The organism is Streptomyces sp. TG1A-60 (assembly GCF_037201975.1).
GTDB lineage: Bacteria > Actinomycetota > Actinomycetes > Streptomycetales > Streptomycetaceae > Streptomyces.
On record NZ_CP147520.1, the window covers coordinates 6151290 to 6208960 of the forward strand.

At 71.2% G+C, this 57671-nt stretch carries 50 protein-coding genes, 2 pseudogenes and 1 riboswitch (2 of these 53 cut by a window edge); of the genes and pseudogenes, 33 read left to right on the forward strand and 19 right to left on the reverse strand.

Annotation, left to right across the window (positions count from 1 at the left end):
• A pseudogene (locus tag WBG99_RS26755) lies at nt 1–50 on the forward strand (transposase) (its annotated part extends 414 nt beyond the left edge of the window); the annotation flags it as partial.
• Between the two features lie 12 nt (nt 51–62).
• Here the strand turns inward: WBG99_RS26755 and WBG99_RS26760 are convergent.
• The 3 genes from WBG99_RS26760 to WBG99_RS26770 form a co-directional block, all read right to left on the reverse strand.
• Complete coding sequence (locus WBG99_RS26760) at nt 63–254, reverse strand: hypothetical protein (RefSeq protein WP_338898741.1); 192 nt, start codon at nt 252–254, stop codon at nt 63–65.
• A 127-nt stretch (nt 255–381) separates the two neighbouring features.
• Complete coding sequence (locus WBG99_RS26765) at nt 382–930, reverse strand: hypothetical protein (RefSeq protein WP_338900501.1); 549 nt, start codon at nt 928–930, stop codon at nt 382–384.
• Between the two features lie 154 nt (nt 931–1084).
• Nucleotides 1085–1954 carry an alpha/beta fold hydrolase gene (locus WBG99_RS26770; protein WP_338898742.1) on the reverse strand — a complete coding sequence of 290 codons (870 nt, stop codon included), beginning with the start codon at nt 1952–1954 and terminating at the stop codon, nt 1085–1087.
• Between the two features lie 266 nt (nt 1955–2220).
• Here WBG99_RS26770 and WBG99_RS26775 point away from each other — a divergent pair, with 266 nt between their 5' ends.
• The 4 genes from WBG99_RS26775 (at nt 2221) to WBG99_RS26790 (ending at nt 6276) form a co-directional block, all read left to right on the forward strand.
• The gene (locus tag WBG99_RS26775; protein WP_338898743.1) at nt 2221–3000 is read left to right on the forward strand and encodes a lysophospholipid acyltransferase family protein; all 780 of its coding nucleotides are present in this window, start codon (nt 2221–2223) and stop codon (nt 2998–3000) included.
• 110 nt (nt 3001–3110) lie between these two features.
• Entirely contained in the window at nt 3111–4373 is a 1263-nt protein-coding gene (locus WBG99_RS26780) for a DUF5931 domain-containing protein (RefSeq protein WP_338898744.1), read from the forward strand.
• 71 nt (nt 4374–4444) lie between these two features.
• Nucleotides 4445–5092: a response regulator transcription factor gene (locus tag WBG99_RS26785; protein ID WP_338900502.1), complete on the forward strand. Its 648-nt coding sequence runs from the start codon at nt 4445–4447 to the stop codon at nt 5090–5092.
• A gap of 155 nt (nt 5093–5247) precedes the next feature.
• The gene (locus WBG99_RS26790) at nt 5248–6276 is read left to right on the forward strand and encodes a 6-phosphofructokinase (RefSeq protein WP_338898745.1); all 1029 of its coding nucleotides are present in this window, start codon (nt 5248–5250) and stop codon (nt 6274–6276) included.
• 239 nt (nt 6277–6515) lie between these two features.
• On the opposite strand, the gene WBG99_RS26795 is transcribed toward WBG99_RS26790, so the two are convergent.
• Complete coding sequence (locus WBG99_RS26795) at nt 6516–8432, reverse strand: anthranilate synthase family protein (protein ID WP_338898746.1); 1917 nt, start codon at nt 8430–8432, stop codon at nt 6516–6518.
• Nucleotides 8433–8947: 515 nt separating this feature from the next.
• Between WBG99_RS26795 and WBG99_RS26800 the strand changes: the two genes are divergently transcribed.
• Both WBG99_RS26800 and WBG99_RS26805 read left to right on the forward strand, forming a co-directional pair.
• Nucleotides 8948–10297, forward strand: coding sequence for a 3-deoxy-7-phosphoheptulonate synthase class II (locus WBG99_RS26800; protein ID WP_338898747.1), 1350 nt, complete (start codon nt 8948–8950; stop codon nt 10295–10297).
• A 154-nt stretch (nt 10298–10451) separates the two neighbouring features.
• Complete coding sequence (locus WBG99_RS26805) at nt 10452–10676, forward strand: (2Fe-2S)-binding protein (protein WP_338898748.1); 225 nt, start codon at nt 10452–10454, stop codon at nt 10674–10676.
• Between the two features lies 1 nt (nt 10677).
• Here the strand turns inward: WBG99_RS26805 and bfr are convergent, their stop codons facing one another.
• Nucleotides 10678–11157 (reverse strand): bacterioferritin, encoded by a 480-nt coding sequence (gene bfr, locus WBG99_RS26810; RefSeq protein ID WP_184895151.1) that lies wholly within the window; start codon nt 11155–11157, stop codon nt 10678–10680.
• Between the two features lie 175 nt (nt 11158–11332).
• On the opposite strand from bfr, the gene WBG99_RS26815 reads away from it, so the two are divergent.
• The gene (locus WBG99_RS26815) at nt 11333–11980 is read left to right on the forward strand and encodes a sulfite oxidase-like oxidoreductase (protein ID WP_338898749.1); all 648 of its coding nucleotides are present in this window, start codon (nt 11333–11335) and stop codon (nt 11978–11980) included.
• Between the two features lie 16 nt (nt 11981–11996).
• Here WBG99_RS26815 and WBG99_RS26820 read toward each other — a convergent pair whose 3' ends face one another.
• From WBG99_RS26820 to thiO, 5 genes are all read right to left on the reverse strand, one after another.
• Nucleotides 11997–12896, reverse strand: a complete 900-nt coding sequence (locus WBG99_RS26820; protein WP_338900503.1) for a deoxyribonuclease IV — start codon at nt 12894–12896, stop codon at nt 11997–11999.
• 584 nt (nt 12897–13480) lie between these two features.
• Nucleotides 13481–15400 (reverse strand): Stk1 family PASTA domain-containing Ser/Thr kinase, encoded by a 1920-nt coding sequence (gene pknB / locus WBG99_RS26825; RefSeq protein ID WP_338898750.1) that lies wholly within the window; start codon nt 15398–15400, stop codon nt 13481–13483.
• Between the two features lie 165 nt (nt 15401–15565).
• Nucleotides 15566–16360: a thiazole synthase gene (locus WBG99_RS26830; RefSeq protein ID WP_338898751.1), complete on the reverse strand. Its 795-nt coding sequence runs from the start codon at nt 16358–16360 to the stop codon at nt 15566–15568.
• A gap of 4 nt (nt 16361–16364) precedes the next feature.
• Entirely contained in the window at nt 16365–16565 is a 201-nt protein-coding gene (thiS, locus tag WBG99_RS26835; RefSeq protein WP_338900504.1) for a sulfur carrier protein ThiS, read from the reverse strand.
• Between the two features lie 14 nt (nt 16566–16579).
• The gene (thiO, locus tag WBG99_RS26840; RefSeq protein WP_338898752.1) at nt 16580–17755 is read right to left on the reverse strand and encodes a glycine oxidase ThiO; all 1176 of its coding nucleotides are present in this window, start codon (nt 17753–17755) and stop codon (nt 16580–16582) included.
• Nucleotides 17753–17864: riboswitch (TPP riboswitch) on the reverse strand. It overlaps the preceding gene by 3 nt.
• Before the next feature lie 51 nt (nt 17865–17915).
• Here thiO and WBG99_RS26845 point away from each other — a divergent pair.
• From WBG99_RS26845 to WBG99_RS26870, 6 genes are all read left to right on the forward strand, one after another.
• Nucleotides 17916–18317, forward strand: coding sequence for a hypothetical protein (locus WBG99_RS26845; RefSeq protein WP_338898753.1), 402 nt, complete (start codon nt 17916–17918; stop codon nt 18315–18317).
• 32 nt (nt 18318–18349) lie between these two features.
• Complete coding sequence (locus tag WBG99_RS26850) at nt 18350–19579, forward strand: FAD-dependent oxidoreductase (protein WP_338898754.1); 1230 nt, start codon at nt 18350–18352, stop codon at nt 19577–19579.
• Between the two features lie 137 nt (nt 19580–19716).
• Entirely contained in the window at nt 19717–20082 is a 366-nt protein-coding gene (locus WBG99_RS26855) for an Rv2175c family DNA-binding protein (protein WP_338898755.1), read from the forward strand.
• Between the two features lie 141 nt (nt 20083–20223).
• Nucleotides 20224–20868, forward strand: coding sequence for a thiamine phosphate synthase (gene thiE, locus WBG99_RS26860; protein ID WP_338898756.1), 645 nt, complete (start codon nt 20224–20226; stop codon nt 20866–20868).
• A gap of 127 nt (nt 20869–20995) precedes the next feature.
• Nucleotides 20996–21919, forward strand: coding sequence for a methylenetetrahydrofolate reductase [NAD(P)H] (gene metF, locus WBG99_RS26865; protein ID WP_338898757.1), 924 nt, complete (start codon nt 20996–20998; stop codon nt 21917–21919).
• 56 nt (nt 21920–21975) lie between these two features.
• Nucleotides 21976–22923 (forward strand): hypothetical protein, encoded by a 948-nt coding sequence (locus tag WBG99_RS26870; protein ID WP_338898758.1) that lies wholly within the window; start codon nt 21976–21978, stop codon nt 22921–22923.
• A gap of 34 nt (nt 22924–22957) precedes the next feature.
• Here the strand turns inward: WBG99_RS26870 and WBG99_RS26875 are convergent, their stop codons facing one another.
• The 4 genes and pseudogenes from WBG99_RS26875 to WBG99_RS26890 form a co-directional block, all read right to left on the reverse strand.
• Entirely contained in the window at nt 22958–24490 is a 1533-nt protein-coding gene (locus WBG99_RS26875; protein ID WP_338898759.1) for an NAD(P)/FAD-dependent oxidoreductase, read from the reverse strand.
• A gap of 544 nt (nt 24491–25034) precedes the next feature.
• Nucleotides 25035–25667 (reverse strand): TetR/AcrR family transcriptional regulator, encoded by a 633-nt coding sequence (locus WBG99_RS26880; protein ID WP_338898760.1) that lies wholly within the window; start codon nt 25665–25667, stop codon nt 25035–25037.
• Nucleotides 25668–25702: 35 nt separating this feature from the next.
• Nucleotides 25703–26863, reverse strand: a pseudogene (locus WBG99_RS26885) (YhgE/Pip family protein); the annotation flags it as partial.
• A gap of 24 nt (nt 26864–26887) precedes the next feature.
• Nucleotides 26888–27823 (reverse strand): ATP-binding cassette domain-containing protein, encoded by a 936-nt coding sequence (locus WBG99_RS26890; protein WP_338898761.1) that lies wholly within the window; start codon nt 27821–27823, stop codon nt 26888–26890.
• A 177-nt stretch (nt 27824–28000) separates the two neighbouring features.
• Here WBG99_RS26890 and WBG99_RS26895 point away from each other — a divergent pair, with 177 nt between their 5' ends.
• The 3 genes from WBG99_RS26895 (at nt 28001) to WBG99_RS26905 (ending at nt 30191) form a co-directional block, all read left to right on the forward strand.
• A complete protein-coding gene (locus WBG99_RS26895) occupies nt 28001–28543 on the forward strand; it encodes an SAV_6107 family HEPN domain-containing protein (protein ID WP_338898762.1) in 543 nt (180 codons plus the stop codon).
• A 229-nt stretch (nt 28544–28772) separates the two neighbouring features.
• Nucleotides 28773–29501, forward strand: a complete 729-nt coding sequence (locus tag WBG99_RS26900; RefSeq protein ID WP_338898763.1) for a methyltransferase — start codon at nt 28773–28775, stop codon at nt 29499–29501.
• Nucleotides 29502–29789: 288 nt separating this feature from the next.
• Nucleotides 29790–30191, forward strand: coding sequence for a DUF3040 domain-containing protein (locus tag WBG99_RS26905; protein WP_338898764.1), 402 nt, complete (start codon nt 29790–29792; stop codon nt 30189–30191).
• Between the two features lie 296 nt (nt 30192–30487).
• Here the strand turns inward: WBG99_RS26905 and WBG99_RS26910 are convergent, their stop codons facing one another.
• The 4 genes from WBG99_RS26910 to WBG99_RS26925 all read right to left on the reverse strand — a co-directional run bounded on the left by WBG99_RS26910 (nt 30488) and on the right by WBG99_RS26925 (nt 36247).
• A complete protein-coding gene (locus tag WBG99_RS26910) occupies nt 30488–33025 on the reverse strand; it encodes a DUF3488 and transglutaminase-like domain-containing protein (RefSeq protein ID WP_338898765.1) in 2538 nt (845 codons plus the stop codon).
• A complete protein-coding gene (locus WBG99_RS26915; RefSeq protein WP_338898766.1) occupies nt 33022–34380 on the reverse strand; it encodes a DUF58 domain-containing protein in 1359 nt (452 codons plus the stop codon). The genes WBG99_RS26910 and WBG99_RS26915 overlap by 4 nt, the downstream gene beginning before the upstream one ends.
• Nucleotides 34377–35417, reverse strand: coding sequence for a MoxR family ATPase (locus WBG99_RS26920; protein WP_338898767.1), 1041 nt, complete (start codon nt 35415–35417; stop codon nt 34377–34379). Before WBG99_RS26920 ends, WBG99_RS26915 begins: the two co-directional genes overlap by 4 nt.
• Nucleotides 35418–35701: 284 nt before the next feature.
• Nucleotides 35702–36247, reverse strand: coding sequence for a carbonic anhydrase (locus WBG99_RS26925; protein WP_338898768.1), 546 nt, complete (start codon nt 36245–36247; stop codon nt 35702–35704).
• Nucleotides 36248–36574: 327 nt separating this feature from the next.
• Between WBG99_RS26925 and rsmH the strand changes: the two genes are divergently transcribed.
• The 16 genes from rsmH to WBG99_RS27005 all read left to right on the forward strand — a co-directional run bounded on the left by rsmH (nt 36575) and on the right by WBG99_RS27005 (nt 54570).
• Nucleotides 36575–37531 (forward strand): 16S rRNA (cytosine(1402)-N(4))-methyltransferase RsmH, encoded by a 957-nt coding sequence (gene rsmH / locus WBG99_RS26930; RefSeq protein WP_338898769.1) that lies wholly within the window; start codon nt 36575–36577, stop codon nt 37529–37531.
• A 111-nt stretch (nt 37532–37642) separates the two neighbouring features.
• On the forward strand, nt 37643–38200 hold the full coding sequence (locus WBG99_RS26935; RefSeq protein ID WP_338898770.1) for a hypothetical protein: 558 nt from the start codon (nt 37643–37645) through the stop codon (nt 38198–38200).
• Nucleotides 38201–38391: 191 nt separating this feature from the next.
• Nucleotides 38392–40173: a penicillin-binding protein 2 gene (locus WBG99_RS26940; RefSeq protein ID WP_338900505.1), complete on the forward strand. Its 1782-nt coding sequence runs from the start codon at nt 38392–38394 to the stop codon at nt 40171–40173.
• 263 nt (nt 40174–40436) lie between these two features.
• On the forward strand, nt 40437–41963 hold the full coding sequence (locus WBG99_RS26945; RefSeq protein WP_338898771.1) for a UDP-N-acetylmuramoyl-L-alanyl-D-glutamate--2,6-diaminopimelate ligase: 1527 nt from the start codon (nt 40437–40439) through the stop codon (nt 41961–41963).
• 4 nt (nt 41964–41967) lie between these two features.
• Nucleotides 41968–43389 (forward strand): UDP-N-acetylmuramoyl-tripeptide--D-alanyl-D-alanine ligase, encoded by a 1422-nt coding sequence (gene murF, locus WBG99_RS26950; protein WP_338898772.1) that lies wholly within the window; start codon nt 41968–41970, stop codon nt 43387–43389.
• On the forward strand, nt 43386–44459 hold the full coding sequence (gene mraY / locus WBG99_RS26955) for a phospho-N-acetylmuramoyl-pentapeptide-transferase (RefSeq protein WP_338898773.1): 1074 nt from the start codon (nt 43386–43388) through the stop codon (nt 44457–44459). The genes murF and mraY overlap by 4 nt, the downstream gene beginning before the upstream one ends.
• Nucleotides 44441–45868, forward strand: coding sequence for a UDP-N-acetylmuramoyl-L-alanine--D-glutamate ligase (gene murD / locus WBG99_RS26960; RefSeq protein ID WP_338898774.1), 1428 nt, complete (start codon nt 44441–44443; stop codon nt 45866–45868). The genes mraY and murD overlap by 19 nt, the downstream gene beginning before the upstream one ends.
• Before the next feature lie 100 nt (nt 45869–45968).
• On the forward strand, nt 45969–47318 hold the full coding sequence (gene ftsW / locus WBG99_RS26965; protein ID WP_338898775.1) for a putative lipid II flippase FtsW: 1350 nt from the start codon (nt 45969–45971) through the stop codon (nt 47316–47318).
• A 6-nt stretch (nt 47319–47324) separates the two neighbouring features.
• Nucleotides 47325–48413 (forward strand): undecaprenyldiphospho-muramoylpentapeptide beta-N-acetylglucosaminyltransferase, encoded by a 1089-nt coding sequence (murG, locus tag WBG99_RS26970; protein WP_338898776.1) that lies wholly within the window; start codon nt 47325–47327, stop codon nt 48411–48413.
• A gap of 24 nt (nt 48414–48437) precedes the next feature.
• A complete protein-coding gene (locus WBG99_RS26975) occupies nt 48438–49235 on the forward strand; it encodes an FtsQ-type POTRA domain-containing protein (protein WP_338898777.1) in 798 nt (265 codons plus the stop codon).
• Between the two features lie 279 nt (nt 49236–49514).
• Nucleotides 49515–50705 carry a cell division protein FtsZ gene (gene ftsZ, locus WBG99_RS26980; protein ID WP_338898778.1) on the forward strand — a complete coding sequence of 397 codons (1191 nt, stop codon included), beginning with the start codon at nt 49515–49517 and terminating at the stop codon, nt 50703–50705.
• Entirely contained in the window at nt 50702–51430 is a 729-nt protein-coding gene (gene pgeF, locus WBG99_RS26985; protein ID WP_338898779.1) for a peptidoglycan editing factor PgeF, read from the forward strand. Before ftsZ ends, pgeF begins: the two co-directional genes overlap by 4 nt.
• Nucleotides 51431–51435: 5 nt before the next feature.
• Entirely contained in the window at nt 51436–52155 is a 720-nt protein-coding gene (locus WBG99_RS26990; RefSeq protein WP_338900506.1) for a YggS family pyridoxal phosphate-dependent enzyme, read from the forward strand.
• A 129-nt stretch (nt 52156–52284) separates the two neighbouring features.
• The gene (sepF, locus tag WBG99_RS26995; RefSeq protein WP_338898780.1) at nt 52285–52926 is read left to right on the forward strand and encodes a cell division protein SepF; all 642 of its coding nucleotides are present in this window, start codon (nt 52285–52287) and stop codon (nt 52924–52926) included.
• 50 nt (nt 52927–52976) lie between these two features.
• On the forward strand, nt 52977–53267 hold the full coding sequence (locus WBG99_RS27000; protein ID WP_338898781.1) for a YggT family protein: 291 nt from the start codon (nt 52977–52979) through the stop codon (nt 53265–53267).
• A 52-nt stretch (nt 53268–53319) separates the two neighbouring features.
• On the forward strand, nt 53320–54570 hold the full coding sequence (locus WBG99_RS27005; protein WP_338898782.1) for a DivIVA domain-containing protein: 1251 nt from the start codon (nt 53320–53322) through the stop codon (nt 54568–54570).
• A gap of 293 nt (nt 54571–54863) precedes the next feature.
• Here the strand turns inward: WBG99_RS27005 and ileS are convergent, their stop codons facing one another.
• Nucleotides 54864–57671: the 3' portion of an isoleucine--tRNA ligase gene (gene ileS, locus WBG99_RS27010; protein ID WP_338898783.1), read on the reverse strand. 336 nt of this gene lie beyond the right edge of the window; only the last 2808 of its 3144 coding nucleotides appear in the window; its start codon lies beyond the right edge, outside the window; the stop codon is at nt 54864–54866.

Here is a 57671-nt window from a genome sequence, read left to right on the forward strand (position 1 = left end):
CCACCGACGAGTGCCTGCGGAGGGTTGTGCGCAGGGCGAATGTCGCCTGACGTGCAAGAACATCACGTGGTTGCAACTCCTGGCTCGTCGTTGACGAAGCCGAGCCGTCGGTTCATGCCGATGGCCGCTGCGTTGTCAGGGTGGTGGAAGGTCCGCAGCCAGTGCATGCCGTGAGAACGCGCGAAGCCGATGGCCAGGAGCTTCATGGCCAGCGAGATTCCCCTTCCCCGGTGGCTGGCCAGCAGCCCGGTCATCTCGCTGAGGGCGTGCCCTTCGGGTTGGATCGACGTGGTTGGGAGCCGTTCGGCCTGGTCAAGACCGAGTTCCCTTCGGCCGTACGGCGACGGTGCGAGGCTGCGCAGCCGCCGTACGGCGGTGGGCTCAGACGACCGCGCCGCGGCCCGGGTCGTCGTCCTCCTCGCCGTCGTCGTTCATACGCATCACCAGCGTGGCGAAACCGCCGAGGAAGCCGCCGATGCCGAGAGTGGCGAGCCACCAGGTCATCTCCCAGCCGAGCAGCACGGCGAGCAGCAGCAGGATCGGGCCGCCGACCACGCCCAGCCAGGCGAACTTGGCGGTCGTGTCGGCCTCCGGCAGCGGGGGCGGCTCCGGCGGGACGAAGTGGCCCTCGTCGTCTTCGTCGTCCGCGTCCTTGTCACCCCTGTCCGGGTCCTCGCCGACCGGGTCGGGCACGCTGTAGTCGCGCGGACCCGAGCCGACGCCGGGTGCGAACGCGACCGAGCTGCCCAGAGGCTTCGGGGCGGCGGGACCGCCGGCGTCGGGAGACTTGTCCGGGGAGTCCTCCGGCTCGGCCTCCAGCAGGGCCAGGTCCTCCACCGACTTGAAGGGTTTGGCACCCGGCGGGTCCGGCGGCTCCTCGCCGAACCCGGCGATGATCGCCCGCCACGCGGCGTCCTCGTCGAACGGCACGTGCTGCCCCTCGTCCGGCGACTCGCCGGAGGAGGCGCCCGCGGAGCCGCCCGAGGGGCTGCCCGCAGCGCCGGCCGAGGAGCCGCCCGCGGATTCGCCCCGCGCGTCGCCGGGGGCCGCTCCCGTCTCCTCCGGCTCACGCTCGGAGTCGTGCTCAGCCACCAGTGGCCGTCCCTTCCCTCTGCTCGAAGGAGCCCGGACCCAACCGCTCCGCGGACCCCGAACCAGACTGCTGTACGGATTCCGCCCCGGAATCCGTCACGGGCTCCGCTCCGGACTCCGTCAGGAGCCGTGTGACGAACGCGTGGCTCTCCTCGAAAATCCGGTCCGCGTCGTGGTCCAACGTCGCGACGTGGTGGCTCTGTTCCAGCAGGATCTCCGTGACGTCCGTCGACGACACCCGGCCGAGGACGCGTTCGGAGTCGACGGGCGGCACCACATGGTCCCGTGGGCTGTGCAGCAGCAGCAACGGCTGGGTGACCTGGGGCAGTTCACCGTCGACGAGGCGGAGGAAGGTGCGCAGCGAGTGCGCCGCGTGCAGCGGCACCCGGCTGTAGCCCACCTCCTCGACGCCCTCCTTGGCGATGTCGCTGGTGATCCCCTTCGTGGTGGGGACGAGGTGCCGGAGCACGGGGAGGGCGTACGCGGCCGGGCCGTGGACCTTGTTGGCGGGGTTGACGACCATCACGCCGTCGATCGCGTCCCCGTGCTTGGCCGCCAGCCGCAGCGCCAGCGCGCCGCCCATGGACAGCCCCGCCACGAAGACACGGGCACAGCGCTCGCGCAGGGCGCGCAGCTCGCGGTCCACCTCCGCGTACCAGTCCTGCCAGCCGGTGAGCCGGAGGTCCTCCCAGCGTGTGCCGTGCCCCGGCAGCAGGGGCAGCGCGACGGTCAGACCGCGCGCGGCGAGATATTCCGCCCAGGGGCGCAGCGACTGCGGTGACCCGGTGAAACCGTGGCAGAGGAGGACTCCCACCTCCCGGCCCTCGTGGTGGTACGGCTCGGCTCCAGGGAGGACCGGCACGGTTCGGTCTCCTGTTCATGAGAAGGGTGTGAATGAGTCCGGATGGGGTTCACCGTACGCGACCGCACTGACACCGACCAGGGGCTTCACGCGGTGGACGGCGGGTGAAGGAGCCGGTCGGGAGCGGGTGGGCGGCCCAGGAGGACCACGTGCGGGCCCTGGGGGGCGGCCGACACCGGCCGAGCCTGTCGGAATCTTCCTCACGCGTCCGGGTTAAGGTCTGGTCCACGGAAACACAGAGAGGCAGTCGGTTGTTGTACGGCGCGATGAAGGTCGCTATCGGGGGACCGCTCAAGGTCACCTTCAGGCCCTGGGTGGAGGGCCTGGAGAACGTTCCGGCCGAGGGCGCCGCGATCCTCGCGAGCAACCACCTCTCCTTCTCGGACTCGTTCTTCCTGCCCGCGGTCCTCGACCGCAAGGTCACGTTCATCGCGAAGGCCGAGTACTTCACCACCCCCGGCGTCAAGGGCAAGCTGACGGCCGCGTTCTTCAAGGGCGTCGGCCAGCTCCCCGTGGACCGCTCCGGGGCACGGGGAGCTGGCGAGGCCGCCGTCAGGAGCGGCATACAGGTCATCGAGAGCGGTGAGCTGTTCGGTATCTACCCCGAGGGCACCCGCTCGCCCGACGGCCGCCTCTACCGGGGCAAGCCCGGCGGCCTCGCCCGCGTGGCTCTCGCCACCGGCGCGCCCGTCATCCCGGTCGCCATGATCGACACGGAGAAGATCCAGCCCCCGGGCAAGGTCCTGCCGAAGGTGATGCGCCCCGGAATCCGGATCGGCAAGCCCCTGGACTTCAGCCGTTACCAGGGCATGGAGCACGACCGCTTCGTCCTGCGGGCGCTGACCGACGAGGTCATGTACGAGGTCATGAAGCTCTCCGGCCAGGAGTATGTCGACGTGTACGCGACCGCCGCCAAGCGGCAGCTCGCGGACGCGGCCAAGGCCGAGAAGGCCGCCAGGGCCGCCCTCGTCAAGGCCGAGAAGGAGCAGGCGGCCAAGGAGCAGGCGGAGAAGGCCCGGACCGACAGGGACGGGCCGGCTTCGTAGCGACCGCGTTCCCGGGTACGGTCGCGTCCTCGGGCGCGATGGCAGGGGGTGCCTCCCCGGCACCGGCTTCGGGGCCCGGAGGCGAACCGAGCCACAGAGAATGGGGGGCCATGGCTCAGCGTGAGCATGTGATGCGGATGTCGGTCGAGCAGCCGTTGTGGCGTGCGCTCACCGGCTACCGGGTGCTGACGGTGATCTACGCGGTCGGCCTCTTCGCGAGCGCGTACGACGAGTTCGTGCGCCCCTGGCCGGCGATCGCCTACTTCGCGGTGCTGGCCGGCTGGACCCTGGTGACCCTGCCCAAGGTCGCGAACGCGGCCAGCTGCACCAAACGCTTCCTCGCTGCGGACCTCACCGTGGCGCTCGTCGGCATCCTGCTCACCCGGTTCGCCGACTCGACCGCGCGGGTGGAGGCCGGTGGCCCGACGCTGCCGTCGATATGGACCGCCGGCGCCGTGCTGGCGTTCGCCGTCAAGGGCGGCTGGCGCTGGGCCGCCTTCGCCTCCACGCTGGTCGCCGTCGCCAATCTCGTCCACCGCGGCGCCCCCACCCGCGACACCGTCCACAATGTGCTGCTGGTCTGGGTCGCCGCCATCGCCATCGGCTACGTCGTCGAGGTCGCCCGCGCCTCCGAGCGCACCCTCGCCCGCGCCCTGGAGATCGAGGCCGCCACCCGCGAACGGGAGCGCCTCGCCCGCGACATCCACGACAGCGTCCTCCAGGTCCTCGCCATGGTCCAGCGGCGCGGCACCGCCCTGGGCGGTGAGGCAGCGGAGCTGGGCCGGATGGCGGGCGAGCAGGAGGTCGCCCTGCGCACCCTGGTCTCCGGCGGCCTGGTCCCCGTGTCCCGCGTCTCGGAGGACGCGGCCCAAAGAGCCCTCGTACGGGTGGTGGACGAACCGGGCGGGCCGGACGGGCCGGAGTCCGGCGATGACCCGGCGGGCCCGGTGGACCTGCGCGCCCTCCTCACCCCGTACGCCGGCGCGAGGATCACCCTCTCCGAGCCCGGAGCCCCGGTGCCGCTCGCCCCGCACGCCGCCCGCGAGCTGGCCGCGGCGGTCGGCGCGGCCCTGGACAATGTGCGTGAGCACGCGGGAGACGCGGCCCGCGCCTGGATCCTGGTCGAGGACTGGCCGGACCAGATCATCGTGACCGTACGGGACGACGGCCCCGGCATCCTCGAGGGCCGGCTGGACCAGGCCGAGGGCGAGGGGCGGCTCGGGGTGGCCCTCTCCATCCGGGGGCGGCTGCGCGACATCGGCGGCACGGCAGAACTGGTCTCCGTGCCCGGACAGGGCACGGAAGTCGAACTGAAGGTACCCAAGGCCTGCGAAGGGCCGAAGGACGTACGGGGGAAGGCGGAGAAGCGGTGACGGAGAGCGTGCGCAACGGCAGGCCGGTGGACGGACGGGAACAGCCCGGCGGGAGCGGCCCGATCAAGGTCATGGTGGTCGACGACCATCCCATGTGGCGCGACGCCGTCGCCCGCGACCTGGCCGAGTCCGGCTTCGACGTGGTGGCCACGGCGGGTGACGGCGAGCAGGCGGTGCGCCGCGCCCGGGCCGCCGCGCCGGACGTCCTCGTCCTGGACCTGAACCTGCCCGCGAAGCCGGGGGTGCAGGTCTGCAAGGAACTGGTCGGCGCGAACCCGGCGTTGCGGGTGCTGGCCCTGTCGGCGAGCGGGGAGCACGCGGACGTCCTGGAGGCGGTGAAGTCCGGCGCGACCGGCTATCTGGTGAAGTCCGCCTCGACCGAGGAACTGATCGACGCCGTACGCCGCACGGCCGTCGGCGACCCCGTCTTCACCCCCGGTCTCGCGGGCCTGGTCCTCGGGGAGTACCGCCGCCTCGCCTCCGAGCCCGCCCCCGCGCCGGGTGCCGACGAGCCCAAGGTCCCGCAGCTCACCGACCGCGAGACCGAGGTGCTCCGCCTCGTCGCCAAAGGGCTGAGCTACAAGCAGATCGCCGAGCGCCTCGTCATCTCGCACCGCACGGTCCAGAACCACGTCCAGAACACCCTCGGCAAGCTTCAGCTTCACAACCGGGTGGAGCTGGTCCGCTATGCCATAGAACGCGGTCTCGACGACGAGTAAACGCCTGTAATCACTCCATAGAGTGAAGGTGGTTTGATCAACTCGCCTGCAATCAAACGCAATTCACCGGAATTGACCTCCCGTACATGCCGAAGTGACCTGGATCACTATTAGCGTGACCCTCACCAGGCAACCGCGGCGAAGGGAACATTTCCATGCGCGTCGGAGTACTGACCGGAGGCGGCGACTGTCCCGGGCTCAACGCTGTCATCCGGGGCGTCGTCCGTAAGGGCGTCCAGGAGTACGGCCACGACTTCGTCGGCTTCAGGGACGGCTGGCGGGGTCCGCTGGAGAACGACACCGTCCGTCTCGACATCCCCGCCGTGCGCGGCATCCTGCCTCGCGGCGGCACCATCCTCGGCTCCTCGCGCACCAACCCGCTCAAGCAGGAGAACGGCATCCGCCGCATCAAGGACAACCTCGCCAAGCAGGAGGTCGAGGCGCTCATCGCCATCGGTGGCGAGGACACGCTGGGGGTGGCCGCGCGCCTGTCGGACGAGTACGGCGTGCCGTGCGTCGGTGTGCCGAAGACGATCGACAACGACCTCTCCGCCACGGACTACACCTTCGGCTTCGACACGGCGGTAGGCATCGCGACGGAAGCCATTGACCGCCTGCACACCACAGCCGAGTCCCACATGCGGGTCCTCGTCGTCGAGGTGATGGGCCGTCACGCCGGCTGGATCGCCCTCCACTCCGGCCTCGCCGGCGGCGCGAACGTCATCCTCGTCCCCGAGCAGCGCTTCGACGTCGACCAGGTGTGCGCCTGGGTGACGTCCCGCTTCAAGGCGTCGTACGCGCCGATCGTGGTCGTCGCGGAGGGGGCCATGCCGAAGGACGGTGAGATGGTCCTGAAGGACGGCTCCCTCGACTCCTTCGGCCACGTCCGCCTCTCCGGTGTCGGCGAGTGGCTGGCCAAGGAGATCGAGAAACGCACGGGCAAGGAGGCCCGCACGACCGTCCTCGGACACGTCCAGCGCGGCGGCACCCCCTCCGCCTTCGACCGCTGGCTCGCCACCCGTTTCGGCCTCCACGCGATCGACGCCGTCCACGACCGCGACTTCGGCAAAATGGTCGCCCTCCGGGGCACGGACATCATCCGTGTCCCCCTCGCCGACGCGACGACCAAGCTGAAGACGGTCGACCCCAAGCTGTACGAGGAGGTGGGCGTCTTCTTCGGCTGAGACGTTCGGGAGAGTCCGGGAGCGGGGGGTTCGTGGGCGGGTGCGGGTTGTGTGTGGTCGCTCGTCGCGGTTCCCCGCGCCCCTTTCAGGGGTGCGGGGAACCGCGACGAGCCCCCACTCACCCGCAGCCGAACAACCCACCCCTCGGGGTCGAAGGGGCAGAGCCGTGGGGAGGGGGCGGGCAGGGGCGGCGGGCGCGAGGAAACCAGCTTCACGGGCAGACGTCGCCTGCCGCGGCCCTAGGGCGTCCGCAGCGCCTGAACCCCCTCCACCAGCTCACGCACCACAGCCACCCCACCCAGCGTCAGCACCGATTCCGGATGGAACTGCACCCCCGCGAACCCGGGCCCCCGCAGCGCGTGAACCTCCCCACCGTCGCTGCGACTGACCTCCACCCCATGTGCGGCCAGCTCCGCCGCCGCCCCGTCGTCACAGTGCGCCACGAAGCTGTTGTAGAAGCCGACGGTCCGGGACCGCCCGAACAGATCGATCCCGGTCTGCGCTCCCTGGTAGGGCACCTCTTTCCGGACGATCTCCAGGCCCAGCTCGGCCGCGATCAGCTCATGCCCGAGACAGACCCCGAGCACCCCGTGCCGGTGTTCGCTGATCGCCGACGCGGTCAGCTCCCGCAGGAACCGCATCTTGGGGTCGTCCACATCCCCCGGGTCCCCGGGGCCGGGCCCCAGCACCACCATTCCCTCGTGTGCGAGCACGACCTCCCGCAGCCCCGGCTCGTCGTACCGCCGTACGTTCACCTCCAGCCCGGAAGACCGCAGCAGATGCGCGAGCATCGCGGTGAACGTGTCCTCGGCATCCACGACGAGCGCATGCCCCGTCAGCTCGGCCGTCCGCTCCCGCATCCGCAGCCAGAACGGCGCCAGCGAGGCCCGCCGCCCGTCCAGCGCCGCCCGCACCCGTGGGTCCTCGGCCAGCCGGAACCGCGCCTCCTCCCGGACCGGCCGCCCGGGGCGTACGCCCAGCGCCGCCAGTACCCCCGCCGCCTTCGCGTGCGTCTCGGCGACCTCGCCCGCCGGATCCGACCCCCGGACGAGCGTGGCCCCCACCGGCACCTTCAGCCGCCCGTCCGCCGCGATGTCGGCGGTCCGGATCAGAATCGGCGAGTCCAGGGTCTGCGCCCCACCGGAGTCCCGCCCCACGAGGGCCAACGCCCCCGCGTAGTAACCCCGTCCGCCCACCTCGTGCCGCTCGATCACCCGGCACGCGTTCTGCACCGGCGACCCGGTGACCGTCGCGGCGAACATCGTCTCCTTGAGCACCTCCCGCACATCCAGCGAGGACCGCCCGCGCAGTTCGTACTCGGTGTGAGCGAGGTGGGCCATCTCCTTCAGCCGGGGCCCGACCACGACCCCGCCCATGTCGCCGACCGTGCACATCATCTTGAGCTCCTCGTCGACGACCATCGACAGCTCCTCGATCTCCTTGCCGTCGGCGAGGAAGGCCAACAGGTCCTCCGGTGTCGGCCCGTCGGCCGGGTAGCGGTACGTCCCGCTGATCGGGTTCATCACGACCGTCCCGCCGGACATCCGGACATGCGCCTCCGGGCTGGCGCCGACCAGCGTGCGCCCGCCCGTCTCCGGCCCCCGCCCTTCCAAGGAACGCCCTTCGGACCCTTTCCCATCTCCGGTGTGCACCACGAACGTCCAGTACGCGCCCCGCTCGCCCTCCAGCAGCCGCCGGAACAGCGCGAGCGCGTCCGCGCGGCCGAAGCCGGGGATCGAGCCCTCGTACGTCCGCCGGATCACGAAGTTCGCGCCCTCGCCCCGGCCGATCTCCTCGCGCAGCACCCGGCCGACGATCTCCGCGTACTCCTCGTCGTCCACGTCGAAGCCGCCGCCCTCGACCCGGACGTCGTGCGTCGGGAGCTCCGCGAGGGCCCGCGACAGGGGGATCTCGTACGACTCCTCCGGCGTGAGCACCGACAGCGGCGTCCCGTCGTCACGGACCTCGAAGCCGCGTTCGCGGATCTGCCGGAACGGGACGAGCGCCAGCCCCTCGTCGGGGATGTCGGCCAGTCGCTCGCACGTCGTCACCGGGCCGATCAGCAGTTCCACCGTGTCGTGGTCGTCGAGGCCGGGCGCGCGGCGGCGCAACAGGGCGAACGGGCGGTCGTCGGACAGGAGCCGGGTCAGGTCCATGGGTTCCTCTTCCCTCGCAGATCACGGTGATCGCGGTGATCGGTGAGGAACGGCCGGGCCCTGGAAACACCGAAGGCCGCCCCTCGGGCGGCCTTCGCGAAGTCTTGCGTACGCGCAGTCAGTGGGCCGCCGGATGAGCGGTCCACCACCAGTTCCGGGTCGAGTGCGCGAACATGCGCCGCACCCTACCGGACAACCTCCGGGAACTCACGTGATCGACACCCCGCGGTCGGCCCGTGATCACATCTGCCTCGACGGAAGGTGGGTGCCACCCGCGCCCCGACGGCATGCGGCGTCACGTCTGACGGAACACATCCGCGCCCGGCACGGCCCTGCGGGCGGGTTTCCCGCACGAGTTCCAGGCCGTCGGCTCACCGACCCGGCGGTCATGGATCCGCACTGACGCCGCCCGACCCCCACCACTCGCCCCCGGACCCCGCTCCGGTCGAGCGGGGTTCGTCTCACTTGATGAGCAGGGGGATGGGCGCCCGACATGACCCCGTAATGTGGACGTCGTGACCGTGAACGCTAAGTCCAGCGCGAGCGCTGGCAACACCTGGCGAGACCTGCCCGCGGCGCAGCAGCCCGAGTACCCCGACACCGAGGCTCTGCGCGCAGTTGTTGCGGAGCTGGAGACGTATCCGCCGCTCGTCTTCGCGGGCGAGTGCGACCAGCTGCGAGCCCGGATGGCGTCCGTCGCCAAGGGAGAGGCGTTCCTCCTCCAGGGCGGCGACTGCGCCGAGGCCTTCGACGCCGTCTCGGCCGACCACATCCGCAACAAGCTGAAGACGCTGCTCCAGATGGGCGCGGTCCTCACCTACGCGGCCTCCGTGCCGGTCGTGAAGGTCGGCCGCATCGCCGGGCAGTACTCCAAGCCCCGCTCCAAGGGCACCGAGACCCGCGACGGCGTGACCCTGCCCACATACCGCGGCGACTCGGTCAACGGCTTCGACTTCAACGAGGCCGCCCGCGTCCCGGACCCCGAGCGCCTGAAGCGGATGTACCACGCCTCCGCCTCCACGCTCAACCTGGTCCGTGCCTTCACCACCGGCGGGTACGCCGACCTGCGCCAGGTGCACGCCTGGAACCAGGACTTCGTGAAGTCGTCCCCGTCCGGTCAGCGCTACGAGCAGCTCGCCCGCGAGATCGACAACGCGCTGAACTTCATGCACGCCTGCGGGACCGACCCGGAGGAGTTCCGCACCGTCGAGTTCTTCTCCTCGCACGAGGCGCTGCTGCTCGACTACGAGTCGGCGCTGACCCGCGTGGACTCGCGCACGGGGCAGCTGTACGACGTGTCGGCACACATGGTGTGGATCGGTGAGCGCACCCGTCAGCTGGACCACGCGCACATCGAGTTCGCCTCGCAGATCCGCAACCCGATCGGCATCAAGCTCGGCCCGACGACCACGGCCGAGGACGCGCTGCAGTACATCGAGCGCCTCGACCCGGACCGCGAGCCCGGCCGACTGACCTTCATCGTGCGCATGGGCGCGGACAAGGTCCGCGACAGGCTGCCCGAGCTGGTGGAGAAGGTCACCGCCTCCGGCGCGACCGTGGCCTGGGTGTCCGACCCGATGCACGGCAACACCTTCGAGGCGGCCTCCGGCCACAAGACCCGCCGCTTCGACGACGTGCTCGACGAGGTCAAGGGCTTCTTCGAGGTCCACAAGGGCCTGGGCACCCACCCGGGCGGCATCCACGTGGAACTCACCGGCGACGACGTCACCGAGTGCGTGGGCGGCGGCGACGAGATCTTCGTCGACGACCTCCACCAGCGCTACGAGACCGCCTGCGACCCCCGCCTCAACCGCAGCCAGTCCCTCGACCTGGCGTTCCTCGTCGCGGAGCTGTACCGCGACTAGTGACGGCCGTGCAGCAGAGTGGAGTGGGGCGCGGATCACATACGATCCGCGCCCCACTCCACTTTTGCGGTTCTTGTGTGCCGGGTAAGGTTAGGTTAGCCTCACCGACTAATCGGGACGGCATGCCCAGTGACCCCGGCGGGAGGTGGACCGCGTGTACGTCTGCAGTTGCTTCGGCGTCACCGAGCAGCAGGTCAAGAAGCACCTGGCGGACGGCGCCTGCACCCCGCGCCAGATCGCGTCCGCCTGCAAGGCGGGCACGGACTGCGGTTCCTGCGTACGCCGGATCCAGGCGATCCTGGGCCGGGGCGCGTGCCCGCGCCGGGGCCTGGCCGAGCGGGCCGAGCCGGTCCTCGCCGAGCTCGACGAAGCGGCGTAGCTCAGCTCTCCGGCTGCTCGATGAGCTGCGCGATGTAGAGCGCCTCGCCGAGCTTCTCCAGCAGTTCCAACTGGGTGTCGAGGTAGTCGATGTGGTGCTCCTCGTCCGCCAGGATCGACTCGAAGATGTTGGCGGACGTGATGTCGCCCTTGTTGCGCATCACCTCGATGCCGCGCTTGAGGCGGTCGATCGCCTCCACCTCGATCTGGCGGTCGGCCTCGAACATCTCCTTGACCGTCTGGCCGACCCGGACGTGGAACAGCCGCTGGTAGTTCGGCAGCCCGTCCAGGAACAGGATCCGGTCGGTGAGCACCTCCGCGTGCTTCATCTCGTCGAACGACTCGTGCCGCGTGTACTTCGCGAGCTTCGTCCAGCCGAAGTTCTCCTGCATCTTCGCGTGCAGGAAGTACTGGTTGATCGCGGTCAGCTCGGCGGTCAGCTGCTCGTTGAGGAATTCGATGACCTCGGGGTCGCCCTGCATCGCAGAGGCTCCTTCCAGGCGGGGGAACGGGGAGGTTGCGCCGCGATGATTGCACCGCCATCGAAGATCGTCCAGTAAGTGCAAGCTTAGTAAGTAAGTGCAGCCTTAGTTCGAAATGCCCGAGTCGGGTCGACCCTGGTCATGTGCACCACTCGGGGTCTGTCAGGATGGAGTCATGGGTCAGCCGGTGGAACGCGAGTCAGGAGATCGCGCATCTGAGAACGCGACGTCGTCGCAGCTTCCGCCGGGCCAGCGGCTCCAGCGCGGCTGGCCGGTCACGCACTACGGCCCCGTCCCCAAGTTCCGCCCCGAGCGCTGGGACTTCGGGGTCTTCGGCGCCACCGCCGACGGCGAGAAGCGCAGCTGGACCCACGACGAGTTCACCGCCCTGCCGTACGCCTCGGTCGTGGCCGATCTGCACTGCGTGACGAAGTTCAGCATGGTCGGCGCCGAATGGGGCGGCATCCCGGCCCGTACGATCCTTGAGACCGTGCCGCCCGCCTCCGAGGTCACCCATGTGATGGTGTGGGCCGAGTACGGCTTCAGTTCCAACCTCCGCCTCACCGACTTCGCCTCCGACCGCGCCATCTTCGCCACCCACAAGGACGGCGAACTCCTCACCGCCGAACACGGCTTCCCCCTTCGCCTCGTCGTCCCCCACCTGTACGCCTGGAAAGGCCCCAAGTGGGTCCGCGGCATCGAGTACATGACCGCCGACCGCCGCGGCTTCTGGGAGGAGCGCGGCTACCACAACATCGGCGACCCCTGGCGGGAGCAGCGCTACTCGTACCAGGAGGAGTCGGGGGAGGGTCCCGAGCTCTGATCCGGCGACGGCCGAGTCAACCGTCCCGGAGCTTCTTCAGGCGTTCCACGTCCGCCGCGTGGCCCTCCTTGCCGCCGGGGGTCTCGATGATCAGGGGGACGCCCGCGGTGGCGGGGTGGGTCATCAACGCGCGGAACGGGGCCTCGCCGATGTGGCCGGATCCGATGTTCTCGTGGCGGTCCTTGTGGGCGCCGACCACGTCCTTGGAGTCGTTGGCGTGGATCAGCCTCAGCCGGCCCTCCCCGACGGTGTCCACCAGCAGATCGAGCGTCCGGTGCATGCCGCTGGGCCCGGTCAGGTCGTGGCCCGCCGCGAAGATGTGACAGGTGTCCAGGCAGACACCCAGCCTCGGGTGGGCGTCCAGCGCCTCGAAGTACGGGCCGAAGTCCCAGGTTCGCGAGCAGAGCGAAGCCCCCTGTCCGGCGGTCGACTCCAGCAGCAGATACGGGTCGTCGTCATGGGTCAGCTCGTCCAGCAGCGGCAACAGGACCTCCCGCACCTGCTTCAGCGCCACCGACCTGTCCCGCCCGCCGGTCGCGCTCCCCGTGTGCACGACCACCCCCAGCGCGCCGATCTCCCGCCCCCGGCGCAGCGAGTGCCGCAACGACTCCACGGACTTCTCCACCGTCGCCTCGGTGTGCGAGCCGAAGTTGATCAGGTACGGCGCGTGTACGTACGCGGGGATCGCCTCCGTGGCGCAGGCTGCCCGGAACTCCTCGTCCTGCCGGGGGCTGCCGCCCGGCGTCGCCCAGCCGCGCGGATTGGCCACGAAGACCTGCACCGCCTCGGCCTGCAGGTCCCGGGCGTAAGTCAGCCCGACGGAGCTCAGCCCTCCGGCGACGGGGACATGGCCCCCGACGGGGTTGCGGAGGAGACCGGGTCTGCGGGGGGAGGGGCTCTGACCGGTGGGGGACACCGGCTGACCGGCGGAGGAGGCCGGCTGACCGGCGTACGGGGCGGACCGGGTGCCGGAAGGGCCGGAGAGGCCGCGGGACTGCTGAGTGCTCACGGCGTCAAGGGTGTCATGCGGCGCTGGGCGCTCGGCCGGCAGTCGTGTGGGGCGGGTGGTGGGTGGTCGTGTGGCGCGGGGCGTGCGGTCTCACGGGCGTGCGGCGTGGGGTGTCCGGTCGGTCGTCGCGTGGTGCGGGGCGTGCATGCGGGGCGGCCTGTGACGTGTCGTCGGCGTCGCGGTCGCGGTCGCGTGGCGTGCGGGCGTCCGGCGGTGATGGGGCGCTTGGTCGGTGGTCGTGCGGCGCGCGGGGTGTCCGGTCGGTGGTCGTGTGGCGTGGGGTGTCTGGACACGGTAGTGCGGGGCAGCGGTCGGTGGTCGTGCGGTGCGGAGCGTGCGGTCTCCGGTCATGTGGTGCGGGGGCGCTCGCCCGGCGGTCTTGCGCGCGGGGGCGTGCGGTCGGTGGTCGTGTGGGCGCGGGGGCGCCCCCGCCGGTGGCTGTCGGCGGGGCGGTCGTGTCTCTCGCGTGTGCCGGCGGCTGGCCGGCCCCGTCAGCCGACCTTGATCTTGATCGTCGATCCCTTGGGAGCCGTGTCGCCGCCGGTCACCGACTGGCTCTTGACCTCGTTGCCGAAGAGCCCGAAGAACCCTCGGTCCTCCTCGACCTCGAAGCCGGCTGCCCGCAGCTTCCGGGTCGCCTCGTCGACGCTGTCGCCCACGACGTCGGGGACCTCGACCATCACGGGCCCCTTGGAGATCGTCAGGGTCACGGTGTCGCCCTCGCCGGCCTGCTTGCCCTCTCCCGGCGCCTGCTCGGCCACGAGCCCCTTGTCGAACTCGGAGTTGACCCGGTTCGAAGCGATCTTCACCTTGAGGCCCGCCTCCTCCAGCTCGGCGGTGGCGTCCTCGACCGAGGCGCCGGTCACCTCGGGCACCTCCACCGGCGCACCCCGGCTGACCACGATCCGGACGGCCGCGCCCGAGGAGACCTCGGTGCCGGCGCCCGGCTGGGTGCTGATCACCTGGCCCCTGACGACCTCGTCGCTGAACTCCCGTGTCACCAGGCCCGGTTCGAGCCCGTCGTCCTTCAGCCCGGTCTTCGCGAGGTCCAGCCGGTAGCCCCGCAGGTCGGGCACCTCGACGGTCTCCCGGCCCTTGGATACCGTCACCGTCACGGTGTCGTTGTCCCGGATCCGCTCGCCGGGCGCCGGGTCGGTGCCGATGACCTTGCCGCGCTCGACGGTGTCGCTGAACGCGCGCTTGATGTCGACGTCCAGCCCGGCGCCGTCGAGCCGCTTCGTCGCGTCCGCCTCGCTCTGCTGCAGCACCGCCGGGACCTGGGTGAACTGGCCCGAGTTGATGTACCAGACGCCCCCGCCCACCCCGAGTACGAGCAGCACGGCGACGACGATCGCGAGGAGACCGCGCCGAGGCGCGCCACCGCCGCGGGTGCGTCGGGGCGGTGGCGGCGGCGACTCGAACCGGCTCGTGCGGTTCAGCAACCGTCCGGGGTCCTCCGGCACCGACCGCGACACGGACAGAGAGAGCGGGATCACGCTCGTCCGGTCCTCCGCGTTGTCGTGGTCGCCGGCCATCGCCTGCGGCGGCATCGCGTCCAGCTGCTCGCCGCTGAGCCCGGCCCGCGCCTGACGCGTCTGCGCGAGCAGCGCGACGGCGTCGTAGGGCCGTAGCTCCGGATTGCGGGCGGTCGCCCAGGCGACCAGCTCGTCCAGCTCGTACGGCAGCCCGGGCACCGCGGCCGACGGGGGCGGCACGTCGTCGTGGAGCGCGTGGTAGAGCACCTGGGCGGGGGAGTCCCCACCGTGCGGTTTGCCGCCGGTGAGCATCTCGTACAGCATCACGCCGCACGCGTACACGTCGACGCGGGTGTCGGTCGTGCCGTGCTCCAGCTGCTCGGGGGCGAGGTAGGCGACGGTGCCGAGAACGGCGCCCGTGGTGCTGGTGACGGTGTCCACGGCCCGGACGAGCCCGAAGTCGGCGACCTTGACCCGGCCGTCGTCCCCTATCAGCACGTTCTCCGGCTTCATGTCCCGGTGCACGAACCCGGCGCGGTGCGCGGCACCGAGCGCGGCGAGCACCGGCTCCAGGATGTCCAGCGCCGCCCGGGGCTGCAGCGCCCCGCGCTCGCGCAGCACGTCACGGAGGGTGCAGCCGGCGACGTACTCCATCGCGAGGTACACGTACGAGCCGTCGGTGCCCTGGTCGTAGACCCCCACCACGTTCGGGTGCGACAGCCGCGCCACCGACCTGGCCTCACGGATGAACCGCTCGACGAACGTCCCGTCGGCCGCCAGCGTCGGATGCATCACCTTGAGCGCGAGCACGCGGTCGAGGCGGGTGTCCACGGTCCGGTAGACCGTGGCCATCCCGCCGACCGCGATCCGCGCCTCGACTCGATACCGGCCGTCGAGCACCTGGCCGACAAGCGGGTCCTGAAGGGTCGTGTCCACGCAGGTGAGTGTACGAGCCGCCACCGCCACCCCCTGTCGGTCCCATGGCGGGCGGGACGTACTGCAGCAGACCTGTGACCGAGACCGGAAGGCCGTGACAGGCAGGTGTCCGGCATATCTCGCTCGCACGTTCGAGCGAGGCTGGTGGGGCGGGTGAGATCCGACTCAGAACGCCGGCCGTTCCGGATCCAGCCGTGCCAGCCCCTCGCCCGGCGACGACGCCTGCGCGAAGTGGCGCCGGGGGATCCGCCCCGCCCGGTACGCCAGCCGCCCCGCCTCCACCGCGTGCCGCATCCCCTCGGCCATGAGCACCGGCTCCTGCGCCCGGGTCACGGCCGAGGCGAGCATGACGCCCGCACATCCCAGCTCCATCGCGAGGGCGACGTCCGACGCCGTCCCGGCACCCGCGTCGAGAATCACCGGCACGCGCGCGTGCTCGACGATCAGCCGGAAGTTGTGCGGATTGCGGATCCCGAGCCCGGACCCGATGGGCGACCCGAGCGGCATGATCGCGGCACAGCCGACGTCCTCCAGCTTCCGCGCGAGGACGGGGTCGTCGCTGGTGTACGGCAGTACCGTGAAGCCGTCGTCGACCAGTGTCTCGGCGGCGTCCAGCAACTCGATCGGGTCGGGCAGCAGAGTCCGCTCGTCGGCGATGACCTCCAGCTTGACCAGCGAGGTGCCGAGCGCCTCGCGCGCGAGGCGGGCGGTCAGCACGGCCTCGCCCGCCGTGAAACAGCCGGCCGTGTTGGGCAGCACCCGGATGTCGAGCCGGTCGAGCACGGACAGGACCGAGCCGTGCACCGAGGTGTTCACCCGGCGCATCGCGACCGTCGTCAGCTCCGTGCCGGAGGCCATCAGCGCGCGCTCCAGGACGTCGAGGCCGGTGGCGCCGCCGGTGCCCATGATCAGGCGGGACGAGTAGGTCGTACCGCCGAGGACGAAGGGGTCGTCTGCCATGGGATCAGCCTCCTTGGACGGCGGTGAGGACCTCGACGCGGTCCCCCTCGGAGAGAGCGGTGGACGCCCACCGCGCGCGCGGGACGACGGTTTCGTTGAGCGCGGCGGCGACCCCGGAGGGGGACGCGGTGAGCGTCCGCACCAGCGCGTCCAGGGCGGTGCCCGCGGCGATCTGCCGCCGCTCTCCGTTGACGAGGACGCCCAGCGTCCCGGTGGCGCTCATACGGGCTGCTCCACGAGTGTGCGGGACGCGCCGGCGCGGAACCGCAGCGGCGTGAAGTCGCGGGCCTCCTGCGGCAGCTCGCCGCTGGTCAGGGCGTACGCCATGACGTCGCCGGTGACCGGGGTGAGGAGCACCCCGTTGCGGTAGTGGCCCGTGGCGAGGAGCAGGCCGTCGAGTTCGGTGGGGCCGAGGAGCGGCGCGTTGTCGGGGGAGGCGGGACGCAGTCCCGCGCGGGTCTCGGTGAGCGGGAGCTCGGTGATCCCGGGGACGAGTTCATGGGCGTCGCGCAGCAGTTCGTACACCCCGCCCGCGGTGACCGTCGTGTCCCAGCCCTGCTCCTCGCTGGTCGCGCCGACGACGAGTTCGCCGTTCTCGCGCGGCACCAGGTAGACGTGGCTGCCGCGGACCACGGCCCGCACGGTCCGGCTCAGGAAAGGCGCGTACGGCTTCGGCACGGTCAGCCGCAGCACCTGCCCCTTGACCGGCCGCACCGGCGGCAGCACCTCGGCCGGCACCCCGGGGAGCCGCCCGCTGAGGCTGCCCGCGGCGAGGACGACCTGCCCGGAGGCCAGCTGGTCACCGTCGCCGGCCCGAACCCCGGCGGCCCGCTCCCGGACCACCGACAGCTCCTCGGCCCAGGCCCGGTGGAACGCCACCCCGGCGCGCTCGCAGGCCGTGACGAGGGCCCTGGAGAGCCGCCTCGGGTCGATCTGATGGTCCCCGTCGACGCGCAGCCCGCCGCGCACGCCCGGCGCGAGCATCGGCTCCAGACGGCGGCATTCGCGGCCGCTGAGCCACTCCGACGCGAGGCCCGACCGGTAGTGCAGGGCGTGCAGTTCCCGCAGATGGGCGCGGTCGTCGGCGTCCAACGCGACGGCGAGCGTGCCGGACCGGCGGTAGCCGAGGTCGAGGCCGGTCGCCTCCGTCAGCTCGGCTGCGAAGTCCGGATAGCGCCGCGCGGACTCCAGGTTGAGCCCCAGCAGCGTCTGTTCGCCGTAGTGCAGCTCGGTGACCGCGGCGAGCATCCCGGCCGCCACCTGGGCGGCACCGCCACCGGGCTCGGGGTCCACCACGGCCGTGGCGAACCCGCGCTGCGCGGCCCGCCAGGCCGTCACCAGCCCGATGACGCCGCCCCCCACGACGAGGACGTCTGACGTGTGCGTACGCGACATGGGCGTCCAGCCCCTCCCTTCGCCGGCATGACCCGGATCAGGTTCGTACGGTCGGAGGCCGCCAGCCTCCCTCTCAGCCCGGTGCGTCCGGGCTCCCGCGAGTGCTTACGCTGGCCACCCTAGCCCGGTACCGCACGCCTCGGTAAGGGAGCCTCCGCGTATGCCCCGCTCGCTCGACGGTCTCGTCCTCGCCCCGGTCGCGGACCAGGCCCCAGGCCAGGTGGGCACCCGCACCCGGTTCGCGTACCACGAGAAGGACGGCGAGATCTGGGCCGCGTACGCGGGCGGCGACGTCGTACGCGGTCACCTCGTCGGCACCCGCGAGGGCGACCGGCTGGACTTCCGGTACGTGCAGCTGAAGAGCGACGGGACCACCGCGTCCGGGCACTGCGTGTCCCTGGTCGTCGAACTGCCCGACGGACGGGTCCGCCTGGAGGAGACCTGGGAGTGGGAGTCGCAGCCGGGCAGCGGGACGAGCGTGGTGGAACAGGTGGAACAGGTGGAACAGGTCGACGAGACTGTGGGCGGACTCACAGAGAGCGACCGCCGGCCCACCGGCTGACTGACTGACTGTCAGGTGTCTATGGTGAGCTGGTGAGCGAGCAGACGCAGCACAGGGGCGGCCCGGCGGCGCGGCGCGTGGTCGTCGTGGGCGCGGGGATGGCCGGGGTACAGACCGCGGTGGCCCTGCGCGAACAGGGCTTCGACGGCGATGTGACACTGATCGGCGCCGAGCCCCACCAGCCGTACGACCGGCCGCCGCTGTCCAAGGCCGTGCTGCTCGGCAAGTCCGAGGGCTCCGCCTTCGACGTCGACTTCGAGGCGCTCGGCATCGAACTCCGGCTGGGCCGCGAAGTGGCGGGCCTGCGCCCCGCCGACCACGAACTCGACACGCCCACCGGCCCCGTCCCGTACGACGTCCTGGTCCTCGCCACCGGCGCCGAACCGATCCGTCTGCCGGGCGCCGAGGGCGTGCCCGGGGTGCACCTGCTGCGTACCCTGGACGACGCCGAGCGGCTGCGGCCCGTGCTGGCCCGGCAGCACGACATCGTGGTCGTGGGCGCGGGCTGGATCGGCGCCGAGTTCGCCACGGCCGCGCGCGAGGCGGGCTGCGCGGTGACGGTCGTCGAGGCGGCCGACCGCCCGCTCGCGGGCGCGCTCCCCGCCGAGGTGGCCGCGCCGATGACCGCCTGGTACGCCGACAGCGGCACCACCCTGCGCACCCACGCGCGCGTGGAACGCGTCGAGCCCGGGACGGTGATCCTGGACGACGGCACCCGGGTGCCCGCCGGTGCCGTGGTCGTCGGCATCGGCGCGCGCCCGGCGACGGCCTGGCTGACGGGCTCGGGCATCGAGCTGGGCGCCCACGGCGAGGTGGTGGCCGACGACCACCTGCGCGCCTCCGCGCGGGATGTCTACGCGGTCGGCGACTGCGCCTCCTTCCCTTCGGGAAGGTACGGCCGACGTCTCCTCGTCCACCACTGGGACAACGCCCTCCAGGGCCCCCGCACGGTCGCCGCGAACATCCTCGGCGAGACCCCCGAGACCTACGACCCGGTCCCGTACTTCTGGTCCGAGCAGTTCAGCCGCTTCGTCCAGTACGCCGGCCACCACGCCTGTGCCGACACCACCCTCTGGCGCGGCGACCCCACCGGCGCGGCCTGGACCGTCTGCTGGCTCCGCGCCTCCCGCCTCGTCGCCCTCCTCGCCGTGGGCCGTCCCCGCGACCTGGCCCAGGGCCGCCGCCTGATCGAGGCGGGCACGCCGATGAACCCGGAGCTGCTGACGGACCCGGCGAGACCGCTGAAGGCGGCGACGGCGTAGCGCGGGCACGTCTTCCCCGTGGCCGCCCTCTCCGCCTCCTTCCGGCGTTCCTTCGCCGGGGGCGGAGCACCCCGGTCGGCCCCCGCCGGAGGCGGCTCGGCTACCCAGTGTCAGTCCCAGATGGCAGTCTTGGTGACGTGACCGAGATTGACGCAAAGATCGATGCTCTCGTCCCCGCGTGGCTGACCCTCCCCGACATCGCAGAGATGCTGGACGTCGAGGTGACGCGCGTGCGGCAGCTGGTGAAGGAAGGCCAGCTCATCGCCGTACGCCGTGGTGAGAACCGCGCGCTGCACGTCCCCGCCGCCTTCATCGACGGGGACCGGGTGGTCAAGGGCCTGTCCGGCACCCTGACCCTGCTGAGGGACGACGGCTTCACCGACGAAGAGATGCTGGAGTGGCTCTTCACTCCGGACCCCAGCCTGCCCGGCACCCCGGCCCAGGCCCTGAGCGAGAATCGCGGCACGGAGGTGAAGCGCCGCGCCCAGGCGCTCGCCGTCTGACCGGGGACACCTGACACCTGACATATCCGAAACACCGCGACACCTGGAACAGCCGCCTGTGCGGTGTACGGGAGCCGGGCCCGCGAGGGGCGCGGTCCCCGTACACCGCACCGACACCGCTCCGCCACGGGGGACTCTCGCATGCCCGACACCGCCGCACACCTCGCCGACGCCCGGCTCTACCTCTGCACGGACGCCCGCAAGCGCCAGGGCGACCTCCCGCAGTTCCTGGACGCGGTCCTGGGCGGCGGCGTGGACATCGTGCAGCTGCGCGACAAGGGCATGGAGGCCGCCGAGGAACTGGAACACCTCCAGCTCCTCGCGGACGCGTGCCGCCGGCACGGGAGGCTGCTCGCCGTCAACGACCGCGCGGACGTCGCCCACGCCGTCGGTGCGGACGTCCTGCACCTCGGTCAGGGCGACCTTCCGGTCCCCGCCGCCCGCGCGATCCTCGGTGCGGACGTCCTCATCGGCCGCTCCACGCACGCCGAGGCGGAGGCCTCGGCCGCGGCCGTCCAGGAAGGCGTGGACTACTTCTGCACGGGCCCCTGCTGGCCCACCCCCACCAAGCCCGGCCGCCACGCCCCCGGCCTGGACCTCGTGCGGTACACCGCGGCCCTCGGCACCGACCGCCCCTGGTTCGCCATCGGCGGCATCGACCTCGGCAACCTCGACGAGGTCGTCGAGGCGGGCGCCCGCAGGGCCGTCGTCGTCCGGGCGATCACGCTGGCCGACGACCCCGGAGCCGCGGCAGCGGAGTTCGCCAAGCGGCTGCGCGCCCTCTAGTGCCACGGCACCAGCGTGCCCCCCGCTCCCGGCCGCCTGCGTCCAAGGCGTGGACAACAGATCGGCAAAACGGTCAAAACGCCCTGCTCTGGTTGGGGGACGGTCCTGACCTGGCTAACCTGCCGATATGGCCCTAGGAACCGCTTCCACCAGGACTGATCGCGCACGCACCGTGCGTGACATGCTCGCCACGGGCAAGACCACGTACTCGTTCGAGTTCTGGGCACCCAAGACCGAGAAGGGCGAGCGGAACCTGTGGAACGCCCTCCGCAGGATCGAGGCGATCGCGCCCAGCTTCGTCTCCGTGACGTACGGCGCCGGCGGCTCCACCCGGGCCGGCACGGTGAAGGCGACCGAGCAGATCGCCGCCGACACCACCCTCACCCCGGTCGCCCACCTCACCGCGGTCAGCCACTCCATCGCCGAGCTGCGCAACATCATCGGCCAGTACGCGGACGCCGGGATCCGCAACATGCTCGCGGTCCGCGGCGACCCGCCCGGCGATCCCATGGGCGAGTGGGTATCGCATCCGCAGGGCCTGACGTACGCCGCCGAACTCGTCCAACTCATCAAGGAATCGGGCGACTTCTGCGTAGGTGTCGCGGCCTTCCCGGAGATGCACCCGCGCTCCGCCGACTGGGACAGCGACGTGGCGCGCTTCGTCGACAAGTGCCGGGCCGGCGCCGACTACGCGATCACGCAGATGTTCTTCCACCCGGACTCGTACCTGCGTCTGAGGGACGCGGTGGCGAGCGCCGGCTGTGACACCCCCGTCATCCCCGAGGTCATGCCGGTCACCAGTGTGAAGATGCTGGAACGGTTGCCTCAGCTCAGCAACGCTGCCATCCCGAACGTCCTGAAAGAGCGGATCGTCACAGCCAAAGACGATCCGGTCGCTGTACGCTCCATTGGCATCGAGTTCGCCACGGAGTTCTGCGCGAGGCTGCTGGACGAGGGAGTCCCCGGACTTCACTTCATCACCCTGAACAACTCCACCGCGACTCTGGAAATCTACGAGAACCTGGGCCTGCACCATCCGCCACGGGCCTAGACCGGTCGCACTCGCGTACGACACACTGCGGAGCGGCTACAGGGAGAGGGGCGTACATGGGCTGGACGGTCCTCTACATCGCGTTCGGCGTCGTCGCGTTGTGGCTGCTGGGTGAGGTGCTGCTGCAGTACAAGGCGCGGCTGCGCTGGCGGTTGCTCGCCTTCGCCGGTTTCCTCGGTGTCGTCCTCGGTGTACTGATCCCCAACGTGTTCGTCATCGCGCTGGGCGCGGTCGGGTTCGCGATCGGGCAGACCTTTGTGACGCTGTCGTTCCGCCGTGGTTTCGAGGCCGGCTGGGCCGTCCGCCCGCGTCCCGGTGAGGGCGAGGACGGCGGCAGGAGCGCCAAGGCCGGCAAGAAGCGGCGGCGCGGCGAACCGGAGCAGGACCCGGCCCTGGATGCCGCCGACCCGGAGACCGTGGCTGCCGGAACATACCGCCAGACCGAGGACCCTTTCGGCCACGACGACCACGGCGACCACGACGACGACGTGTTCGTCCGCCCGCAGTCCACGCCCTCTCCCTCCACGACCGGGGCGAGCACCGTCTACTCCCCGGAGCCCCTGCCCGACGACACCAGCTCGTACGGTGTCTACGGCGACGACAACGCCTACGCCGACGGGCGGCCCCACGCGAGCGCCGACCAGTCCGCCCAGGACGAGGCCTTCGCCTACTACGGGTACGACCAGCAGAGTTACGGCTACGACCCGGCCCAGCAGCAGTACGCCGCCTACTCCGACCCGTACATCGGCACGCAGACCTACGACGCCACCGCCTCGTACGACCAGTCCTACGGCCAGCAGGGATACGGTCAACAGGGCTACGGCCAGGACCAGTACGGCAACGGCGCGTACGGGGGCGACACCCCGCCCGGCGGTGTCTGGGTCCCGCAGCAGCGCAACACCGACGACCCCTTCGGCTCGGACCTCCCGGCGGACCAGCAGTACCCGTACCAGGGGAACGGCAACGGCGGGAACGGGTTCGACGAGCAGCAGTACCGTTTCTGAACCGCCGCCGGGGCCCCGCGCGAGCCCCGGCGTCTCACTGTGAGCCGCGGAAGTCCGGTCCCTCCACGATCAGTCCGGCCACCAGCGCGCCCGACATGCCCGCGTGCGGAAGCCCGCCGCCGGGGTGGGACCAGCCGCCGACCAGGTACAGACCCGGGAAACGGGCCGCGTTGGACGGGTGCAGGAAACGGCCGTCGGCCGCGGCGAGCGCCGGCGGCGGGACGGCCCCGTGCTCGGCACCCGTCTCCCGGGCGGTGTCGGCCGGGGTGCGCACCTCGCGCCAGAGCAGCCGCTCCCGCAGGCCGGGCACGGCGGCTTCGGCGGCGGTCACGAGCAGCTCCGCGCACCGCTCGGCATGGTCGCCCGCCCCCCAGTCGATCTCGGTCGGCACCGCCGCCGACACGGTGACGGACTCGTGCTCGTCGTCCGGGCGCAGCGCGGGGTCGTCCGGGCGCAGCACGGTCACCGTGAGCGGCACCGGGTCGTCGGTGTCACGCAGGTGGCTCAGGAAGTCCAACTCGGCGGTCCGGTCGGGCGCGTGCACGACCGTGCGGTGCGCGGCGCCGGCCTCGCGGGCGCCGCGCAGGGCCAGCAGAACGGTGAGCCGGCCGGACGGCGACGACTCCAGGTCAGGCCGTACGTCGCCGTCTCCCTGGATGTCGTGGTCCGTCAGGCCGTTGAGCCGTACCGGATCGATGCCCGCGACGACGTGGTCCGCCTCCGTCACCGCCCGGCCCCCGAAGTCCACCTCTGCCGCGAGCTCCACCCCGGCCGCCCGGCCGTCCTTCTCGGCGATCCCCGTGACCTCGGCGTCGAAGACGAACTCGACCTTCCGGGCCAGGCACCGCTCGTACAGCGCCCGCGCCAACTCCCGTATGCCGCCCCGGACGTACCAGGTGCCGAAGGCGTGGTCCAGATACGGCAGGACCGCCGCGCCCGCCGGGGTGCTCCGGGGGTCCAGGCCGCAGGCGAGGGCGTGGCTCTCCAGCAGGGCGGTCAGCCGGGAGTCGCGCAGCTCCCAGGCGCCGACCTCGGCGAGGGTGCGGGCGCGACGGGTGCGCAGCAGACGCTTGTGGGGCACGGCGGGGTACGGCTCGCGCTCGCCGAGCACCCGCCAGTCGGCCCACAGCGGCTCCTCCAGCAGGGGCCGCCGGATGCGGTCCCATGCCTCGCGGGCCCGCACCAGGAAGTCGCCCCAGCGGTCGCCGGCGCCCGAGCCGAGCGCGGTGTCCAGGGCGGCGACCACGCCCGCGCGTGAGGCGTTCGGCAGCGACACCACCGTGCCGTCCGCGAAGACGTGCCGGGCCGCCGGGTCCACCTGGACCAGGTCGACGCACTTCTCCAGCGGCTCTTTGCCGGTCTTGAGGAACAGGTCGCGGTAGACGGCGGGCAGCGGCAGCAGCCCGGGGCCCGTGTCGAACACGAAGCCGTCGCGCTCGAAGCAGGCCACGGCTCCGCCGTATGTCGACGTGCGCTCGAACACCACCACCCGGTGGCCCGCGACGGCCAGCCGGGCTGCAGCCGCCATGGCGCCCAGCCCGGCGCCGATCACCGCAATCCTTGCCATGTGAGCGACCTTATCGGCCGCCGCTGACAGTCCGATCTCGCGGGAGAGCTCGGGTGGTCGCGGTCGCGGTCGCGTTGGCGGCTGCGGGGCGGGCGTGGCTTGTCGCGCGGTTCCCCGCGCACCTACGGGCGCCGCGTGGCCCCTGGGGCGAGTAGATGCGCGGGCGCGATCGTCACCAATCGGCGACAGCCGGTTCTGGGGGTGAGTGCGCAGGCCTGAGTACGCGTACCCAGTGGGGGAGATGAGTAGGTGCGCGGATGGGCCCCGACCTGCGGGAACGGGAGAGTGGAGGCACGGGAGGGGGCGCGGCTCCGGCACCGCCGACACGGGGCGGCGGAACGGCTCTCGCGCTCTTGACCGCTCCCTCCGCCGACGTGGTCGCCGAGATCGCCGAGCGTGACGAGTCGGCGGGAGCGAGGCACGGGGGAGAACGGGGGAACGGGGCAGCGCCGGTTCGAGGTGGCCCGCGGGGGACGCGGCCAGTTCGGACCGGCGCTCTCGCCCGCGCCCGGCCCGGCTGCTGCCGGGCCCCGGTGCCGCGTCACTAGCGGTCGCCGCTCACCCGGCCCTGCAGCAGCCGGGACAGTGCCGCGTGGACGTCGTCCAGGGAGCGCTCCGGCTGGAAGGCCTTCCAGTCCAGGGCGGCTACCAGGACCATGCCGACCAGGGCCGACGCCGTCAGCCCGACGTCGATCTCGTCGCTCAGCTCGCCCCCCTCGACGCCTTCGCGCAGCACCCCCTCGACGACGGCGACCGCCTCCTGCCGGACGACCAGCAGCGTGGACTGCCAGGCCCGGTTGGTGCGCCACAGCTCGGCCACGTAGAGCTGGGTGAAGGACGGGTAGCGGTCGATGAAGACGAGCCCGGCCCGGATCATCGCGTCGAGGGCGTCGACCCGGGTGCCGCCCTCTCCCGCCGTCCGCTCGGCCGCCTCCCGGAGGGAGGCGGTGAGGAGTCCCACGCCGTGCCGCAGCAGCTCCTCGAAGAGGACCGACTTGCTCGCGAAGTTGTAGTAGACCGTGCCTTTGGCGACGCCGGCGCGCTCGGCGATCTCGTCCACCGTGGTGGCGGAGAACCCCTGCTCCGCGATAAGGGTGACGGCCGCCTCGTAGAGTTTCTGCCGGGTCGCCTCGCGGCGGCCCCCGCCTGCGCCGCCGGGGGCGTTGCTGCTTTCCATGGCCCTGATTGTCACAGGAACCGTACGGTGCTCGGTCACAGACTCAACTCCGGGTGCAGTCGGTCCAGGGTCCACACCTGCTTGCGGCGGGCGGACAGGGCGGTCAGCGCGAGGGCGCCGACGGTGGAGGCCACCAGCACCGCGCACGCCAGCCAGACCGGGCCCGGACCGCCGCCCGTGATGAGCCGGCGCAGGGCGTCCACGACATGACTCATCGGCAGGAAGGGGTGAACCGCGTTGAAGAAACCGGGACTGGTCTGCACGGGGTACGTGCCGCCCGCGGACGTCAACTGGAGCATCAGGAAGGCGAGGACGAGGATCCGGCCCGCCGCCCCGAAGCGCGCGTTGAGCCACTGCACGATCGCAGCGAAGCACGCCGTCACCAGGAACAGGAAGCCCACCGTCCCGGCCGCCCTCACCATCTCCAGCCCGACCGCCCAGTGGAGCACCGCCATCAGCGCGGCCGTCTGCAGCACGCCCAGCGCGGCCACCGGCAGCCATCCCGCCAGCGCGATCCGCCACGCCGAGGCACCCGCCGCGAGGGCCCGCCGGTTGAGCGGCTGGATCAGCATGTACGCCACCATCGCGCCCACCCACAGGGACAGCGGGATGAAGTACGGGGCGAACCCGGTGCCGTAGTTGGGCGCCTTGTGCAGGTCCCTGGTGGCCAACTGCACCGGGTCGGCCATCACTTCGGTACGCCGGTCGCGGTCCCGCTCGTCGTGGTCGGGGATCTGCCCGGCCCCGTCGCGCAGACCGCCCGCGAGCTTCCCGGAGCCGTCGGCCAGCTTGTACATGCCGCCCTTGAGACCGACCGCGCCCGTCTTCAGGTCGTCGACACCTGTGTCGAGGTCCTCCGCACCGGTCTTGGCGGTGCCGAGGCCGGTGTGCAGCGCCCTGGCCCCCTTGGCGACCTTCGCGGCGCCCTTGTCGAGCGCGTTCACCCTGGCGACGGCGTTGTCGAGGTCCGTGGAGAGGGTGGGCGCCGCCTCGGCGAGGGCGCGGGCCTGCTTCTCCAGGGTCTCCAGGTCCTTGTCTAAGGCCTTCATGTCACCGTCGTAGTTCTTCACCACGGTGTTGAGGTCCTCGGCGAGCACCGCCGCCTCCGCCGCCGCGTCCTTGGCCTTCTTCAGGTCCGCGCAGGCCGCGTCGGGCAGCACGGCCTCCTCGCAACGCCGCCGGTGGACGTCGTCCACCTCCCCCGGCCGAACCGCCTGAGCTCAAGCGCGGCGAGTCCCGGCGATCGCATCGGCCGCCTCCTTGTCGTCGTGCCGGTCGGACTTGTCGTGCCGGTCGGCCCCGTCGGTCCTACGGGTCTGGTCGGGCTTGTCGGCCTGGGCGGCTTGGTCGTCGGCCTCGGTGCTGCGGTGGGGCTCGGGAGCGGGGGCGGGGGCGGGCGCTTCTGGCTCATCCGCCACGTCCGCACGCGCGCGTGCCGCTCCGTCCGGCGCCGTCGACACGACGACGGCCCTCTCCGGGGCCTCGCTGCACACCGCCACGACCGTGATCCCGGACTCGGTGAGGGACCGCAACAGGGCCCACGCCTCGGCCCGTTCCGCGTCGGAGAGCTTCAGATCGGTGTCGTCGACGCCCAACAGCCGGGGCCGGCCGATGAGGGCGAGGGCGAGGGACAGCCGCAGCGCCTCCAGCCGCTCCAGGTCGCGTACGGCGGTCCGGGAACCCTTGGGCAGGGCCTCCCGGTCGAGCCCGGCGGCGGCCAGGGCGGTGTCGATACGCAGCTTCGCCTCGGCCGCCCGCTCGGCGGGGGTCCGCAGCAGGCCGCGCAGGGAGCCGTCGAACCGCCGCTGGAGCAGCGCCCGTTCGCGCAGATGCTCCCCGACGGTCAGGGCGGGGTCGAGGTCGGTCACACCGGGGACGTGGGCGAGGGCGCTGATCCGGCGCACGGCCGCCATCCGCTTCGGCAACCGGAGGGAGCCGACCGTGGCGTGGCCCTCGCTCGGCTTCATCCGCCCGGTGAGCGCGAGCAGCAGACAGGTCCGGCCCGACCCGGACGTCCCCTCGACGGCGATCAGCGAGCCGGCCTCGGCGTCGAACCCGACACCCCGGAACGCCCAGCCGCGCGGTCCCTTGAGCCCGAAGCCCTCGGCACCGACGGCGACCCCGGCCCCGACGGACGCCGCCCGTGGCTCGTCCATGTCCCCCCTCCAGAACTCTCCCGAATCTTGAACTGACTGGTCAGTGCAAAACTACTCCGAACCTCCGATCGAAACAAAAGGCCAGGTCAGAACGGATTGTCAGTGGCATAACGCACGATGAGCACATACGGCACCCCGTGTCAGGAGTGCCGTCACGAAGACGACAGGAGGTTCGTCATGGCCAGCTATCCCGCAGCAGCCGCCAACCGGCGCCGCGCCACCGGCCCTGCCCCCTCACTGACGGGCCCGGCGAGCGACGTGCACCCCGTGCTGCGCCGGGCGACGGCCCCGCCCGCCGCCCTCGACCTGCTCGCCCAGGCCCGCGCCGGACTCGACGAGGCGTCCGGACTTCACACGCCCAACGAGCGGTATGCCACGGCCCACCTGGCCGCCCTGCGCACCGCCGCCGCGGTGCTCGCCGCCCGGGGCCGACCGGAGTCCACCCCGAAGCGCCGGGCCAAGATCCGGAGCGCTTGGGAAGTGCTCCCCGAAATGGCGCCCGAACTCGCCGAGTGGAGCGCACTGTTCGCCTCAGGCGCCGCCCGCCGGGCGCGTGCCGAGGCGGGCATACAGGGCGCGGCGACCGCGCGCGACGCCGACGACCTCATACGTGACGTGGCGATGTTCCTGCGCCTCGTCGAGCGGATGCTGGTGCTCCAGCCGGTGCTGCCACAGCCCCGGCAGGACGGCGGCGACCCGGGGGTCCCGGACGCGGGCTGAGCGACCGCCCCGCGCCGCCCATTAGGGTTGGGGCATCAGCACCCTCCGTCACGGCCTCCGGGCCCCGGCGGAGACGCAAGCCCATCGCTCCGCCGCACACCAGGCGGTGCCGCGCCGAGGAGTCAACTGCCGTGTCGGACCCGATGCGCCCGCCCGTCTCCCCCACCGCCCTCGGACCACGTCGCCGCGCTCCGAGCCCTCCCGATCTCGCGCCTCACTTCGTACCGCCGTGGTCTGGGAGGTCCTCCAGGGCGCCCTCGACCGCCGGGTGAAGGCCACGGGGCGAGAGTCGCTCGACGTGCTGGACACCGGGGGCGGCAGCGGCAAGTTCGCGGTGCCCGTGGCCCGCCTCGGTCACCGTGTCACCGTCGTCGACCCCAGCCCGAACGCGTTGTTCGCGCTGGAGCGCCGAGCCGCCGAGGCCGACGTAGCCGACCGTGTGCGGGGCGTCCAGGGAGACGTGCACGGCCTCTTCGACGTCGTCGAGCGCGGCGGGTACGACGCCGTGCTGTGCCACGGCGTGCTGGAGTACGTGGACGACCCCGCCGAGGGCATCGGCAACGCGGTCGCCGCGCTGCGCCCCGAGGGGGTGCTCAGCCTGCTCGCCGCCGGCCTGGGCGGCGCGGTGCTCGCGCGGGCCCTCGCCGGGCACTTCAAGGAGGCCCGGCAGGCGCTCGACGACCCGAACGGACGCTGGGGCGAGGGTGATCCGGTCCCGCACCGCTTCACCGTCGAGCAGCTCACCGCGCTCGTCGAGGGCGCGGGCCTTGCGGTCGCCGCCGTGCACGGCGTCCGGGTCTTCGCCGACCTGGTGCCCGGCGTCCTCGTCGACACCGAAACCGGCGCGCTGGACGCCCTGCTCAAGCTGGAGGCCGCCGCCGCGGAACTGCCCGCCTTCCACTCCGTGGCCACGCAACTTCACGTGCTGGGCGAGACAGGAGGGGCCACCGAGGCCTGAGCCGGCTCCGGAGTCGAACGAGGGTGACCCGCTGATCAGGGGATCGGCGGCGGATGGAGTACGCCACAGGCCCCCCGATCGGACGCTCGGAGCCGTATGATCGAGGGAGACCGTCCGGCATGACGGACCGTTCGCTGGGGAATCCACACCTCAGCGAGTCGGGGTTGCCATGGCGGGTTCCGGTTGGCGGATTGGCGTAGAGGGGCGGGTTTCAAGGGGGCGATTCCCTGCCTATCCTGTAGAGGACCCCCCGGGTCGCTCCGGCGACCGCACGATGAGGAGGACTCCGTGCCGCTCTCAGAGCACGAGCAGCGCATGCTCGAGCAGATGGAGCGAGCGCTGTACGCCGAAGATCCCAAGTTCGCGTCAGCGCTCGAGGGAAGCGGACTGCGTACGTACACCCGGCGGCGGGTCTACCAGGCGGTCGCGGGCTTTCTGGTGGGTATCGCGCTCCTCATGGCCGGAATGGTCGCACAGCAGATCTGGGTCAGCGTGGTGGGATTCCTCGTCATGCTGGGCTGCGCGGTGCTCGCCGTCACCGGTTGGCGCAAGGCCCCCAAGCCGGGTGAGCAGCCCACCGGTGCCACAGGCTCCGCCGGTACTCGTCGTCAGGCACGACAGCGCCGCTCCATGATGGACCGAATCGAACAGCGCTGGCAGCGCCGTCGTGACGAGCAGGGCGGCCACTGAGCCCGCCGGATCGTCGATCCGACAGCCGCAGCCGAAGACGGACGAAGGGTGACCACCCAAAGGGCGGTCACCCTTCACGCACACCCGGAATTCGAACAGCCGCGCCGCTTCGAACCGTGGCCGCCGGGGATGTCGCAGCGTCGTTCCGCGGGGGCGACTGAGCCGCACGGCTGGCGGGAAGGCAGCTGAGCGCGGCGGCTGTGCGGTGAGTGAGCCGGGAGCCGGGTACACGCTCCTCCCCTGTATGCGTCTGCCCCCGCCGGGCGAACCCGGCGGGGGCAGACGCATACAGGGTCTCAGCTGTTCTGGCCGCCGCCCGTCGAGGGGCGGCGCCAGGGCGGGCGCAGTGTCGGGACACGGGTCAGCAGCTCGTCCCTGGTCCGGGCCCAGCGGGCGGATGCGGCCCAGGCCACCCTGATGGTCGAACGCGGCAGCAGGAGTGCCCGGAGCCTCGTCCGACGGCCGGCGTGCGCCCGCAGGCCGGCCCCGACATGGTGCGCGTCCCGGGCCAGGCCCGCCGGGATCAGCGGACGCGGAGCGAAGAGGACCTGCTCCACCGCCGCCGCCACCCGGTGCACCGCCTCCGCGGCCGATGGTTCGAGCTGACCGAGCCGCACGATCCGCGCGGCGGCCTTGCGGGGCGTCTGCGACTCGTCCGGCGCGACCCCGTAGTCCCACGCCGTGTCGGTCACCTCCTGCCAGGCGGCCAGCGCATGCGCCGCCGCAGCCTCCGTACGGCCGTACGCGGTGGCTCTGCCCGGCGGTGCCTGGGAGCCCTTCGGTTCGCCACTCTCGTCGGTCACCCCCCGCGCGGCAGCCGCCCCAGGCGCCGCCTTCGGCAGCGTGCCGTCGTGCGCGCCCAGCCGCACGGACCGGACCCGCAGCCGCCACAGCATCGGCAGCAACGGAATCGCCAGCGCCAGCAGCGCCCCCGGCAGGATCAGCAGGGCCCAGGGCGAGAAGAACAGCAGACCCCAGAGGGAGCGCTCGCTTTCGTCCGAGCCCGCCACGGCCGCCGCGGACTCGCTCGCACAGCCCTCCAGCCTCACCTCCTGGGGCGTGCAGCCCTCACTCGCCGACGGCGCGGTGGACGGCGCCGTGGACGCCGACTGCGAAGGCCGGGGCACCTCGGGCAGACCGCCCGTACCGGAATCCTCCGGCACCGTGTACTGCGGCGTCGTGCCCCGGTTGGGGGTCGGCTCGAAGCGGGTCCAGCCCACACCCTCGAAGTACAGCTCCGGCCAGGCGTGCGCGTCGCGCAGCCCCACCGACATCGTGCCGTTCGTCTGCGGGGTGCCGGGCGTGAAGCCCACGGCCACCCGGGCTGGTATGCCCAGCGTGCGGGCCATCGCCGCCATCGCGAAGGAGAAGTGGACGCAGAAGCCCTCCTTCTCCTGCAGGAACCGGGCTATCGCCCGCGAACCAGTGCCGACCCGCACCTCGGTGTCGTACGTGAACTCCCCGCTGAAGGCGAACCAGTCCTGGAGCTTCACGGCCCGCTCGTAGTTGTTCGCCGAGCCCTTGGTGACCTCCCGCGCCGTCCGCGCCACCACCGACGGCAGCGAGGCGGGCACCTTGGTGTACTCCCGCCGCAGGGACGGCGGCGGCTCCGGCGCCGAGGCCAGCTGGTCCGCAGTCGGCTGCACGATCAGACTCTCGACCTTGTACTGAGCGCCCCTGGTGTTCTGGTCGTGGTCACCGACGAGGGTGCGCCCCACGGGCTCGTACCGCCAGTCGCCGTCGATGTCCACACCGGTCACCGGATACGGCATCGGCAGCCAGTCCTGCTCGTAGTCGCGCGCCGCGACGATCCGCGTCTCGATCGAGCTCCGCCTGACGTCGGAGGCGAGGCCGATCGGTGTGCCGAAGTCGTCCGGGACCTCGGTGATGGCACGCTCGGTCGGCTTCCAGGAGGTGCCGTCGAAGTCGTCAAGGGAGACGATCCGCAGGTACATCTCCTGCACGTTGTCCGTGTTGGTGCGGTAGGAGAGGACCTGGCGGTCCTCGTCGACGTTCAGGCTGTCGCGCAGCGACACCAGGGGGTTCACCGCGGAGATCGTGCCGCCGCCACCCGAGCCCCTGCCGAGTCCGGCGCCCGCGCCGGCCAGCAACCCGCCGTCGAGGGAGGGCAGCCCGAGCGGCACCACCAGGGCGATGCCCAGCGCGACGGCGCCGATGCGCCGCCCCGTTCGCACCGGGGCCACGGCGCCGTTCGCCGACTCCGCGCGCAGGCCGTGCGGCGCGCCGCCGAAGATCCGGCCCCACTGCGAGAGCCGGTCGCGGCTCTCGGTCAGGAGCAGCAGCAGATAGCCGGCGGACGCCAGCACGAACCACAGCCACGCGGCACCGTCGGAGAGCCCGGCGGCGACCGAGTACAGCGCGAGCAGCGGCAGTCCGGCCGGGGCCGCGCTGCGGAACGTCACCGCGAGCGCGTCGACCATCAGGCCGATCACCAGCACCCCGCCGATGATCATCAGTCGGATGCCCTCGCTCAGCGGCGCCGGTATGGCGTACCGCCCGACGTCCTCGGCGCCGGTCTGCAGCAGGGTCGCGAAGTGCTGGAACACCTCCGGACCGGGGACGATCCAGGCCACCGCCTGCTGCCGGGCGAAGACCAGCGTCAGCATCATCAGTGTGACCAGCGCCTGCGCGGCCACGGTCAGCGGCCGGGCCAGCGGGACCCGCCGGGTGAGCGCTCCCACTCCGGTCTGCACGCCCAGCATGAGGGCCACCTGGAGGATCCAGGTCGCCGGATCGACCAGCGGCAGCAGCGCACACGCCGCCATGACCGTGGCGGCCCAGGCGCACAGCGCCAGCCTCGCCCGCCCGCTCATGACCGCCCCTCCCTACCGCCGCCGGACAACACGCCGGTGCGCTGTCGGCCCGCCTGGCGCCACAGATCCGTCAGCGAGGCGCCGCGCGGCACGGTCAGCGCCGTCCAGCTCGCCTCCCGCAGCAGACGCAGCGACTCCTCGCCGGCGCCCCCGGCACCGGGCACCTCGCCCGGTTCGGTCGTCCACGTCTCGCTGTCCAGCAGGAAGGCGACCGCCCCGCCGCTGCGCTGACGCATCTTCCCGACCACCGTCGCCTGCTCCTCGTCGAGGTCACCGAGGAAGGCGACCAGCAGCCCCTCGTTGCCCCCGCGCAGCACGTCGTACGCGGGCGAGAGCCCGGTGCCCTCCGAGTGGTCGATCACCGCGAGGGTGTCCATCATCAGTCCGGCCGCGTCGGCGGACTCCTGCCTGGCGCCCGCGAACCCGTCCGTGCCCTCGCCGGGCACCGAGCTGCCCGTGTCCGTCAACAGCCGTACGGAGAAGCCTCGTTCGAGCATGTGCACCAGCATGGACGCGGCGCCGGAGACGGCCCACTCGAAGCCCGAGTCCGGGCCCGCGCCGAGGTAGGCCTCGGCCCGCGTGTCCAGCAGCACCGTGCAGCGGGCGCGCTGCGGCTGCTCCTCGCGGCGGACCATCAGCTCGCCGTAGCGCGCGGTCGAGCGCCAGTGCACCCGGCGCAGGTCGTCGCCGTGTCGGTAGCCGCGTGGGATCATGTCGTCCTCGCCGGCCAGGGCCAGCGAGCGCTGGCGGCCGTCGCCGTACCCCTTCGCCTCACCGCCCAGCCGCACCGGCGCCAGCGGCTCCACGCGCGGGATGACCGTCAGGGTGTCGTACGTCGAGAAGGAGCGGGTCAGCTCGCACATGCCGAACGGGTCGGTCAGGCGCAGCTGGAGCGGGCCCAGCGGATAGCGGCCCCGCAGGTCGGAGCGGACGCGGTACGACACCTCGCGTCGGCCGCCCGCCTCCACCCGGTCCAGGACGAACCGGGGGCGCGGACCGAGTACGTACGGCACCCGGTCCTGGAGCATCAGCAGCCCGGTGGGCAGCCGCGAGACGTTGTCCATCCGCAAGTGGACGCGGGCCTCGCTGCCGGCGGGCACGCGCGCGGGGGAGAGGCGGCGGCTGCCGGCGACCCGGTAGCGGGTGCGGTAGAGCACGATCGCGCAGACCAGCGGCAGCACGGCGAGCAGCAGGCCGACCCGGAGCAGGTCGCTCTGGCCGAGGACGTACGCGCAGACGGCCGCGGCCACGCCGGCGGCCAGGAAGGAGCGCCCGCGCGTGGTGAGACCGGCGAGAGCCGTGCGCAGTCCGCCCTTGTCCTGCTCCGGTGCGGGCGCCGGCCCGGCGGTGGTCATCCAAGCCTCCGCGGTGGCTGCTGCGGATACGCGGGCGCGGCGTGGACCGAACCGAAGCCGCTCTGCGGCTGGGGCGCCTGCGGTACGGGCGTGCGCTGCAGGATCTCCTGGACGACCTGCTCCGGCGTACGGCGGTTGAGCTGGGCCTGGGCGGTGGGCAGCAGCCGGTGGGCGAGGACGGCCACGGCGAGCGACTGGATGTCGTCCGGCAGCGCGTACTCCCGGCCGCTCAGTGCGGCGGTCGCCTTCGCCGCGCGCAGCAGATGCAGCGTGGCGCGCGGCGAGGCGCCGAGTCTGAGGTCCGCGTGGGTGCGGGTGGCGCCGACCAGGTCCACCGCGTAGCGCTTGACCGTTTCCGCGACGTGCACATCGCGGACGGCCTCGATCAGCTTCACGATCTCGTGCGCGTGCGCCACCGGCTGCATGTCCTCCAGCGGCGAGACGCCGCCGTGGACGTCGAGCATCTGCAGTTCGGCCTCCGGGCTGGGGTAGCCGACGGAGACCCGGGCCATGAAGCGGTCGCGCTGGGCCTCCGGCAGCGGATACGTGCCCTCCATCTCGACCGGGTTCTGCGTGGCCACCACCATGAAGGGGTTCGGCAGCTCGTACGTCTGGCCGTCGATCGTGACCTGGCGCTCCTCCAGGGACTCCAGGAGCGCGGACTGCGTCTTCGGCGAGGCGCGGTTGATCTCGTCGCCGATCACGATCTGCGAGAAGATCGCGCCCGGCTTGAACTCGAACTCCTTGCGCTGCTGGTCCCAGATGGACACCCCCGTGATGTCCGACGGCAGTAGGTCGGGCGTGAACTGGATACGCCGTACCGAGCAGTCGATGGACCGTGCCAGTGCCTTGGCCAGCATGGTCTTGCCTACGCCGGGCACGTCCTCGATCAGAAGATGTCCCTCGGCGAGCAGCACGGTCAGCGAAAGCCGTACGACCTCAGGCTTGCCCTCGATCACTCCTTCGACCGAACTGCGGACTCGCTCCACAGTGCTGGTCAGATCAGTGAGGCTCGCTCGATCGTCATAGGTCGTCACCCGGCCCTCCTCGGCCCGTTCTTTCCACGGGCCGACGCTCCGCGCGATGCGGACCGGCCCACCCCGAACACGGACACCACGTGCGGAGTGCTCCGCGTGACGTCACCCCCGCATTCTTGCTGCCGTTACCAATCCGTGTCACTCGGCTGTGGATAACCGGCCGCGATATGTCGGGTTTACAGGTCTTTTGAACGCCGGGATGCCAGGAGATTGACAGGAAACCGGGCTGCGCGGGACCGCTCCGGGGCGGTAGGAGCGGCTGGGGCATGCGGGTTCGACGGTGCTCAGGCCGGGTCGATCTCCCGGAGCAGGCCCGTCCGCACGTCGAAGACGAAGCCCCGTACGTCGTCGGTGTGCAGCAGGAACGGGTTGGTACGTACCCGCTGCATGGACTGACGTACGTCCTGGTCGACGTCCCGGAAGGACTCCACCGCCCAGGCCGGGCGCTGGCCGACCTCCGCCTCCAGCTCGGTGCGGAAGTCCTCGGTGAGGGCCTCCAGGCCGCAGCCGGTGTGGTGGATGAGGACGACGCTGCGGGTGCCGAGCTTGCGCTGGCTGATGGTGAGGGACCGGATCACGTCGTCGGTGACCACGCCGCCCGCGTTGCGGATGGTGTGGCAGTCGCCGAGTTCCAGGCCGAGTGCGTCGTGCAGGTCGAGGCGGGCGTCCATGCAGGCCACGACCGCGACCCGGAGGACGGGACGGGCGTCCATCCCGGGGTCGGTGAACGCGGCGGCGTACCGCTCGTTCGCCTCGACGAGACGGTCGGTGACAGTGCCCTCGGCTATGGCGCCTTCGGGCCCGGCGGGAAGTGCTGCGGAGGTCGTCATAGCCATGACGGTACTGGTCACGCCCGCCGAGGGCGCTTTGTGAGAGAGGACAAAGAACACCATTGAGTCTTGTTGTGAGGTAACCCACAAGGATGGCGGGATCGCGGCTGTAAGGGTGGTTTCCCCCTGTTCGCGGCTTCGCCAGAGCCAGGCGTCGCGACGCGCAGGCCGGTTGATTGACCGCGAAGGGCCGTGGACTAAAGTGACGCGGAGCGGGAGGCGAGGCTCCCCGCTGGACCGAAAACCCCAGGAGATCCGGTGACAGTCCGGCATCTCCCCGCGTGCGCGGCGCGTACGTGCGGCTCGCGCCGGACCTGAGAGGGCCCCTTGAGCAACAGCCGCCACGTTCCCGTCATGCTCCAGCGGTGCCTGGACATGCTGGCCCCGGCCCTCACGGAGCCCGGCGCCGTCGTGGTCGACTGCACGCTCGGCCTCGGCGGCCACAGCGAGGCCCTGCTCACGCGGTTCCCCGAGGCCCGGCTCGTCGCCCTCGACCGCGACAAGGAAGCCCTGCGCCTCTCCGGTGAACGGCTCGCTCCCTTCGGTGAGCGCGCCACGCTCGTGCACGCCGTCTACGACGAACTCCCCGACGTGCTCGACCGCCTGGGCCTTCCGCGTGTCCAGGGGGTCCTGTTCGACCTCGGCGTCTCCTCCATGCAGCTCGACGAGGCCGGCCGAGGCTTCGCGTACGCCCAGGACGCCCCCCTCGACATGCGGATGGACCAGACGACCGGCGTCAGCGCGGCCGAGGTCCTCAACACCTATCCGCCGGGCGAACTCGTCCGGATCCTGCGGGCGTACGGCGAGGAGAAGCAGGCCAAGCGGATCGTCTCCGCGATCGTGCGCGAGCGGGCCAAGGAGTCCTTCACCAACAGTGCGCGCCTCGTCGAACTGATCCGCGACGCCCTGCCGCAGGCGGCCAAGCGCACCGGCGGCAACCCCGCCAAGCGCACCTTCCAGGCGTTGCGCATCGAGGTCAACGGCGAGCTCACCGTCCTGGAGCGGGCGATCCCCGCCGCCGTGAAGGCCCTCGCGGTCGGCGGCCGGATCGCCGTGCTGTCGTACCACTCGCTCGAAGACCGCCTCGTCAAGCAGGTGTTCGCGGCGGGTGCCGCCACCACCGCGCCCCCCGGACTGCCCGTCGTCCCCGAGCGCTACCAGCCGCGGCTCAAGCTCCTCACCCGTGGTGCCGAACTTCCCACCGAGGAAGAGGTCGCCGAGAACCGGCGCGCCGCGCCCGCACGGCTGCGCGGGGCGGAACGCGTCCGGGAGGACGTCGCATGAGGCGCCCGAGGCGACCGCACACGGTGCGTGAAGGGGGCGGTGGGTGAGTCCGAGAAGCCAACTCGCGGGGATGGGGTGTGAGTCCGGAAAACCAACTCGCAGGGAGGGTGCGTGAGCAGGAAACCCGAACTGAGGGGCCGGGCCGCCCGTCTCGCGCGGCTTCTGCCCGCAGGACCCAAGGGGGCCGCCCGCACCCCGTTCGTCCTCTTGGTCGTCCTCCTCCTGGGCGGCGGCCTCATCGGTCTCCTCGTGCTGAACTCCGCGCTCAGCGAAGGGTCGTTCAAGCTCGACGACCTCCAGGACGACGTGAAGGGCTACACCGACGAGGAACAGGCGCTCCAGCGGGACGTGGACGCCTACTCCGCGCCCGACGCCCTCCAGCGCCGCGCCCGCGAGCTGGGCATGGTCCCCGGCGGCGACCCGGCCTTCCTGAACCCCGACGGCACCGTCAGGGGTGTGCCGGGGCCCGCCGCCCAGCAGTCCGCGGCCCGCGTACCGCTCGTCCTCGCGCCCGAGATCCTCGACCCCGGACCGCCCGAGAGCCCGCCCCCCACCCCCACCCCCTCGGTCTCTTCGGCACGGCCGCAGGCCCCGGCGCCCGCGGTCAGCCCCACCCCCACCAGCCCGTCCATACAGTCCACCCCGCTCTCGACGAACCCCGGCAGGTGACGGAAGTGGCCGATTCAGGCAGGCAGCCCCCGCGCCGCCGCGTACCCGGACCCGCCCGGCCCGTGCGCCCGAGCGGCCAGCAGCGCCGACCGGGCCCCGGGGCCCGCCCCGCCGCGCAGCGCCGCCCGAGCGCACCCCGGCAACCGGCCGCGCGCACCATCCGCCTGGGCAGCTCCCGCCCCCGGCTGCGCATGGTGAGCCTCGCGCTGACCCTGGTGTTGATCGCCTTCGTCGTACGGCTGCTCCAGGTACAGGCCGTCGACGCGAGCGAGTACGCGGCCAAGGCCGACCAGAACCGGTACGTCGGCCGGGTGCTGGCCGCCGAGCGCGGCGGGATCACCGACCGCAACGGCGTCGACCTGGCGGTCAGCACGGACGCCAACGACATCACGGCCGACCCGACGATGTTCACGCGCGAGCAGCTCAAGGTCGGCGACGGGCCCGAGCAGGCCGCCGCGCTCCTCGCGCCGATCCTCGGCGCGGACCGGGAGGCGATCACCGAGAAGCTGCGCACCAGGAACACGCGTTACGTGCTGCTGGCTCGGCGCCAGACCCCCCAGGTCTGGAACCAGATCAGCGACCTCAAGACCGCGCTCGTCAAGAAGGCCAGGAACGACAAGGGCACGGTCAACGTGCTGGCCGGCGTCTTCCAGGAGCCCAGCAGCAAGCGCGTGTACCCCAACGGCGACCTCGCCGCCGGGATACTGGGCTGGGTCAACGCCGAGGGCAAGGGCGGCGGCGGCATCGAGCAGCAGTTGAACAAACGTTTGGCGGGCAAGGACGGCAAGATCCGCTACGCCCAGTCCGGCGGCCGTCTCGTGCCCACCGCGGGCTCCACCGAGACCCCCGCCGTGGCCGGCTCCGACGTCGAGCTGACGATCGACCGCGACATCCAGTGGGCCGCGCAGAACGCCATCACCGAGCAGGTGAAGAAATCCAAGGCGGACCGCGGCTACGTGATAGTGCAGGACACCCGCACCGGCGAGATCCTCGCCATGGCCAACTCGCCCGGCTTCGACCCCAACGACCTCACGAAGGCGAACCCGGACGCCCTGGGCAACGCGGCCCTCCAGGACGCCTACGAGCCCGGCTCCACGGCCAAGGTCATGTCGATGGCCGCGGTACTGGAGGAGAGCGTCGCCACGCCGGGAACGCACGTCACCGTGCCCAACCGGCTGCACCGCGGCGACCGGCTCTTCAAGGACGACATCGACCACCCCACCTGGTACCTGACGCTCAACGGCGTGCTCGCCAAGTCCAGCAACATCGGCACCATCCTCGCCACCGGCGAACTGGGCAGGAACCAGCAGGAGTCCAACCGGATCCTCTACTCGTACCTGCGCAAGTTCGGCATCGGCAGCTACACCGGCCTCGGCTTCCCCGGCGAGACCAAGGGCATCCTCGCCGCGCCGGCCGACTGGTCGACCTCGCAGCAGTACACGATCCCTTTCGGCCAGGGCGTGTCGATAAACGCCATGCAGGCGGCCTCCGTCTACTCGACGATCGCCAACGGCGGCGTACGCGTCGAGCCCACCCTCGTACGGGGCACCAAGGGACCGGACGGTCGCTTCACCCCCGCCGAGAAGCCCGGGAAGACACGGGTCGTGAGCGAGAAGACGGCGAAGACCCTCGCCCGGATGCTGGAGTCCGTCGTGGACGACGAGGAGGGTACGGGCACCAAGGCGCGCATCCCCGGCTACCGGGTCGCGGGCAAGACGGGTACGGCCAACCGCGTGGATCCGGCCACCGGCAGGTACCGCGGCTACACCTCGTCGTTCGCCGGGTTCGCACCCGCCGACAAGCCGCGGGTCACCGTCTACTGCGCGATCCAGAACGCCACCGAGGGCAACTACTTCGGCGGCCAGATCTGCGGCCCCATCTACAAGGAGGTCATGGAGTTCGCCCTGAAGACCCTCCAGGTCCCGCCCACCGGGGCGAAGCCCGCGAACCTGCCCGTCACCTTCACGCCCTGACGTGCCCCCTGACCACATCCTGATCCACTCACTGATCAGCGCAACCAGCCAGGAACCGACTCGTGACCATGATCACTCCCGACTCCGGGAACCACACACCACCGCCCCGTTCGCACAAACCCTCGCCCACCCGTCTGCCACCACCGCCCTTGCCGGACCGCGCCCCGCGCGGGCTCCCCTTTAGCTCCGGCGGGGGTGCGCCCGGTACGCTCACCGCCGTGCCACACGCTGATCAGTCCCAAACCACCCAGAAGGACGTTCCCGTGACCTACCCGGGACCGCCCAGGCCGGCCCGCGTCTTCGCCGCACCCCTCGCGGAACTCGCCGGTCAGTTGGGTGCCGAGCGGCCGGCGGGCGCGGACACCGTCGAGGTCACGGGCATCACCCATGACTCGCGCGCCGTCCGGCCCGGCGACCTGTACGCCGCCCTGCCCGGCGCCCGCCTGCACGGAGCCGACTTCGTGACCCAGGCGGCCGGCCTCGGCGCCGCGGCCGTCCTGACCGACCCGACCGGTGCCGAGCGCGCCGCGGCCACCGGGCTTCCGGTCCTCGTGGTCGACGAACCGCGCGCGCGGATGGGCGAGCTGGCGACCACGATCTACGGCCGTCCGGGCCGCGACCTGCTCCAGATCGGCATCACCGGCACCTCCGGCAAGACCACCACCGCGTATCTCGTCGAGGGCGGTCTGAAGACCGTCCGCTCCACCGGTCTCATCGGCACGGTCGAGATGCGCATCGGCGACGAGCGGATCAAGTCCGAGCGGACCACCCCCGAGGCCACCGACCTCCAGGCGCTGTTCGCGGTCATGCGCGAACGCGGCGTCGACTCGGTCGTCATGGAGGTGTCCAGCCACGCGCTGGTCCTCGGTAGGGTCGACGGCTGCGTCTTCGATGTCGCGATCTTCAACAACCTCAGCCCGGAGCACATGGAGTTCCACTCCGACATGGAGGACTACTTCCAGGCGAAGGCACGGTTGTTCACGCCGAAACGCAGCAGGCTCGGCGTCGTCAACCTCGACGACGAGTACGGCCGCCGACTCGTCACGGAAGCGACGGTTCCGGTCGTCACCTTCTCCGCCGAGGGACACCCCGACGCCGACTGGCGTGCCGAGGACGTGGAGGTCGGCCCGCTGGACTCGACGTTCACAGCGATCGGTCCCAAGGGCGAGCGGGTCACCGCCCGGTCGCCGCTCGCGGGCCCGTTCAACGTCGCCAACGCCCTCGCCGCGATCGTCGCCCTGGCCGTGGCCGGGATCGACCCGCAGACCGCCGCCGACGGCGTCGCCGCCGTACCGGGTGTGCCGGGCCGTCTGGAACGCGTGGACGCCGGACAGCCGTACCTCGCGGTCGTCGACTACGCCCACAAGACGGACGCCGTGGAGTCGGTCCTCAAGGCACTGCGCAAGGTCACCGAGGGGCGGCTGCACGTCGTGCTCGGCTGTGGCGGCGACCGGGACCGGACCAAGCGCGGTCGGATGGGCGCCGCCATGGCACGGTTCTCCGACACGGCCGTACTCACCTCCGACAACCCCCGCTCCGAGGACCCCCTCGCGATCCTCGCGTCCATGCTCGAAGGCGCGGCCTCCGTGCCGACGCACGAGCGCGGCGAGGTCCTCCTCTTCGAGGACCGGGCCGCCGCGATCGCCGCGGCGGTGGCCCGCGCGCAGCCGGGCGACACCGTGCTGGTCGCGGGCAAGGGTCACGAGCAGGGCCAGGACGTCGCCGGCGTGGTACGTCCCTTCGACGACCGCCAGGTGCTCCGCGAAGCTATCCAGCAGACCCAGGGATGAACTTGTGATCGCCCTCTCTCTCGCCGAGATCGCAGAAGTCGTCGGCGGGCAGACGCACGACATACCGGATCCGTCGGTCCAGGTCACCGGACCGGTCGTCCGGGACTCCCGTGAGGTGGAGTCCGGCAGCCTCTTCGTCGCCTTCGTGGGCGAGCGGGTGGATGGTCACGACTACGCGGCCGCGGTCGTCGAGGCGGGCGCGGCAGCGGTGCTGGCGTCCCGTCCCGTCGGCGTGCCCGCGATCGTCGTGGCCGACGTCCAGACGGCGCTCGGCGCCCTCGCCCGCCACGTCGTGCACAGGCTCGGCGCCACCCTCGTGGCACTCACCGGCTCCGCGGGCAAGACCAGTACCAAGGACCTCCTCGCGCAGGTGCTCCGGCGCAAGGCGCCGACGGTGTTCACGCCCGGCTCCCTCAACAACGAGATCGGACTGCCCCTCACCGCGCTCAGCGCCACGGAGGAAACCCGTTTCCTCGTCCTGGAGATGGGCGCCCGCGGCGTCGGCCACATCCGGTACCTCGCCGACCTGACCCCGCCGAGGATCGGCCTCGTGCTCAACGTCGGCACCGCACACATCGGCGAGTTCGGTGGCCGGGAGCAGATCGCCCAGGCCAAGGGCGAGCTGGTGGAGGCCCTGCCGGAGGACGGCGCCGCGATCCTCAACGCCGACGACCCCCTCGTACGGGCCATGGCGTCCCGTACGAAGGCGAAGGTGATCCTCTTCGGAGAGTCCGGCGAAGCGGACGTACGCGCCGAGAACGTGACGCTCACCGACGCCGGACAGCCCGCGTTCAGGCTTCACACACCCTCCGGTGCAAGCGATGTGACCATGCGCCTGTACGGTGAGCACCACGTGTCGAACGCGCTCGCCGCGGCCGCCGTCGCCCATGAGCTGGGCATGTCCGCAGACGAGATCGCCACCGCGCTCTCCGAGGCGGGCTCCCTCTCCCGCTGGCGGATGGAGGTCACCGAGCGCCCGGACGGCGTGACGGTCGTCAACGACGCCTACAACGCGAACCCCGAGTCCATGCGAGCCGCGCTGCGCGCGCTCGCGGCGATGGGCAAGGCCACACAGGCACAAGGGGGTCGTACGTGGGCGGTGCTCGGCAAGATGGCCGAGCTCGGGGACGATTCGCTCGCCGAGCACGACGCGGTCGGACGGCTCGCCGTCCGGCTCAATGTCGGCAAGCTCGTCGCGGTCGGGGGCAGGGAAGCGTCCTGGCTCCAACTGGGCGCATATAACGAGGGTTCGTGGGGTGAGGAGTCGGTGCACGTGTCCGACGCACAGGCGGCGGTCGACCTGTTGCGCAGTCAGTTGCGCCCGGGAGACGTCGTACTCGTGAAGGCGTCCCGGTCGGTCGGGCTCGAGAGCGTGGCGCAGGCGCTGCTCGACAGCGGCGTCGAGGGTGAGGTTGCCGCCCGATGATGAACCAGATCCTGTTCGCAGGAGTCATTGGCCTCTTCCTGACCCTGGTCGGCACCCCGCTGCTGATCAAGCTGCTTGCCCGCAAGGGCTACGGCCAGTACATCCGCGACGACGGCCCGCGCACGCACGGCAGCAAGCGCGGTACGCCGACGATGGGTGGTATCGCCTTCATCCTGGCGACGATCATCGCGTACTTCCTGGCCAAGGTGATCTCGGGCCAGCCGCCGGCCTACTCCGGTCTGCTGGTGCTCGGCCTGATGGCCGGCATGGGCCTGGTCGGCTTCCTCGACGACTACATCAAGATCGTCAAGCGCCGTTCGCTGGGCCTGCGGGCCAAGGCGAAGATGGCCGGCCAGTTGATCGTCGGCATCGCCTTCGCGGTCCTCGCGCTGCAGTTCCCGGACGTCCGCGGCCAGACGCCGGCCTCCACCAAGATCTCCTTCGTGGAGGACTTCGGCTGGACCATCGGCCCGGTGCTGTTCGTGATCTGGGCCCTGTTCATGATCCTCGCGATGTCGAACGGCGTGAACCTGACCGACGGTCTGGACGGTCTCGCCACCGGTGCCTCGGTCCTCGTCTTCGGCGCGTACACCTTCATCGGTGTCTGGCAGTTCCAGGAGTCCTGCGCCAACACGGAGACCCTGACCAACCCGGCGGCCTGCTTCGAGGTACGAGATCCCCTCGACCTGGCGATCGTGGCCTCCGCGCTGATGGGCGCCTGCCTCGGCTTCCTGTGGTGGAACACCTCGCCGGCCAAGATCTTCATGGGCGACACCGGTTCCCTGGCGCTCGGCGGCGCGCTCGCGGGGCTCGCGATCTGCTCCCGCACCGAGCTGCTGCTCGCGCTCCTCGGCGGTCTGTTCGTCCTCATCACCATGTCGGTCGTCATCCAGGTCGGTTCCTTCCGCCTCACCGGCAAGCGTGTCTTCCGCATGGCACCGCTCCAGCACCACTTCGAGCTCAAGGGATGGTCCGAGGTCCTTGTCGTGGTCCGTTTCTGGATCATCCAGGGCATCTGCGTGATCGTCGGACTGGGCCTCTTCTACGCGGGATGGGCGGCCGAGAAGTGACCGACTGGCAGGGGAAGCGCGTCACCGTCGCCGGACTCGGCGTCTCCGGCATCCCGGCGGCCAAGGTGCTGCACGGCCTCGGCGCGTCCGTCACGGTCGTCAACGACGGCGCGGACGAGCGCGCCCGCGCGCAGGCCGCCGACCTGGAGGCGCTCGGCATCACCGTGCGCCTCGGCGACGGCGCGTCCCTGCCCGAGGGCACCGAACTGATCGTCACCACCCCCGGCTGGAAGCCCGGCAAGCCGCTGTTCGCCGCCGCCGCCGAAGCCGGCGTCCCCGTCTGGGGGGACGTCGAGCTGGCCTGGCGGCTCCGCGGCCCCGAAGCGGCCCCCTGGCTGGCCGTCACGGGCACCAACGGCAAGACCACGACCGTCCAGATGCTCGCCTCGATCCTGAAGGCGGCGGGCCTGCGTACGGCCGCCGTCGGCAACATCGGGGTCTCGCTGCTGGACGTCGTCCTCGGCGACGAGGAGTACGACGTGCTGGCCGTGGAGTTGTCCAGCTACCAGCTCCACTGGTCCCCGTCCCTGCGCGCCCACTCCGCCGCCGTCCTCAACCTCGCCCCCGACCACCTCGACTGGCACGGCTCCATGGAGGCGTACGCCGCCGACAAGGGCCGCGTCTACGAGGGCAACCAGGTCGCCTGTGTCTACAACGTGGCCGACAAGGCCACCGAGGACCTGGTCCGTCAGGCGGATGTCGAAGAGGGCTGCCGGGCCGTCGGATTCACCCTCGGCACGCCGGGGCCGTCCCAACTCGGCGTCGTGGACGGCATCCTGGTCGACCGCGCCTTCGTGGAGAACCGGCAGAAGAACGCCCAGGAACTCGCCGAGATCTCCGACGTCGACCCGCCGGCCCCGCACAACATCGCCAACGCCCTCGCGGCGGCGGCCCTCGCACGGGCCTTCGGGGTGCCCGCCGCGGCCGTACGGGACGGGCTGCGGGCCTTCACGCCGGACGCGCACCGCATCGCGCACGTCGCCGACGTGGACGGCGTCGCCTACATCGACGACTCCAAGGCCACCAACACGCATGCGGCGCAGGCCTCGTTGGCGGCGTACGAGTCGATCGTGTGGATCGCGGGCGGCCTCGCCAAGGGCGCGACCTTCGACGAACTCGTCGCCAGTTCTGCGAAGAGGCTGCGGGGCGTCGTGCTGATCGGCGCGGATCGCGCGCTGATCCGCGAAGCGCTCGAGCGACACGCGCCCGAAGTGCCGGTAGCCGACCTCGACCGGAACGACACTGGGGCGATGTCCGCCGCGGTCCGCGAGGCGCGGACGCTCGCGCGGGCGGGCGACACGGTGTTGCTGGCGCCGGCCTGCGCGTCGATGGACATGTTCGTCAACTACAACAAGCGCGGGGACGCGTTCGCGGAGGCCGTCCGCGAACTCGCCGCCGCGGACGGCTGACCGGCCCGCCCCCGCCTGGCGGCCGTGCCGGGTGAACTCGGGAGGGAACGCGTGACACGGATGTGGTCGTGGTCGGTGCACAGCGGGAAAGGCGTCCCCGATGCCCGGTAGCCGTACCGGCCGCCCTCCCGTCCGGCGACTCACCCGGCGGCCACCCCTGCCTCGCCCCCCGCGCGACAACCCCGTGCGGAGGCTCCACACGCGTGCGCGCAAGGCCTGGGACCGGCCGCTGACCGCGTACTACCTGATCCTCGGCGGCAGTCTGCTGATCACCGTGCTGGGCCTGGTGATGGTCTACTCGGCCTCGCAGATCACGGCCTTGCAGAAGTCGCTGCCGGGGACCTTCTTCTTCCGCAAGCAGTTCCTCGCGGCCGTGATCGGCACCGTGCTGCTTCTCCTGGCCTCGCGGATGCCGGTGAAGCTGCACCGGGCTCTGGCGTACCCGATCCTGGCCGGCTGTGTGTTCCTGATGGCGCTGGTCCAGGTGCCGGGGATAGGGCAGTCGATCAACGGCAACCAGAACTGGATCGCGCTCGGCGGCTCGTTCCAGATCCAGCCCAGCGAGTTCGGCAAGCTGGCGCTCGTGCTGTGGGGCGCGGACCTGCTGGCCCGCAAGGAGGACAAGCGCCTCCTCGCGCAGTGGAAGCACATGCTGGTGCCGCTCGTTCCGGTGGCCTTCATGCTCCTCGGGCTGATCATGCTCGGCGGCGACATGGGCACCGCGATCATTCTCACGGCGATCCTGTTCGGCCTGCTGTGGCTGGCCGGGGCGCCGACGCGACTGTTCGTGAGCGTGCTGTCCGTCGCAGGGTTCATCGGGTTCGTCCTGATCAGGACCAGCGAGAACCGCATGGCCCGTCTCGCCTGCATCGGAGCCACCGAACCCCGCACGGACGGCGCCGACTGCTGGCAGGCCGTGCACGGCCTCTACGCCCTGGCCTCGGGCGGAATCTTCGGCTCCGGCCTCGGTGCCAGTGTGGAAAAATGGGGTCAACTCCCGGAAGCGCACACCGACTTCATCTTCGCCGTCACCGGTGAGGAACTGGGCCTCGCGGGGACGCTGTCGGTGCTCGCCCTCTTCGCGGCTCTAGGCTATGCGGGTATCCGCGTGGCCGGACGCACGGAGGACCCCTTCGTCAGGTATGCCGCGGGAGGCGTGACCACCTGGATCACCGCTCAGGCGGTGATCAACATGGGTGCGGTGCTCGGTCTGCTGCCGATCGCCGGAGTCCCGCTCCCGCTGTTCTCCTACGGAGGTTCCGCCCTGCTGCCGACCATGTTCGCCATCGGGTTGCTGATCGCCTTCGCGCGCGACGAACCCGCTGCGCGGGCGGCGCTCGCCATGCGGCAACCCCGCTTTGGTAGAAAGCGTGGCGGTGGCCCTTCGGGGCCCGGGAGATGGAAAACGATGCGACGGCGTGCCTCGGCACGTTCGTCCGGAGAGCGGTGAATTTCGGTGCATGTCGTCCTCGCCGGTGGCGGAACCGCCGGTCACATCGAGCCCGCGCTCGCCCTCGCGGACGCCCTGCGCAGGCGGGACCCGACTGTGGGCATCACGGCGCTGGGCACGGAGCGCGGCCTTGAGACACGCCTCGTCCCCGAGCGCGGCTACGAACTCGCGCTGATCCCCGCCGTGCCCCTGCCGCGCAAACCCACCCCCGAGCTGATCACCGTGCCCGGCCGACTGCGCGGCACGATCAAGGCGACCGAGCAGATTCTGGAGCGCACCAAGGCGGACGCCGTCGTCGGCTTCGGCGGCTACGTCGCGCTGCCCGGCTACCTCGCCGCCAAGCGCCTCGGCGTGCCGATCGTCGTCCACGAGGCCAACGCCCGGCCGGGTCTGGCCAACAAGATCGGCTCCCGGTACGCCGCCCGGGTCGCCGTCTCCACCCCGGACAGCAAGCTCCGCGACGCCCGCTACATCGGCATCCCGCTGCGCCGCGCCATCGCCACCCTGGACCGGGCAGCCGCGCGGCCCGAGGCCCGCGCCCTGTTCGGCCTCGACCCCAACCTGCCGACCCTGCTGGTCTCCGGCGGTTCCCAGGGTGCCCGCCGCCTCAACGAGGTCGTCCAGCAGGTCGCCCCCTACCTCCAGCAGGCCGGGATCCAGATCCTGCACGCGGTCGGCCCGAAGAACGAACTGCCGCAGGTGCACCAGATGCCGGGGATGCCCCCGTACATCCCGGTACCGTACGTGGACCGGATGGACCTCGCGTACGCCGCGGCCGACATGATGCTCTGCCGCGCGGGCGCGATGACCGTCGCCGAACTCTCAGCCGTCGGGCTCCCTGCCGCATACGTCCCGCTGCCCATCGGCAACGGCGAACAGCGGCTGAACGCCCAGCCGGTGGTCAAGGCCGGCGGCGGACTGCTGGTCGACGACGCGGACCTGACCCCCCAGTGGGTCCAGCAGAACGTCCTGCCCGTGCTCGCCGACCCGCACCGGCTGTACGAGATGTCCCGCGCCGCCGGCGAGTTCGGCCGCCGGGACGCCGACGACCTGCTCGTCGGGATGGTGTACGAGGCGATCGCGTCGCGCCGTTAAAGGCGCGGCAGAAGGCAGGGGAGCGTGGCCGGACCGAGCACCGCCGAACGCGGCGCAGACGAGGATCTGGACTCCGGCCCGCTGTCGCGGCGGCGGCTGCCCGGCCCCAGGGCGCTGACCGCTGCCGCGGTCGCCCTGGTGCTGGTCGGCGGCGCCTCGCTCTGGGCCCTGTACGGCTCCTCGTGGCTGCGGGCCGAGCGGGTCTCGGTGTCGGGCACCCGGGTGCTGACCCAGGCCCAGGTGCGTGAGGCCGCCGAGGTGCCCCTCGGTGAGCCGCTGATTTCCGTCGACACGGAGGCGGTCGAGTCGAGATTGCTCCGGGAATTGCCCCGAATCGACTCGGTTGAGGTCATCCGTTCCTGGCCCCATGGAATCGGGCTGAAAGTAAGTGAACGTACTCCGGTTCTGCTTGTCGAAGCGGCCAAAAATTCGGGCAAGTACGTCGAAGTGGACGCGAAGGGTGTGCGTTTTGCCACGGTTTCGCGAGCCCCGAAGGGTGTTCCGCTCCTGCGATTGGCGGCGGCCCGGTCCGGTTCGTCCGCCGCCAGTCTGCGGCGGTTCGGCGAGGACCGGCTCGTACGGGAGGCCGTGCGGGCCGCCGGTGCCATTCCGGCCGCGATCGCGCGCCAGACCCTTGCCGTCAAGGTCCGTTCCTATGACTCCATCTCGTTGGAGTTGAGCGGAGACCGTACGGTCGCCTGGGGAAGTGCGGAGAAGGGGCGCGCGAAAGCCCGTGCGCTCACCGCCCTGATGAAAGCCGCCCCGGACGCGGGGCACTTCGACGTGAGTGTCCCCGCCGCGCCCGCGTCATCAGGGAGTTGACGCACATCCGCGCAGGCCAGCACCCTGGTTGGGCACCGCTATGGCTGATCACATAGGGTGAAAAGAAAAACGGGAGGTTCGGCGTGTTCGTTGAACGTGCGCCACTTGTCGACTTAGTGTCCTGTTCGGAAGGGTCCAAGGAACAGTCACACTGGTAACCCTAAACTTCAGCGTTAGGGTTCGGGTCGGCGTTCGGACCGTCCCACTTCGGCATCAGTCGTCGGATCGCGGGTACCCCGCGAAGCGGCGACACGTAACTCGAGGCGAGAGGCCTTCGACGTGGCAGCACCGCAGAACTACCTCGCAGTCATCAAAGTCATCGGTGTCGGCGGCGGTGGTGTCAATGCCATCAACCGGATGATCGAGGTCGGTCTCAAGGGCGTCGAGTTCATCGCCATCAACACCGACGCGCAAGCTCTGTTGATGAGCGACGCCGACGTCAAGCTCGACGTCGGCCGTGAACTCACCCGCGGACTCGGCGCCGGCGCCAACCCGGCCGTCGGCCGCAAGGCCGCCGAGGACCACCGCGAGGAGATCGAGGAGGTCCTCAAGGGGGCCGACATGGTCTTCGTGACGGCCGGTGAGGGCGGAGGCACCGGCACCGGCGGCGCGCCAGTCGTGGCCAACATCGCCCGCTCGCTGGGAGCCCTCACCATCGGCGTGGTCACCCGTCCCTTCACCTTCGAGGGCCGCCGCCGCGCCAACCAGGCCGAGGACGGCATCGCCGAGCTCCGCGAAGAGGTCGACACGCTCATCGTCATCCCGAACGACCGGCTGTTGTCCATCTCGGACCGCCAGGTCTCGGTCCTCGACGCCTTCAAGTCGGCCGACCAGGTCCTGCTCTCCGGTGTCCAGGGCATCACCGACCTCATCACCACGCCCGGTCTGATCAACCTCGACTTCGCCGACGTCAAGTCCGTGATGTCCGAGGCCGGTTCGGCCCTCATGGGCATCGGCTCGGCCCGCGGCGACGACCGCGCGGTGGCCGCCGCCGAGATGGCTATCTCCTCGCCGCTCCTGGAGGCCTCCATCGACGGCGCCCGAGGTGTGCTGCTCTCCATCTCCGGCGGCTCCGACCTCGGTCTGTTCGAGATCAACGAGGCCGCCCAGCTGGTCAGCGAGGCCGCCCACCCCGAGGCCAACATCATCTTCGGCGCGGTCATCGACGACGCGCTCGGCGACGAGGTCAGAGTCACCGTGATCGCCGCCGGGTTCGACGGCGGTCAGCCGCCGGCCAAGCGGGACAACATCCTCGGTTCGGCCTCGGCCAAGCGTGAGGAGCCGGCGCCGGCGCGGCCCGCCGAGACCCGCCCGTCCTTCGGCTCGCTCGGCAGCGTCAAGCCGAAGGCGGAGCCCGAGCCCGCCCCGGAGCCGGTGAACGACCTGCCGGTCCCGCCGCCGGTCCCGCCGTCCCGGTCCTACTCGGACAGCGCGGCGGAGGAACTGGACGTGCCGGACTTCCTCAAGTGATAGGACAGCGCGAGAACGTGAGCGGCGCGCACTTCGCCTTCACCGACCGGTGGGGCGGGGTGAGCGCCGCTCCGTATGAGGAGCTCAATCTTGGCGGGGCGGTCGGGGACGACGCCGGCGCCGTGACGACGAACCGGGAGCTGGCGGCGAAGTCGCTGGGCCTGGAGCCGGACCGGGTCGTCTGGATGAACCAGGTACATGGTGCGGACGTGGCTGTGGTCGACGGGCCCTGGGGCTCGGACGACCTCCCGTCCGTCGACGCGGTCGTCACCGCCCGGCGCGGTCTCGCGCTCGCCGTCCTCACCGCCGACTGCGTGCCCGTCCTGCTTGCCGACCCCGTCGCCGGGATCGCCGCCGCCGCCCACGCGGGCCGGCCCGGCATGGTCGCCGGAGTGGTCCCCGCCGCCGTGCGGGCCATGACCGGGATCGGTGCCGACCCCGCGCGGATCGTCGCCCGCATCGGACCCACCGTCTGCGGCCGGTGTTACGAAGTGCCCGACACGATGCGCGCCGAGGTAGCCACCGTCGAGCCGGCGGCGTACGCCGAGACCAGTTGGGGCACGCCCTCGGTCGATCTGTGCGCCGGCGTGCACACTCAGCTGGAGCGCCTCGGGGTGCACGACCGGGAACAGTCGCCGGTCTGCACGCTGGAGTCGCGCGATCACTTCTCGTACCGCCGCGACCGCACCACGGGGCGACTCGCGGGATATGTCTGGCTGGACTGATGGGCATGACGGACCGTAAGGCACAACTCGCCGCGAACCTGGCGAAGGTGGAGGAGCGCATCGTGGCGGCCTGCGTGGCCGCGGGCCGCAAGCGCGACGAGGTGACCCTGATCGTGGTCACCAAGACCTACCCCGCGAGCGATGTGCGGACCCTGTCGGAACTCGGTGTGCGCCATGTCGCCGAGAACAAGGACCAGGACGCGGCACCCAAGGCCGCTGAATGTTCAGATCTGTCTCTTGTGTGGCACTTTGTGGGGCAGTTGCAGACCAACAAGGTCCGTTCTGTGGTGCGTTACGCGGATCTCGTGCAGTCCGTCGATCGTTCCAGGCTTGTCACGGCTCTGTCGAAAGAGGCCGTTCGGGCCGGGCGTGAGGTGGGATGTCTCATCCAGGTCGCGCTCGACGCCGACGAGGGCGGCCGGGGTGAGCGAGGAGGCGTCGGGCCGGACGGAATCGAAGAGTTGGCCGAACTCCTGGCGGCGTCGCCGGGACTGCGGGTCGATGGTCTGATGACCGTCGCGCCGCTCACCGGGGAATTTGCCGGACGCCAACGGGCCGCGTTCGAGCGGCTGATGGATTTGTCGACCGACCTGCGCCGGGCCCATCCGGCTGCGAACATGGTCTCGGCAGGGATGAGTGCGGACCTCGAAGAGGCCGTGGCGGCCGGAGCGACACATGTGCGCGTCGGCACTGCGGTACTCGGAGTCCGTCCCAGGCTCGGGTAACGTCGCCAAGAAGTCGGACCACAGCAGAAAATATGGTCATTCCGTCGAGAGGCGGGCGCAACGACCTCGTGGATCGCGGGCACTTGGGAAGTCGTCAGCCGATCCACCACAGAGCGGAGGACTCAGAGAATGGCCGGCGCGATGCGCAAGATGGCGGTCTACCTCGGCCTCGTGGAGGACGATGGGTACGACGGCAGGGGATTCGACCCCGACGACGACTTCGAGCCCGAACTCGACCCGGAGCCCGAGCGGGACCACCGCCGGCACGAGCCGGCACATCAGGCGCACCAGTCACATCAGCCCCAAAGGGACGAATCGGTGCGAGTGGTGCAGCCCCCGGCGCAACGCGAATCGGTGTCGCACGCCACTTCGCTCCCCGCGGAATCGATGCGACCCGCCCGGATCGCACCCGTGGCATCCATCACACAAGAACGTTCGAGTCTGGAGAAGAACGCACCGGTGATCATGCCCAAGGTCGTGTCCGAACGAGAGCCTTACCGGATCACCACGTTGCACCCGCGGACCTACAACGAGGCCCGTACCATCGGGGAACACTTCCGCGAGGGCACCCCGGTGATCATGAATCTGACTGAGATGGACGACACAGATGCGAAGCGACTTGTCGACTTTGCGGCCGGTTTGGTGTTTGGTCTTCACGGCAGCATCGAGCGGGTGACGCAGAAGGTGTTCCTGTTGTCGCCTGCTAACGTCGATGTCACGGCGGAGGACAAGGCCCGCATCGCAGAGGGCGGGTTCTTCAACCAGAGCTGAGACGCACTACCGGAACAAGGCATGGAACAGGGGAGAGGGAAGCACGGATCATGAGCGTGGTATGGCAAGTGCTCTGGGTCGTTCTGATGTGTTTCCTCATCGTGCTGATCTTCCGGTTGGTCATGGACTACGTGTTCCAGTTCGCCCGCTCGTGGCAACCCGGCAAGGCGATGGTGGTCGTTCTGGAGGCCACCTACACTGTCACTGATCCACCGCTCAAGCTTCTGCGGCGGTTCATCCCGCCGCTGCGTCTCGGGGGCGTGGCGCTCGACCTGTCCTTCTTCGTACTGATGATCATCGTCTACATCTTGATCACCGTCGTGGGTGGACTCGCGAGGTGACTGTGGACGACCCGGTCTTGCCGACTGCCGATGACTACGTTGAGGTGAAGAGATGCCGTTGACCCCCGAGGACGTGCGGAACAAGCAGTTCACGACCGTCCGCCTCCGAGAAGGCTATGACGAGGACGAGGTCGATGCCTTCCTCGACGAGGTCGAAGCCGAACTGACGCGTCTGCTGCGCGAGAACGAGGACCTGCGCGCCAAACTGGCCGCGGCCACGCGCGCCGCCGCGCAGAACCAGCAGAACATGCGCAAGCCCCCGGAGCAGCAGGACCAGCAGCAGGGCGGCATGCAGCAACAGGGCGGCATGCAGCAACAGGGCGGCATGCAGCAGCAAGGTGGTATGCAGCAGCAGGGTATGCGCGGTCCCGGTGGACCCGTACCCGCCGGCATATCGGGCCCGCCGCAGCAGATGGGGGGGCCCATGGGTGGCCCGCCCCAGCTGCCGAGCGGTGCGCCGCAGCTGCCCGCCGGGCCTGGTGGCCAGGGTGGACAGCAGCAGGGTCCCGGCCCGATGGGTCAGGGACCGATGGGCCAGGGCCCCATGGGCCAGGGCCAGATGCAGCAGCAGATGGGCCAGGGGCAGATGGGCCAGGGCCCCATGGGCGGTCAGCCTCCCATGCAGCAGCAGATGGGCGGCCCGATGGGCGGCCCCATGGGTGGCCCGATGGGAGGCCCCGGTCAGGGACCCGGCGGCGACAGCGCCGCGCGTGTGCTCTCGCTGGCCCAGCAGACCGCCGACCAGGCGATCGCCGAGGCCCGTTCCGAGGCCAACAAGATCGTCGGTGAGGCCCGCAGCCGCGCCGAGGGTCTGGAGCGTGACGCCCGTGCGAAGGCCGACGCGCTGGAGCGGGACGCGCAGGAGAAGCACCGCGTCGCGATGGGCTCCCTGGAGTCCGCCCGCGCCACGCTGGAGCGCAAGGTCGAGGATCTGCGCGGCTTCGAGCGCGAGTACCGCACCCGTCTGAAGTCCTACCTGGAGTCGCAGCTGCGTCAGCTGGAGACCCAGGCGGACGACTCGCTGGCCCCGCCGCGCACGCCGGCGACCGCTTCGCTGCCGCCGTCCCCGGCGCCCTCCATGGCTCCGGCCGGCGCGAGCGCCCCGTCGTACGGCGGCAACCAGGGCATGGGTGGGGGCATGGGCAGTGGTCCGTCTCCGGCCGCCCCCTCCTACGGCGGTCAGCAGCAGATGTCTCCGGCCATGACCCAGCCGATGGCTCCGGTCCGGCCGCAGGGTCCCTCTCCGATGGGGCAGGCTCCCTCGCCGATGCGCGGGTTCCTCATCGACGAGGACGACAACTGACGATTACTGGTACGCCGTAGGCGTCGGCAGCGTTCAGGGCGGGGCCCCGGATCTTGATCCGGGGCCCCGCCCTTTTGCTCCGCGCGTTCGGGTTTTGGGGTGGTTGTTCGTTGCGGGCGCGCATGTGCGGCGTACGCAACGCCGAAGGCCTGGGGGTGGTGCTGGGTCGGGGGCCGGAGGCGCTTGCCGGCGTTGACGGAGTGCCGTCGCGTCCACCCGTGCCGCCCCTGGCGACACGACTGCCCGCAGCTGCGCATGAGGCGAGGCTGCGGGCCAGTCGTGGCGGAGAGCGTCTATGCCTTACGGAGGCGGAACGTCAGCGTCAGGGACTCGTCCGTGAACGGGGCGCCGTATGTGTCGTCAGCCTCCCCCTCGGCGAAGTCCGCGGCCAATACCTCGTCCGCGATCAGAGGTGCGTGCTCGGTCAGCGCCGCGGCGACCTCCGTCTCCGTCGCCCTCCAGCGGAGCGCGATGCGGTCGGCGACGTCGAGGCCGCTGTTCTTGCGGGCCTCCTGGATCAGGCGGATCGCGTCACGCGCCAGGCCCGCCTGGCGCAGCTCCTCCGTGATCTCCAGGTCGAGCGCCACCGTCGCGCCCGAGTCGGACGCCACCGACCAGCCCTCGCGCGGGGTCTCCGTGATGATGACCTCGTCAGGGGCGAGGGTGATGGTCTCGCCGTCGACCTCGACCGAGGCCGTGCCCTCGCGGAGGGCGAGGGACAGGGCAGCCGCGTCGGCGTTCGCGACGGCCTTGGCCACGTCCTGGACGCGCTTGCCGAACCGCTTGCCCAGGGCGCGGAAGTTGGCTTTGGCGGTCGTGTCCACCAGGGAGCCGCCGACGTCGGAGAGCGAGGCCAGCGAGCTGACGTTCAGCTCTTCCGTGATCTGGGTGTGCAGTTCGGGGTAAAGGGACTCGAAGCCCGTCGCCGCGACCAGGGCGCGTGAGAGGGGCTGGCGGGTCTTGACGCCCGACTCCGCGCGCGTGGCGCGGCCCAGCTCCACGAGCCGGCGCACCAGGACCATCTGCTGGGACAGTTCCGGGTCGATGGCCGTCAGGTCCGCCTCGGGCCAGGAGGCCAGGTGCACGGACTCGGGGGCGTCCGGGGAGACCGGCACGATCAGGTCCTGCCAGACCCGCTCGGTGATGAACGGGGTCAGCGGGGCCATCAGCTTCGTGACCGTCTCCACGACCTCGTGCAGCGTGCGCAGCGCGGCCTTGTCGCCCTGCCAGAAGCGGCGACGCGACCGGCGTACGTACCAGTTGGACAGGTCGTCGACGAACGCGGACAGGAGCTTGCCGGCGCGCTGGGTGTCGTACGCCTCCAGGGCCTTGGTCACCTGGTCGACCAGCGCGTGCAGTTCACTCAGCAGCCAGCGGTCCAGCACCGGGCGGTCGGCCGGGGCCGGGTCCGCCGCGCTGGGCGCCCAGTTCGACGTACGGGCGTACAGGGCCTGGAAAGCGACCGTGTTCCAGTATGTGAGGAGGGTCTTGCGCACCACTTCCTGGATCGTGCCGTGGCCGACGCGGCGGGCCGCCCAGGGGGAGCCGCCGGCGGCCATGAACCAGCGGACGGCGTCGGCGCCGTGCTGGTCCATCAGCGGGATCGGCTGCAGGATGTTGCCCAGGTGCTTGGACATCTTGCGGCCGTCCTCGGCGAGGATGTGGCCGAGGCACACGACGTTCTCGTAACTGGACTTGTCGAAGACCAGGGTGCCGACGGCCATCAAGGTGTAGAACCAGCCGCGGGTCTGGTCGATGGCCTCGCTGATGAACTGGGCCGGGTAGCGGGACTCGAAGAGTTCCTTGTTCTTGTACGGGTAGCCCCACTGCGCGAACGGCATCGAACCCGAGTCGTACCAGGCGTCGATGACTTCCGGGACGCGGGTGGCGGTGCTGCCGCAGCCCTCCTGGGGGCAGACGAAGGTGACCGCGTCGATGAACGGGCGGTGCGGGTCGAGCTCCGACTGGTCGGCGCCGGAGAGCTGGGTCAGCTCGTCGCGGGAGCCCACGCAGGTGAGGTGGCCCTCCTCGCAGCGCCAGATGGGCAGCGGGGTGCCCCAGTAGCGGTTGCGGGACAGCGCCCAGTCGATGTTGTTGTTCAGCCAGTCGCCGTACCGGCCGTGTTTGACCGTGTCCGGGAACCAGTTGGTGTTCTCGTTCTCCTGGAGGAGGCGGTCCTTGACCGCCGTGGTGCGGATGTACCAGGACGGCTGCGCGTAGTAGAGGAGCGCGGTGTGGCAGCGCCAGCAGTGGGGGTAGCTGTGCTCGTACGGGGTGTGCTTGAAGAGGAGGCCACGCTGCTGGAGGTCCTCGGTGAGCTTTTCGTCCGCCTTCTTGAAGAACACGCCGCCCACCAGCGGGACGTCCTCCTCGAACGTGCCGTCGGGGCGCACCGGGTTGACCACGGGCAGGCCGTACGAGCGGCAGACCTTGAGGTCGTCCTCACCGAACGCGGGGGACTGGTGGACCAGACCCGTACCGTCGTCGGTCGTGACGTACTCCGCGTTGACGACGAAATGGGCCGCCTCCGGGAACTCCACGAGCTCGAACGGACGTTGATAGGACCAGCGCTCCATCTCGGCGCCGGTGAAGGTCTGGCCTGTGGTCTCCCAGCCCTCACCGAGCGCCTTGGCGACGAGCGGCTCGGCGACGACGACCTTCTCCTGGCCGTCCGTGGCGACCACGTAGGTGACCTCGGGGTGGGTGGCGACCGCGGTGTTGGACACCAGCGTCCACGGCGTGGTCGTCCACACCAGGAGCGCGGCCTCACCCGCGAGCGGACCGGAGGCGAGCGGGAAACGGACGTACACCGACGGGTCGACGACCGTCTCGTAGCCCTGTGCCAGTTCGTGGTCCGACAGGCCGGTGCCGCAGCGGGGGCACCAGGGCGCCACGCGGTGGTCCTGGACCAGCAGCCCCTTCTTGAAGATCTCCTTCAGCGACCACCAGACGGACTCGATGTACTCCGGCTCCATGGTCACGTACGCCTCGTCGAGGTCGACCCAGTAGCCCATGCGGGTCGTCAGCTCAGCGAAGGCGTCGGTGTGCCGGAGCACGGAGTCGCGGCACCTGGCGTTGAACTCGGCGATGCCGTACGCCTC

What these genes read in the sequence shown, in the direction of transcription:
- WBG99_RS26760 (WP_338898741.1), bottom strand. Translation starts at nt 254, where the DNA reads ATGACCGGGCTGCTGGCCAGCCACCGGGGAAGGGGAATCTCGCTGGCC.
- WBG99_RS26775 (WP_338898743.1), top strand. Translation starts at nt 2,221, where the DNA reads ATGAAGGTCGCTATCGGGGGACCGCTCAAGGTCACCTTCAGGCCCTGG.
- WBG99_RS26780 (WP_338898744.1), top strand. Translation starts at nt 3,111, where the DNA reads ATGGCTCAGCGTGAGCATGTGATGCGGATGTCGGTCGAGCAGCCGTTG.
- WBG99_RS26785 (WP_338900502.1), top strand. Translation starts at nt 4,445, where the DNA reads ATGGTGGTCGACGACCATCCCATGTGGCGCGACGCCGTCGCCCGCGAC.
- WBG99_RS26790 (WP_338898745.1), top strand. Translation starts at nt 5,248, where the DNA reads ATGCGCGTCGGAGTACTGACCGGAGGCGGCGACTGTCCCGGGCTCAAC.
- WBG99_RS26795 (WP_338898746.1), bottom strand. Translation starts at nt 8,432, where the DNA reads ATGGACCTGACCCGGCTCCTGTCCGACGACCGCCCGTTCGCCCTGTTG.
- bfr (WP_184895151.1), bottom strand. Translation starts at nt 11,157, where the DNA reads ATGCAGGGCGACCCCGAGGTCATCGAATTCCTCAACGAGCAGCTGACC.
- WBG99_RS26815 (WP_338898749.1), top strand. Translation starts at nt 11,333, where the DNA reads ATGGGTCAGCCGGTGGAACGCGAGTCAGGAGATCGCGCATCTGAGAAC.
- WBG99_RS26830 (WP_338898751.1), bottom strand. Translation starts at nt 16,360, where the DNA reads ATGGCAGACGACCCCTTCGTCCTCGGCGGTACGACCTACTCGTCCCGC.
- thiO (WP_338898752.1), bottom strand. Translation starts at nt 17,755, where the DNA reads ATGTCGCGTACGCACACGTCAGACGTCCTCGTCGTGGGGGGCGGCGTC.
- WBG99_RS26845 (WP_338898753.1), top strand. Translation starts at nt 17,916, where the DNA reads ATGCCCCGCTCGCTCGACGGTCTCGTCCTCGCCCCGGTCGCGGACCAG.
- thiE (WP_338898756.1), top strand. Translation starts at nt 20,224, where the DNA reads ATGCCCGACACCGCCGCACACCTCGCCGACGCCCGGCTCTACCTCTGC.
- metF (WP_338898757.1), top strand. Translation starts at nt 20,996, where the DNA reads ATGGCCCTAGGAACCGCTTCCACCAGGACTGATCGCGCACGCACCGTG.
- WBG99_RS26870 (WP_338898758.1), top strand. Translation starts at nt 21,976, where the DNA reads ATGGGCTGGACGGTCCTCTACATCGCGTTCGGCGTCGTCGCGTTGTGG.
- WBG99_RS26875 (WP_338898759.1), bottom strand. Translation starts at nt 24,490, where the DNA reads ATGGCAAGGATTGCGGTGATCGGCGCCGGGCTGGGCGCCATGGCGGCT.
- WBG99_RS26880 (WP_338898760.1), bottom strand. Translation starts at nt 25,667, where the DNA reads ATGGAAAGCAGCAACGCCCCCGGCGGCGCAGGCGGGGGCCGCCGCGAG.
- WBG99_RS26890 (WP_338898761.1), bottom strand. Translation starts at nt 27,823, where the DNA reads ATGGACGAGCCACGGGCGGCGTCCGTCGGGGCCGGGGTCGCCGTCGGT.
- WBG99_RS26895 (WP_338898762.1), top strand. Translation starts at nt 28,001, where the DNA reads ATGGCCAGCTATCCCGCAGCAGCCGCCAACCGGCGCCGCGCCACCGGC.
- WBG99_RS26910 (WP_338898765.1), bottom strand. Translation starts at nt 33,025, where the DNA reads ATGAGCGGGCGGGCGAGGCTGGCGCTGTGCGCCTGGGCCGCCACGGTC.
- WBG99_RS26915 (WP_338898766.1), bottom strand. Translation starts at nt 34,380, where the DNA reads ATGACCACCGCCGGGCCGGCGCCCGCACCGGAGCAGGACAAGGGCGGA.
- WBG99_RS26925 (WP_338898768.1), bottom strand. Translation starts at nt 36,247, where the DNA reads ATGACGACCTCCGCAGCACTTCCCGCCGGGCCCGAAGGCGCCATAGCC.
- WBG99_RS26940 (WP_338900505.1), top strand. Translation starts at nt 38,392, where the DNA reads ATGGTGAGCCTCGCGCTGACCCTGGTGTTGATCGCCTTCGTCGTACGG.
- mraY (WP_338898773.1), top strand. Translation starts at nt 43,386, where the DNA reads ATGATGAACCAGATCCTGTTCGCAGGAGTCATTGGCCTCTTCCTGACC.
- murD (WP_338898774.1), top strand. Translation starts at nt 44,441, where the DNA reads ATGGGCGGCCGAGAAGTGACCGACTGGCAGGGGAAGCGCGTCACCGTC.
- ftsW (WP_338898775.1), top strand. Translation starts at nt 45,969, where the DNA reads ATGCCCGGTAGCCGTACCGGCCGCCCTCCCGTCCGGCGACTCACCCGG.
- WBG99_RS26990 (WP_338900506.1), top strand. Translation starts at nt 51,436, where the DNA reads ATGACGGACCGTAAGGCACAACTCGCCGCGAACCTGGCGAAGGTGGAG.
- sepF (WP_338898780.1), top strand. Translation starts at nt 52,285, where the DNA reads ATGGCCGGCGCGATGCGCAAGATGGCGGTCTACCTCGGCCTCGTGGAG.
- WBG99_RS27000 (WP_338898781.1), top strand. Translation starts at nt 52,977, where the DNA reads ATGAGCGTGGTATGGCAAGTGCTCTGGGTCGTTCTGATGTGTTTCCTC.
- WBG99_RS27005 (WP_338898782.1), top strand. Translation starts at nt 53,320, where the DNA reads ATGCCGTTGACCCCCGAGGACGTGCGGAACAAGCAGTTCACGACCGTC.